This is a genomic window from Leptospira sp. GIMC2001, assembly GCF_028462125.1.
Taxonomy (GTDB): Bacteria; Spirochaetota; Leptospiria; order Leptospirales; family Leptospiraceae.
In genome coordinates this window covers 2,004,440-2,062,110 of the sequence record NZ_CP115468.1, presented here as the reverse complement: position 1 = coordinate 2,062,110, position 57,671 = coordinate 2,004,440, and the positions used below count along the sequence as shown (strand labels likewise).

General features: G+C 36.0%; 50 protein-coding genes, 1 tRNA gene and 3 pseudogenes (2 of these 54 running past the window's edge). 29 read left to right on the top strand and 25 right to left on the bottom strand.

Annotated elements, in window-relative coordinates:
- The 4 genes in view from O4O04_RS11090 to O4O04_RS11075 are tightly spaced (each overlapping or abutting the next) and all read right to left on the bottom strand, a layout consistent with a single transcriptional unit that may run on beyond the window.
- A protein-coding gene (locus tag O4O04_RS11090) for a hypothetical protein (protein WP_272531747.1) crosses the window boundary here: on the bottom strand, window positions 1-229 show its beginning. The gene continues 374 nt to the left of window position 1, outside the view; the window shows 229 of its 603 coding nt (coding positions 1-229); its start codon is at window positions 227-229; its stop codon lies off the left edge, out of view.
- Complete coding sequence (locus tag O4O04_RS11085; RefSeq protein ID WP_272531746.1) at window positions 226-1,113, bottom strand: peptidylprolyl isomerase; 888 nt, start codon at window positions 1,111-1,113, stop codon at window positions 226-228. The genes O4O04_RS11090 and O4O04_RS11085 overlap by 4 nt, the downstream gene beginning before the upstream one ends.
- Entirely contained in the window at window positions 1,106-2,587 is a 1,482-nt protein-coding gene (gene argH / locus O4O04_RS11080) for an argininosuccinate lyase (RefSeq protein WP_272531745.1), read from the bottom strand. Before argH ends, O4O04_RS11085 begins: the two co-directional genes overlap by 8 nt.
- Window positions 2,568-2,981 (bottom strand): heme-binding domain-containing protein, encoded by a 414-nt coding sequence (locus O4O04_RS11075; RefSeq protein WP_272531744.1) that lies wholly within the window; start codon window positions 2,979-2,981, stop codon window positions 2,568-2,570. Before O4O04_RS11075 ends, argH begins: the two co-directional genes overlap by 20 nt.
- 172 nt (window positions 2,982-3,153) lie before the next feature.
- On the opposite strand from O4O04_RS11075, the gene O4O04_RS11070 reads away from it, so the two are divergent.
- The 3 genes from O4O04_RS11070 (at window position 3,154) to O4O04_RS11060 (ending at window position 5,593) form a co-directional block, all read left to right on the top strand.
- On the top strand, window positions 3,154-3,609 hold the full coding sequence (locus tag O4O04_RS11070) for an NfeD family protein (RefSeq protein ID WP_272531743.1): 456 nt from the start codon (window positions 3,154-3,156) through the stop codon (window positions 3,607-3,609).
- A gap of 104 nt (window positions 3,610-3,713) precedes the next feature.
- The gene (locus tag O4O04_RS11065; RefSeq protein ID WP_272531742.1) at window positions 3,714-4,670 is read left to right on the top strand and encodes an SPFH domain-containing protein; all 957 of its coding nucleotides are present in this window, start codon (window positions 3,714-3,716) and stop codon (window positions 4,668-4,670) included.
- Window positions 4,671-4,675: 5 nt separating this feature from the next.
- Window positions 4,676-5,593: an SPFH domain-containing protein gene (locus O4O04_RS11060; protein WP_272531741.1), complete on the top strand. Its 918-nt coding sequence runs from the start codon at window positions 4,676-4,678 to the stop codon at window positions 5,591-5,593.
- Between the two features lie 126 nt (window positions 5,594-5,719).
- On the opposite strand, the gene O4O04_RS11055 is transcribed toward O4O04_RS11060, so the two are convergent.
- Together O4O04_RS11055 and fliN are read right to left on the bottom strand one after the other, a co-directional pair.
- Window positions 5,720-6,418 (bottom strand): hypothetical protein, encoded by a 699-nt coding sequence (locus O4O04_RS11055; RefSeq protein ID WP_272531740.1) that lies wholly within the window; start codon window positions 6,416-6,418, stop codon window positions 5,720-5,722.
- Between the two features lie 39 nt (window positions 6,419-6,457).
- Window positions 6,458-6,952, bottom strand: a complete 495-nt coding sequence (gene fliN / locus O4O04_RS11050) for a flagellar motor switch protein FliN (protein WP_272531739.1) — start codon at window positions 6,950-6,952, stop codon at window positions 6,458-6,460.
- A 91-nt stretch (window positions 6,953-7,043) separates the two neighbouring features.
- Between fliN and O4O04_RS11045 the strand changes: the two genes are divergently transcribed.
- From O4O04_RS11045 to O4O04_RS11035, 3 genes are all read left to right on the top strand, one after another.
- Entirely contained in the window at window positions 7,044-8,324 is a 1,281-nt protein-coding gene (locus O4O04_RS11045) for an AAA family ATPase (protein ID WP_272531737.1), read from the top strand.
- Between the two features lie 128 nt (window positions 8,325-8,452).
- Entirely contained in the window at window positions 8,453-9,283 is an 831-nt protein-coding gene (fcpB, locus tag O4O04_RS11040) for a flagellar-coiling protein FcpB (RefSeq protein WP_272531736.1), read from the top strand.
- Between the two features lie 6 nt (window positions 9,284-9,289).
- The gene (locus tag O4O04_RS11035; protein ID WP_272531735.1) at window positions 9,290-9,715 is read left to right on the top strand and encodes a hypothetical protein; all 426 of its coding nucleotides are present in this window, start codon (window positions 9,290-9,292) and stop codon (window positions 9,713-9,715) included.
- A 36-nt stretch (window positions 9,716-9,751) separates the two neighbouring features.
- Here the strand turns inward: O4O04_RS11035 and O4O04_RS11030 are convergent, their stop codons facing one another.
- Window positions 9,752-10,585 carry a leucine-rich repeat domain-containing protein gene (locus O4O04_RS11030; RefSeq protein WP_272531734.1) on the bottom strand — a complete coding sequence of 278 codons (834 nt, stop codon included), beginning with the start codon at window positions 10,583-10,585 and terminating at the stop codon, window positions 9,752-9,754.
- A gap of 28 nt (window positions 10,586-10,613) precedes the next feature.
- Here O4O04_RS11030 and O4O04_RS11025 point away from each other — a divergent pair, with 28 nt between their 5' ends.
- Window positions 10,614-11,405 (top strand): 16S rRNA (uracil(1498)-N(3))-methyltransferase, encoded by a 792-nt coding sequence (locus O4O04_RS11025; protein ID WP_272531733.1) that lies wholly within the window; start codon window positions 10,614-10,616, stop codon window positions 11,403-11,405.
- On the opposite strand, the gene O4O04_RS11020 is transcribed toward O4O04_RS11025, so the two are convergent.
- Complete coding sequence (locus O4O04_RS11020; RefSeq protein WP_272531732.1) at window positions 11,385-13,034, bottom strand: hypothetical protein; 1,650 nt, start codon at window positions 13,032-13,034, stop codon at window positions 11,385-11,387. The two genes, O4O04_RS11025 and O4O04_RS11020, sit on opposite strands and share 21 nt — an antisense overlap.
- A 168-nt stretch (window positions 13,035-13,202) precedes the next feature.
- Here O4O04_RS11020 and O4O04_RS11015 point away from each other — a divergent pair, with 168 nt between their 5' ends.
- The 3 genes from O4O04_RS11015 to metW are packed head-to-tail and all read left to right on the top strand — an operon-like array spanning window position 13,203 to window position 16,219.
- Window positions 13,203-14,507 (top strand): O-acetylhomoserine aminocarboxypropyltransferase/cysteine synthase family protein, encoded by a 1,305-nt coding sequence (locus O4O04_RS11015; RefSeq protein ID WP_272531731.1) that lies wholly within the window; start codon window positions 13,203-13,205, stop codon window positions 14,505-14,507.
- Window positions 14,508-14,513: 6 nt separating this feature from the next.
- The gene (gene metX, locus O4O04_RS11010; RefSeq protein ID WP_272531730.1) at window positions 14,514-15,620 is read left to right on the top strand and encodes a homoserine O-acetyltransferase MetX; all 1,107 of its coding nucleotides are present in this window, start codon (window positions 14,514-14,516) and stop codon (window positions 15,618-15,620) included.
- A 2-nt stretch (window positions 15,621-15,622) separates the two neighbouring features.
- The gene (gene metW / locus O4O04_RS11005) at window positions 15,623-16,219 is read left to right on the top strand and encodes a methionine biosynthesis protein MetW (RefSeq protein WP_272531729.1); all 597 of its coding nucleotides are present in this window, start codon (window positions 15,623-15,625) and stop codon (window positions 16,217-16,219) included.
- 54 nt (window positions 16,220-16,273) lie between these two features.
- Here metW and O4O04_RS11000 read toward each other — a convergent pair whose 3' ends face one another.
- On the bottom strand, window positions 16,274-17,122 hold the full coding sequence (locus tag O4O04_RS11000; RefSeq protein ID WP_272531728.1) for a flagellin N-terminal helical domain-containing protein: 849 nt from the start codon (window positions 17,120-17,122) through the stop codon (window positions 16,274-16,276).
- A gap of 222 nt (window positions 17,123-17,344) precedes the next feature.
- Between O4O04_RS11000 and ispH the strand changes: the two genes are divergently transcribed.
- The 11 genes and pseudogenes from ispH (at window position 17,345) to O4O04_RS10945 (ending at window position 29,806) form a co-directional block, all read left to right on the top strand.
- Window positions 17,345-18,289, top strand: a complete 945-nt coding sequence (gene ispH / locus O4O04_RS10995; protein ID WP_272536075.1) for a 4-hydroxy-3-methylbut-2-enyl diphosphate reductase — start codon at window positions 17,345-17,347, stop codon at window positions 18,287-18,289.
- A 20-nt stretch (window positions 18,290-18,309) separates the two neighbouring features.
- Window positions 18,310-20,514 carry a PAS domain-containing sensor histidine kinase gene (locus O4O04_RS10990; protein ID WP_272531727.1) on the top strand — a complete coding sequence of 735 codons (2,205 nt, stop codon included), beginning with the start codon at window positions 18,310-18,312 and terminating at the stop codon, window positions 20,512-20,514.
- A 23-nt stretch (window positions 20,515-20,537) separates the two neighbouring features.
- Window positions 20,538-21,785: a hybrid sensor histidine kinase/response regulator gene (locus tag O4O04_RS10985; RefSeq protein ID WP_272531726.1), complete on the top strand. Its 1,248-nt coding sequence runs from the start codon at window positions 20,538-20,540 to the stop codon at window positions 21,783-21,785.
- A gap of 8 nt (window positions 21,786-21,793) precedes the next feature.
- Window positions 21,794-22,159: a response regulator gene (locus tag O4O04_RS10980; protein WP_272531724.1), complete on the top strand. Its 366-nt coding sequence runs from the start codon at window positions 21,794-21,796 to the stop codon at window positions 22,157-22,159.
- A gap of 2 nt (window positions 22,160-22,161) precedes the next feature.
- A complete protein-coding gene (locus O4O04_RS10975) occupies window positions 22,162-22,524 on the top strand; it encodes an STAS domain-containing protein (RefSeq protein ID WP_272531723.1) in 363 nt (120 codons plus the stop codon).
- Complete coding sequence (locus tag O4O04_RS10970; protein WP_272531722.1) at window positions 22,524-24,644, top strand: chemotaxis protein CheA; 2,121 nt, start codon at window positions 22,524-22,526, stop codon at window positions 24,642-24,644. The genes O4O04_RS10975 and O4O04_RS10970 overlap by 1 nt, the downstream gene beginning before the upstream one ends.
- A 39-nt stretch (window positions 24,645-24,683) precedes the next feature.
- Window positions 24,684-25,943 (top strand): annotated as a pseudogene (locus tag O4O04_RS20435) (GAF domain-containing protein); the annotation flags it as partial.
- Window positions 25,944-25,967: 24 nt separating this feature from the next.
- Window positions 25,968-27,326, top strand: a pseudogene (locus O4O04_RS10960) (methyl-accepting chemotaxis protein); the annotation flags it as partial.
- 153 nt (window positions 27,327-27,479) lie between these two features.
- Window positions 27,480-27,983, top strand: a complete 504-nt coding sequence (locus tag O4O04_RS10955; RefSeq protein ID WP_272531720.1) for a chemotaxis protein CheW — start codon at window positions 27,480-27,482, stop codon at window positions 27,981-27,983.
- A 134-nt stretch (window positions 27,984-28,117) separates the two neighbouring features.
- Entirely contained in the window at window positions 28,118-28,726 is a 609-nt protein-coding gene (locus tag O4O04_RS10950) for a chemotaxis protein CheD (RefSeq protein WP_272531718.1), read from the top strand.
- A gap of 14 nt (window positions 28,727-28,740) precedes the next feature.
- Window positions 28,741-29,806 (top strand): annotated as a pseudogene (locus tag O4O04_RS10945) (protein-glutamate methylesterase/protein-glutamine glutaminase).
- A gap of 182 nt (window positions 29,807-29,988) precedes the next feature.
- Here the strand turns inward: O4O04_RS10945 and O4O04_RS10940 are convergent.
- The 5 genes from O4O04_RS10940 to O4O04_RS10920 all read right to left on the bottom strand — a co-directional run bounded on the left by O4O04_RS10940 (window position 29,989) and on the right by O4O04_RS10920 (window position 37,870).
- Window positions 29,989-32,742 carry an ATP-binding protein gene (locus O4O04_RS10940; protein WP_272531716.1) on the bottom strand — a complete coding sequence of 918 codons (2,754 nt, stop codon included), beginning with the start codon at window positions 32,740-32,742 and terminating at the stop codon, window positions 29,989-29,991.
- 3 nt (window positions 32,743-32,745) lie between these two features.
- Complete coding sequence (locus tag O4O04_RS10935) at window positions 32,746-34,401, bottom strand: acyl-CoA carboxylase subunit beta (RefSeq protein WP_272531715.1); 1,656 nt, start codon at window positions 34,399-34,401, stop codon at window positions 32,746-32,748.
- 73 nt (window positions 34,402-34,474) lie between these two features.
- Window positions 34,475-34,804 (bottom strand): anti-sigma factor antagonist, encoded by a 330-nt coding sequence (locus O4O04_RS10930; protein WP_272531713.1) that lies wholly within the window; start codon window positions 34,802-34,804, stop codon window positions 34,475-34,477.
- Between the two features lie 9 nt (window positions 34,805-34,813).
- A complete protein-coding gene (locus tag O4O04_RS10925; RefSeq protein WP_272531711.1) occupies window positions 34,814-37,549 on the bottom strand; it encodes a SpoIIE family protein phosphatase in 2,736 nt (911 codons plus the stop codon).
- 6 nt (window positions 37,550-37,555) lie between these two features.
- Window positions 37,556-37,870 carry a hypothetical protein gene (locus tag O4O04_RS10920; RefSeq protein WP_272531709.1) on the bottom strand — a complete coding sequence of 105 codons (315 nt, stop codon included), beginning with the start codon at window positions 37,868-37,870 and terminating at the stop codon, window positions 37,556-37,558.
- A 71-nt stretch (window positions 37,871-37,941) separates the two neighbouring features.
- Between O4O04_RS10920 and O4O04_RS10915 the strand changes: the two genes are divergently transcribed.
- From O4O04_RS10915 to O4O04_RS10900, 4 genes are all read left to right on the top strand, one after another.
- Window positions 37,942-38,014 (top strand) — tRNA-Ala (locus O4O04_RS10915).
- 66 nt (window positions 38,015-38,080) lie between these two features.
- On the top strand, window positions 38,081-38,794 hold the full coding sequence (locus O4O04_RS10910) for a hypothetical protein (protein WP_272531708.1): 714 nt from the start codon (window positions 38,081-38,083) through the stop codon (window positions 38,792-38,794).
- Window positions 38,795-38,804: 10 nt separating this feature from the next.
- The gene (gene def, locus O4O04_RS10905) at window positions 38,805-39,344 is read left to right on the top strand and encodes a peptide deformylase (RefSeq protein WP_272531706.1); all 540 of its coding nucleotides are present in this window, start codon (window positions 38,805-38,807) and stop codon (window positions 39,342-39,344) included.
- A gap of 31 nt (window positions 39,345-39,375) precedes the next feature.
- A complete protein-coding gene (locus O4O04_RS10900; RefSeq protein ID WP_272531704.1) occupies window positions 39,376-42,651 on the top strand; it encodes an efflux RND transporter permease subunit in 3,276 nt (1,091 codons plus the stop codon).
- Here the strand turns inward: O4O04_RS10900 and rfaD are convergent.
- A complete protein-coding gene (gene rfaD, locus O4O04_RS10895; protein ID WP_272531703.1) occupies window positions 42,639-43,610 on the bottom strand; it encodes an ADP-glyceromanno-heptose 6-epimerase in 972 nt (323 codons plus the stop codon). The genes O4O04_RS10900 and rfaD overlap by 13 nt on opposite strands.
- A complete protein-coding gene (locus O4O04_RS10890) occupies window positions 43,611-45,380 on the bottom strand; it encodes a UbiD family decarboxylase (RefSeq protein ID WP_272531701.1) in 1,770 nt (589 codons plus the stop codon).
- Between the two features lie 104 nt (window positions 45,381-45,484).
- On the opposite strand from O4O04_RS10890, the gene O4O04_RS10885 reads away from it, so the two are divergent.
- Both O4O04_RS10885 and O4O04_RS10880 read left to right on the top strand, forming a co-directional pair.
- The gene (locus tag O4O04_RS10885) at window positions 45,485-47,026 is read left to right on the top strand and encodes a phosphatase domain-containing protein (protein ID WP_272531700.1); all 1,542 of its coding nucleotides are present in this window, start codon (window positions 45,485-45,487) and stop codon (window positions 47,024-47,026) included.
- Window positions 47,027-47,113: 87 nt separating this feature from the next.
- The gene (locus O4O04_RS10880; protein ID WP_272531699.1) at window positions 47,114-47,593 is read left to right on the top strand and encodes a Dps family protein; all 480 of its coding nucleotides are present in this window, start codon (window positions 47,114-47,116) and stop codon (window positions 47,591-47,593) included.
- A gap of 8 nt (window positions 47,594-47,601) precedes the next feature.
- Here O4O04_RS10880 and O4O04_RS10875 read toward each other — a convergent pair whose 3' ends face one another.
- The 4 genes from O4O04_RS10875 to rfbC all read right to left on the bottom strand — a co-directional run bounded on the left by O4O04_RS10875 (window position 47,602) and on the right by rfbC (window position 51,148).
- Window positions 47,602-48,399, bottom strand: a complete 798-nt coding sequence (locus tag O4O04_RS10875) for a glycosyltransferase family 2 protein (protein ID WP_272536074.1) — start codon at window positions 48,397-48,399, stop codon at window positions 47,602-47,604.
- 93 nt (window positions 48,400-48,492) lie between these two features.
- Window positions 48,493-49,377, bottom strand: a complete 885-nt coding sequence (gene rfbA, locus O4O04_RS10870; RefSeq protein ID WP_272535996.1) for a glucose-1-phosphate thymidylyltransferase RfbA — start codon at window positions 49,375-49,377, stop codon at window positions 48,493-48,495.
- A gap of 9 nt (window positions 49,378-49,386) precedes the next feature.
- Window positions 49,387-50,442 (bottom strand): dTDP-glucose 4,6-dehydratase, encoded by a 1,056-nt coding sequence (rfbB, locus tag O4O04_RS10865; RefSeq protein ID WP_272535995.1) that lies wholly within the window; start codon window positions 50,440-50,442, stop codon window positions 49,387-49,389.
- Window positions 50,443-50,599: 157 nt separating this feature from the next.
- Window positions 50,600-51,148 carry a dTDP-4-dehydrorhamnose 3,5-epimerase gene (gene rfbC / locus O4O04_RS10860; protein ID WP_272535994.1) on the bottom strand — a complete coding sequence of 183 codons (549 nt, stop codon included), beginning with the start codon at window positions 51,146-51,148 and terminating at the stop codon, window positions 50,600-50,602.
- A 53-nt stretch (window positions 51,149-51,201) separates the two neighbouring features.
- On the opposite strand from rfbC, the gene O4O04_RS10855 reads away from it, so the two are divergent.
- Both O4O04_RS10855 and O4O04_RS10850 read left to right on the top strand, forming a co-directional pair.
- Window positions 51,202-51,990 carry a glycosyltransferase gene (locus O4O04_RS10855; protein WP_272535992.1) on the top strand — a complete coding sequence of 263 codons (789 nt, stop codon included), beginning with the start codon at window positions 51,202-51,204 and terminating at the stop codon, window positions 51,988-51,990.
- A complete protein-coding gene (locus O4O04_RS10850; protein ID WP_272535991.1) occupies window positions 51,981-52,898 on the top strand; it encodes a glycosyltransferase family 2 protein in 918 nt (305 codons plus the stop codon). The genes O4O04_RS10855 and O4O04_RS10850 overlap by 10 nt, the downstream gene beginning before the upstream one ends.
- Here the strand turns inward: O4O04_RS10850 and O4O04_RS10845 are convergent.
- The 5 genes in view from O4O04_RS10845 to O4O04_RS10825 are tightly spaced (at most 9 nt apart) and all read right to left on the bottom strand, a layout consistent with a single transcriptional unit that may run on beyond the window.
- Complete coding sequence (locus O4O04_RS10845; protein WP_272535989.1) at window positions 52,887-53,843, bottom strand: glycosyltransferase family 2 protein; 957 nt, start codon at window positions 53,841-53,843, stop codon at window positions 52,887-52,889. The two genes, O4O04_RS10850 and O4O04_RS10845, sit on opposite strands and share 12 nt — an antisense overlap.
- Before the next feature lie 3 nt (window positions 53,844-53,846).
- Window positions 53,847-55,013: a glycosyltransferase family 4 protein gene (locus O4O04_RS10840; RefSeq protein ID WP_272535988.1), complete on the bottom strand. Its 1,167-nt coding sequence runs from the start codon at window positions 55,011-55,013 to the stop codon at window positions 53,847-53,849.
- Window positions 55,010-55,870, bottom strand: coding sequence for a glycosyltransferase (locus O4O04_RS10835; RefSeq protein WP_272535987.1), 861 nt, complete (start codon window positions 55,868-55,870; stop codon window positions 55,010-55,012). Before O4O04_RS10835 ends, O4O04_RS10840 begins: the two co-directional genes overlap by 4 nt.
- A gap of 1 nt (window position 55,871) precedes the next feature.
- A complete protein-coding gene (locus O4O04_RS10830) occupies window positions 55,872-56,714 on the bottom strand; it encodes a glycosyltransferase family 2 protein (protein WP_272535985.1) in 843 nt (280 codons plus the stop codon).
- A 9-nt stretch (window positions 56,715-56,723) separates the two neighbouring features.
- Window positions 56,724-57,671 carry the 3' end of a hypothetical protein gene (locus tag O4O04_RS10825; RefSeq protein WP_272535984.1) on the bottom strand. The gene runs 972 nt beyond the window's last position, so only the last 948 of its 1,920 coding nucleotides appear in the window; its start codon lies off the right edge, out of view — the gene reads right to left on this strand; its stop codon occupies window positions 56,724-56,726.

The window sequence follows — 57,671 nt, the reverse complement described above, 5'->3', positions numbered from 1 at the left end:
GATTGTATAGATTGGATACGTATTTTCGCTCTTTTAAGATTTGAGCAAGGAATTCCAGTAGACCTTTAAGATCGTCAGGGTATTTTTCCATAATACCCACTTCGTCCAAAAATCCTTTACCCGCGATTTCGGTCTCGGGCAGATCACTGATAAACTGTAGGATTCCTTCAAGCGAGCCTCCTTGAGTATAGGCTTGAATGAGATCTATTCCCGCTCTATATTGGATCATTGCGTAGGATTTTCCCTTCTATCGAGAATTAAAACCTTCTGAATGATCGTATTACCATTTCCTGAAGTTATAATATTATCTAATATTTCTGATCCATTGACCAACTGCCCAAATACAGTATGCAATCCATTTAAATGAGGAGTATCAACTTGGTTGATAAAAAACTGTGAACCGTTTGTATTCGGTCCTGCGTTCGCCATTGCAAGTGAACCTTTTATTGCCTTTTTGCTTTCCAGCTTTTCGTTGTATCGATAGCCTACTCTATGCAATACTTCTAATGCGCTCAATTCACCGGCTTTTTGAAATGCTTCTTCGATTTCTTTTCTTTTCTGATCAAATTCTTCTCGACTTTGAATATTGAGTTCTTGGATAACCATTCTTTGGAATTGGCTCTGATATTCTGGAGCATCCTTGATTTTTATGGAATCTAGTCCTAAGGCTTTACCATTGATTTCGTCTTCAAATTTATAACCAGGTCCACCTGTTCCATCGCCCCTTGGACAACCGCCCTGAGCCATGAAATTATCAATCACTCTATGGAAACTCAATCCATCATAAAATGGTTTCTTTTCTTTTCCTTTATCGCTATAGTATTCCTTTTCTCCTTGGGCAAGATCAATAAAATTTTGAACAGTCTTCGGTGCTTCTTTATGGAAAAGTTCTAAAATAAGATTGCCTTTGTTTGTTACAAAAACAGCATAGATGGCGGCTTTTTCAGGAAGAGTGAGTTTTGTCTGATCAACTCTTTTTACTTCTACATTTACCGGTTTGTATGCCACAGGTTCATACTTCGATTGGGCAAAAACATTTTCTTTACAGGCTAAACCAAGAGAACCAACCAAACTGAGTAAACTAACAATTCCAATAAAATTAAACTTAACCATTTTTCCTTATTTCCTTATTTCTTATCTTTTTGACTCTATTATTTAGTTCAACCAACTTCTTTTCTGCTTGAGTAAGTTGTTCTTTCTGCCTTCGGAGCGCTGTTCCTCCAGGAACATCCTTTTTGTCTGCCGACTTAGAGAGTGATATCGCTTCGAAGTAATTGGGATCAGTTAAATGATCCGATATATTTTTTCTTAATTCCAAATCAATTGTGAAGAGATCTTTCTGATTTTTCACGCATTCTGATACTAGTCTTCCAACAATTTCATGAGCTTCTCGAAAAGGAACTTTTTTCTGAGAGACTAACCAATCTGCTAAATCGGTAGCTGTCGCAAATCCACGGTTAAGAGATGATTCAATGGAATCTGATCTAAATTCCATACCCTCTACCATTTCGCGAATACCTTCTATACTCAGAGAAAGATGTTTCATAGTTTGAAAAATGGGCGGTTTGTCTTCTTGGAAATCTCTATTGTAGGTAAGCGGAGTTCCTTTTACTAGACTAAGTAAGGACATGAGATTCCCAATAACTATTCCAGACTTACCACGAATCAATTCGGCTACATCTGGATTTTTTTTCTGAGGCATTATAGATGAACCTGATGTTAAGCGATCCGGAAGCCTAATATATGAAAATTCAGTGGAAGAATAGATTATCAATTCTTCACAAAATCTAGATGCATGTATCATGAATTGACTTGCGGCAAACATAAATTGAAACAAATGATCCCTCTGTCCGACCGCATCCATCGAGTTCTCAGAAATCCTTGCGAGTCCTAGTTCTTTTTGTAAGAATTTTCGATCTGTATTGTAATTTACCCCAGCAAGTGCGCCCGATCCAAGAACAAGAACATCAGCTTCTTCTTTAGCTTGCAAAAAACATTGTAAATCCCTAGAAAATGCCCAGAAGTAAGCAAGTAGATAATGTGAAGCTCTAATTGGCTGCGCTATCTGAAGATGAGTATAACCAGGAAATAATATATTTATTGATGCTTTTGCCTTTGAATGAAAAGCCCTAAGCAATGATAACATTGAATCATTGATTAGATCCAAGTTGTCTTTTAGGTATAATCTAACATCTTGCGATACTTGGTCATTTCTGGACCTTGCAGTGTGAAGTTTCTTGCCTGCATCTCCAATAATATGAGTCAATCGAGACTCAATATGCATATGAATATCTTCTAGTGACTCGGTGAAGATAAAGTTTCCTGATTCGATTTCTTTCTCAATGGTTGCCATACCTTTTTCGATTGAAGCTAATTCTTTTGCATTGATGACGCCAATTTTGTTTAGCATTTTTGCGTGAGCTATACTACCTCGAATATCTTGTTTGTATAAAACTTTATCAAAGCTAATAGATTCTCCAATCCTTTCCATAATTCCAGATTGCGCTTCTTCAAATCTGCCACCCCATAATTTTTTGGATTCAATATGGGATATGGGTTCTTTTTGTTTATTTTTGGGAATTTTCATAATACCTTTCTTGTTCTTCTTGCCATCTCTTGATTTTTTGGAAAGTTTCTGGATCTATTATTGCTTTAGAATGTAATAATTTATAGGAAGCTGGAGGCATTGCATCTTCTTCTACTTCTTCCACTATTTCGAAAGCTAGAGTTGACCTTTTTTTTGCTGAGTAAGATTTCCATTTGGAAAAATTGAGACTTTCTCGCCCCTCACTAACATGGTCTTGTAAATATAAATTAACCGGAAACATATATCCGTAAATAGGAATATCTGTATTATTCGAATGACAGTCATAACATGATCTTTCAAAAATTTCTTGAACTTGATCGTAACTCTTTTGAATAAATTCGAGCTCGGATGATTCTAAAGAAATTGATTCTTCATCCAGAGAGTTTATGGTCATATCTTGAGAATCCCACCTAGTGAAATAAGATAATACTATCCAGACCAAAATTCCAATTCCAAAATATTTCCATCGACCAATCACGGATTCAAATTTTTCAAAAACAGATTTACCTGCAATAGATTATTTTCTGCTTGATATCCTTGCATCAATCTGTAATTTTATCTCAATTATGGATTTACTGAGCCCTGAATATTTACCTTGGATTTGGATTGCTGCTGGTGTTTTGCTTATGGTTTCTGAATTTGTTGTCCCGGGAATGTTCGTGATCTTTATTGGATTTGGAGCCATAGTTACAGGACTTATAAGCCTAATCATACCGATTGGAATGACCGAGAAATTGGTAATTTTAACCGTCACTTCCATAGTTTCTATTCTTGTCGGATCAGCTTTTATAAAAAATATATTTCCATCTACAATCACTAAGAATGACTTAATCAAAGATGATTTTCGCAATGAAATTGTACCAGTCATTTCTGATATAATGGTAAATCAGAAAGGAGGAAGAGTCAAATTCCAAGGAACGGAATGGGATGCAATGTCTCAGACTGTCAGAATTCCGAAAGGCGAGCGAGTTCGAATCATTTCAAGAGACAACCTCACCTTTTATGTTGAGCAGCTCGATTGATTCACCTTGTATTATCTTTTATTTGAATCTTCTAAAAAAATTCTTTCTTTTTAAACCCAATCTTATTACCCTTTGAGAGATTTTAGTTTCATACGGAGGTAATTATGTTCATATTCACGATATTTTTTATTGTCGTGATTTTTTTCATTGTTAAGACATTTATTGTAGTACCACAACAATATGTCTATATTAAGGAACGCTTGGGTGTGCCCATTGCTAATCTGGAGGCTGGTTTCCACTTCCTCATTCCTATTATTGAAAAAGTCAAATACAGGCAAATACTAAAAGAAGTAGCGATTGATGTCAGACCTCAAGTCTGTACAACCAAAGATAACGTGCAAGTTGAAGTGGATGGAATTTTATATCTCCAAGTCATCGATCCTTATAAAGCATCATATGGAATTGACAATTTTCATCTTGCGACCGAGCAGCTTGCTCAGACAACGCTTCGTTCCGAGATTGGAAGGCTTATGCTCAATCAAACTTTTTCAGAACGTGATACAATCAATTCGAATATTGTAAAACAGATAGATGAAGCAACAGATCCTTGGGGAATCAAAGTAAATCGATACGAAATTCGAAATATCCAACCGCCGAAAACAATCATCCTTGAGATGGAAAATCAAATGAAAGCGGAAAGAGAGCGTAGAGCTGAGATCATCACTTCCGAAGGTGAGAGAGAAGCAAGAATCAATAGATCTATGGGTGAGAGGCAAGAGGCGATCAACTTATCAGAAGGTGATAAAATGAAACTTGTGAACGAAGCGAATGGTAAGGCTCAAGAAATTGAACTCATTGCTGAAGCTACATCCAATGGTTTGAGATCGATTGCTGATGCAATTAGTAAACCTGGCGGAAGGCAGGCAGTCCAATTGCAGATCACTCAAGAATACCTTGCAGGACTTGGAAATATATTTACTAAATCCAAGACAACTATTTTGCCAGAATCACTAGCGAATATTAAGGGAGTCTTTGAAGGAATATCCAAAGTAACTTCTACATTCCCAGGTGATAGCGGTTCGCAATCAACAATCATTAACGAACCTAAGAGAAAAGGATAATAATAATGGATGAACTAACACTAATATTTTGGGTTCCTTTCTTGATTTATGTTGCATTCAAGTTGTATAAATCGGTTAGGATTGTATCCGCACAAGAAGTCATAATCGTAGAAAGATTTGGTAAATACAAAAAATCCCTTAGGGCGGGATTCCATTTACTAACTCCTTTTATTGAAATCGATGCATACTATCACACTTTGAAAGAACAGGCAATCGACGTGCATCCTCAGACTTGTATCACAAAAGACAACGTTGTTGTAAAAGTAGATGGAGTCTTATACATGGTTGTCATTGATCCAGTTAAGGCAAGTTATGGTATTGAAGACTATCGTTTCGCTGCAATACAGCTTGCTCAGACAACCATGAGAGCTGTTATCGGAACTATGGATCTTGACAAAACTTTCGAAGAAAGGTCTGAGATCAACCGTAGAATTGTAGATGCGATTGACGACGTATCTGAAAGATGGGGCGTGCGTATCAACCGCTATGAAATCGTGAATATTGCACCACCTGCTTCTGTTATGGAATCAATGGAAAAGGAAAAGCGTGCTCAGATCAATAAAGAAGCGCAGATTTCTCTTTCACGAGGAGATCAAGAATCAAGGATCAACCGTTCCGTTGGTTTAAAAGAAGAATTGATCAATAAATCTGAAGGTGAGAAACAAAAGAGAATCAATGAGGCTGAAGGTAAAGCACAAGAAATTGAAGCTTTAGCGACTTCAACAGCAATTGGAATCGCAAAAGTTGCTGATGCTTTGCAAGCAACAGGTGGAATTGAAGCGATGAAGCTTAGAATTTCACAAGATTTGATCAATCAGTTTACTAAATTAGGAAAAGATAATACAGAAGTAGTTCTTCCTGTAGATCTAACTAATTTCACAACGACTTTGGACAACTTATTGGGAATCAAAAGAAATAATTGATTTACTAAAAGCTCAAACATTAAGTCTTTAAAAAAGAAAAGCCTGGCAACTAAAACCAGGCTTTTCTTGTAATAGGACAGGACATCATCCAATCCAATTAGATTTTAAAATTTATTTTATAAACGACTAATAGAAATATCCACTTCCTATGATTGCCCGCTCTTCCATTGGAACAAGTTTTGGATTGCTATGCCAAGAATTACTTGAAGTGACTGGCTTCATGTCTTTTCTTTCCATAGCTTTACCCTCAAGTTCGAGAGGAGAGTCTCCCAAGACAATCGAATCAACCAATTTATCAAAGTTAGTATCAATTTCTGCGCGGTTGGACCAAATAAAGATATCAGCGAAGCCATCTTGATTAGAATCGATTTCTGTTCGAACCGGTTTTTTCGCAAAACTATAGTAGACAGTTGTCTCGAAGTATCCGTCTTTATTAGAATCTTTCATAACCATCGAAATGAAATCATTAGGAAGAAACCAACGTATCGTATCAATGCTTCCATCATTATTGGAATCTGACTCTTCATAGACTTTCACTGGTTCATTGATTTTAGATTCGGATGACCTTCGGTTTGTCGAACCAACCCAAATAAATTCATCGGATTTTCGATCTCCATTTTTATCAATTTCTTGATAAACAATTCGTTTATTACCCTTTGATAAAAGATAATAACCGAAAGAGTCATTTTCACCATTTCCAGAAGTATCGATCCCAAGCATTTTCATTGAAGTTCCAAGTGGCAATTCTTCATTGTTGGAATTGCAATTGAATATAAAGAATGCGAGAATGCATCCTAATCCAGAGATTATAATTTTATTTTTCATACAGAGATAGAATTCTGTATGATCCAACCTCAGATCAAGCTATAATCTTTCTGTTGGATCTAAAATTTGCGTGATCTGAACACCGTAATAATCGTCCAGAACAATCAATTTTCCACGACCTATCGGCTTGCCATTTGCGAGAACATCGAGTTCTTCTCCGACATTTTTGTCCAATTCTACAATCGTTCCCTCAGATAACTGTAAAACATCTTTGATGAACATATTTGTTCTCCCGAGTTCGACTGTGAGAGAAAGTGTTACGTCTAAAAGTAAATTTAAGTTAGCAGTGTTACCACCTCCACCAGATTGAGCCCGAGATTGAGCTCTCGGTGGTGGTGCAGAAGGAGTTGCAGATGGTCCTAATGCTGCTGCAATATCTGCAAACGAAGGTCCACCGTCAGAGTCACCAGACCCGCCCCCGCCTCCACCAACCAGAGCATCCAAATCAGCTAGTGCATCTTTTCCGGAACCAGACGTATCCCCGCCACCGAGGAGCGCGTCGATATCTTCTTGTGATAATGAACCTTCACCCATATTTCATTATTCGACCATTTTGATCTAACTTCACAAGAAAAAATCGCTTTCCATATAGATAATCCAGCTTATATTTGGGACATAAATCCTTATGCCTGTCGAACCAAAAGAAATTGATTTTCTAACCTGCAAAGAAACTCTTATTCGAGAATTTTCGAACCATCCACTCGTTTCTGGCAAAACAATTCCTTTTCCTGAAGTGATTCTCGAGAGGAATGAAACAAAAGTTAAATTTAGAATCCAAAACATAGACAAAGAGAAAATACTAGATTCTCTCCAAATACTAAAAAATCATATTGAGAATATTCGAATACACACAATAGATTCGCGCTATTTTTGTTTTCAGGCTCTGAATGAGAATCTATTTGATACCAAAAATTTAACAGACAACCTTAAGATTCGCTTTTCCATCGGAAAAATTGAAATGGAGATTGAGGCAACAAAGCGTGGGAATTACAAAGAAAACGAGATACTTGCAATTCTCGATCTCTTTAAATTTTTCAATCAAGATCTTACTAAAAAACAAATCAATCCGAATGAAGTTCTCAGAAGTCTTGGGATCGAAGTTTTTGATCCAAAAGAAGCCAAAATCAAAGGAAAAGAAATCAACTTTGATCATATATTTGGATATGAAGAAATCAAGCGAGAAATTCTGGAAACTGTCATCATGCCTCTGCAGAATCCATCAGCCTTCGCAGAAGTATCGAAACTTACGAGGAAATTTCCGACATCAAACAGACCAAGGGCAATTCTATTCGAAGGAGAACCAGGAGTTGGCAAAACTACATTATCCAAAGCGATTTCTTGCCAATGCGGAATTCCGATGATCTATGTACCGATTGAATCCATAATGAGCAAATACTTTGGCGAAAGTGCCCAGAATCTGGCATTAATTTTTGATGCTGCTCAACTTTTTCCTCAGTCACTGGTATTTCTTGATGAGATAGATTCTTTGGCTGGAAGAAGAGAAGATGGTATGTTTGAAGCAACAAGGACTATGCTTTCTGTTCTGCTACGAAAATTGGATGGATTTGAAGGTAGACCAGGTTCTGTTACCATCGGTGCAACAAACAGAAAGCAAGATCTTGATTCAGCCTTGCTATCCAGATTTGACAAATCGATCTATGTTCCCCTTCCCAATGCCTCTGAAAGGTCTGCTATTTTGGAAGGATTTGCTATGCATTTGAGTGAGCCGATTAGACGAAAGATATCCGAAAAACTCGATGGACTATCTGGAAGAAAATTAAAAGATTACTGCGATTACGTTGAACGGAAGTGGGCAACCATTCTAATTGAAAAAAAACTACCTCCTAGTGCTCCTGATCCCGAAATGTATTGGCAAATAGCGAATGAATTCAACCCTATGAATTGAGGCTTCTTTTTTTTCGGTACTATAAATTTCGATTTGTTAAATCCGATAATAGGAATGAGGATATATCTATTTTGCAAAAATCAAAGTGGTATTCTTCGAAAAATAGCTGGAGACAGGACAATAGAGACATGAAAATAAGATACATTTTAACAATACTCAGCCTCATGGTTGTAGGATTAGGAGCACAAGACAATACAGCTGCAAATAAAGCGGCAGGTATTGATTCTTCTCAAGAAAGCCAATCAATCATTGAGACTGAAAAGCAAATTGATGAGGCTATATTCAAGCTCAATGAAAAATTGACACGCCATACAGTTCTATTCAAAATGAAAGTAAGAACTCTTCCATTTAGAACCGTCCTTTACAAAGGAAAAGCTTCAGCAGATGGTATGAAATGTGATATCGCAGTTGATCAAGAAGCAAAAGATAATAACTGTCTTCACCTTGAAGTTTATGACTTCATCAAATCTGAAGATGGGAAGTCGGAGCGAAATTTAGGACCTAAGAATAAGCAAATCATTTTGTTCTATGAAGGAACCAATAATGATGATACTGATCCTAGAAAAGAAGCACCGAGAAATCTAACAAGAGCTAAATCAAGAATTTATCAATATGATTTCCAAATCGAAGACAAAACAATGTCTGAGATCGTAGATCAAGGTCCAAACACTCAGCCAGACCATAATGATAAAATGGAATTGTTCTATCAACATGATGACTACCCACTTTATGGAACTCCTGAAACTCCATCTGAGAAAGGAGTTGGAAAGTATTTACTATCAAATGTTGAGAATACAAAATCCAATCCAATCAGAAATAACTTCAAGAGAGACTTCTATAAAAAACATATTGATTACTTCGATAAACTCTTTACCAAAATTTTTGATTACAACGATAGAGACGGTAATAAAAATTATAAGAAAAACGTTGAGGTTCTAAAGAATTCCCTTAAATATTAAGGATTTGTGAATTACGTTAGACCTTGTCCCAGCTGTAATGTTGAATTAAGAATCCCCCTCATTGAGGGGGATCTTCTTATTCGTTGTCCTCGCTGTGGATTTGGGTTTGAGATCACGCCTAGTGTTGATGCAACAAGTTTTCCACAAAGAAAAATTCTCAATCAAGATAGATTCAAAAAATATTTTCAAGATACTTCTAATTCTTGGCTAGAAAAATCAAAGATAAAGAAATTTATCGAATTTTCCCTTTATTTTATTCTAATATTATATATTGTTAAAAACTGCAATCTAGCAATCGAGAAACAACCTAATCCAATTTCAATCGAAGAACGAGAGCAATCTCTACCAAAGGAAAAATCATCAGATGAGGATGATTTAGCACCTGAAGATTCGAAAGACAATCCAGCAAAACCAGCACCCTACTCGATTTAACTTTCATTCTATAAGGATATTGTCAGAACGTGATTTTCAAGAATACACAATTGCTTGCGGTATGCTCGTTTGTAATTTTTTAATAGATTCCTCGGCAATCGGATTGCCTTTTATTATGAATTCACGTAGAGATTTTAGTTGATAGATTCCTTCCGGAAAATCCGTTATTTTATTACGAGCAATGTATATGTCTTGAATATTAACCCAGAACTTTACTTCATCCGGAAGACTTGTCAGTAAATTATTATCTAAATCTATATACTGTAATTTGCCCCAACCTTTGCATTCCTTTGGAAGAAAGGTGATTCGATTATTGCGAAGATATAAATCAGTTAGATTCAATAAATTGCCAAAATCTATAGGAATTTCTTCTATTCGATTCTCATCCAAATAAAGATTTGTGAGTGATTCACAGTTGCCTAGAGTCTTAGGAAGATTACTGAGTTGATTCTTATCCGCAAGAAAGTATCTCAATTTTCGCATATAACCGATTAGATCCGTTATAGAATTCAATCGATTCATGGAAATGTCTAGATATTCCAATTCAGGAAGATTGATTATTTCTTTTGGAATCTCGGAAATGAGATTTTTTTCCAAGTTGAGAAATTCTAATTTCGGTAGGCAAAAAAGAAGATATGAGAATTCGCTAAAATAATTGCCTCGCAGATCAAGATCACGTAATTTATGAAATTGTTGGAACCAAATGGGAAGCCGAATTAAATTATTGTTAGAAAGATATAGTTCTTCTAAGTTCTCAAATTCTTGAAGTTCTTCAGGAAGTGTAGATAGATTCGCCTCGGATAAATCCAAAATTTTTCTGTTTTTTCTTCCTTCCCAAACTGAATCAGATAGATAATTTTTTAATTTCAAGGCATCCTCAAGCTTGGAATTCTGGATTATGAATTGGATAATCCTTGAGCCAAAAGAACAAACAGGCTCACTCAACGAGTACGTCTTAGACTTAAAGAAATCAATTCATATTAAAGAAATTTTAAAGAAAACTCAATATGATACCGTCAAAGCTATAATTCCCAATAAAGGCAGAGGTAAATTTCTTATTACGGAAATAAATAATTATGTAACTGGAAAATTTGAATTCGAAATGGAGAATTTTAGTCAAGAAATTCCTAATCTACCTAAGACTTCCATTTCTCTAATTATGCCTCTACCGAGACCACAAACTGGGAAGAAAATTCTACATCTTGCGGGTGCATTCGGAGTTGAAGACGTCAAATTTTTATTGCCAGATAGTAAAAATGCCCAGTATCTCACCTCACCTGTTTATAAAGAAAAAGGTATATGGCAAGAAGTAATGACCGGTATGGAACAAACAGGTTCATATATGATTCCAATTGTCAAGATCGATTCATATCGTTCTGGAAGAGATGATGATAAGTTTGAAATCGAATCGGAATCGACGATCAATATAGCCTTCGATCCATCTTCTACTCTATCTTGGATGGAAAATATTGTTTTATATAGTAAAATTGAAGATCGATCCTTTGCGTCATCAATAGAAAAAAATATTCGAATGAATCTATTTTTTGGATCCGAGAGCGGATTTCGAGAAAATGATTTGGATAATTTTATTCAAAAGAACGTAAAGATTTTCAATTTGGGAGATTGCATTCTTAGATCCGAATATGCTGTTTCAGCTGTGCTTTTTACTCTACAAAGCAAAAGACGATGACATCAAAATTCGTTGTTCATCGAATGATTTGAATCCAGGATCTCCATCCGTATAAGTCCAACGTCTTAGATTCTGCAATCGCAATTGAATTGGACCAATGGGAAGGGACAATTCTGCAGCTCCAAGACTTGCATCATCTAACTTGAATGCTTCCCCTGTTCCATCGAATCCTTTTTTAGTATAGAAAAATGATAATGTTAAATTGCTTCCTAATGGAATGTATGACGCAAGAAAAATCCGTGAATTTCTTTCACCTTCATATTTCTCAAAACTCGCTTCTAAGCTATAGCCATAGTAGTTTAATAGCAATGTATGAAAGTATCCACTGATACCTCCTGAAGTAGGTTTTCCTTCAGCATCACGAAATTTCGGAATCATAGGATCAGTTGATGTTAGGTTGCCATGAAATCTTTCCACTTCATAAAAAGAGTCAAAATACATAGGTATATAATTACTACTCATTCTTCGGAGTTCTGGCTTGAATACGACGTTTATATCTTTATCACCAAACCTTGCCATAAATCCATAATGAGTTCCACCGGAATTTTCCAGTTCACGAATACGGTTTACATCCATATAGGGAGTAAATTCCCAGTATTTCATATTCAAAAGACGATATTCTATATCATATCCTTCAATATTTACTTTTCCATTTTCTGCAACTATGGGGAGGTCGCGATTTTCTTGCCTGGTAGGGATTCCAGTCTGTGAGTATTGAAGGTCATAAGGCTTATTGCTATCAAAACTTCTTGTAGTACCAATTGTTAGTCGATTGTACCAAGCATCATTTTCTTCGATTTCCATTTTGCTGTATTTAGAGACTTGCCTTGGAATAGGTCGCCGCCGCTTCCTTTTTAACGGATCTACCTCTTCTATCACAGATTTTCGTCCAGCTTCATCGACAACATTGCCCCTGGATTGCATCATTCCTATGTATTCGTAATCATCTTCATCCTCTTCTTCCCATTCTACAGTTATATAATTGTAGAGTCGGTAGATTAGTCTTCCAAGTGCAAGAGGTTTGATATAAACTCGTGCAGCATTTACATCTCTCGAATATAAAGAATTTGAAAAGAATTGAACTCCAACATAGTCCGAATTAAAATCTGCAAGAACTCCAGCATTATAAACATCGAATCTCACATTATTATAATATTGGTTTACAATGGTTCCATGTCCAATTCTACCATCTCGAATATCTCCAACATATAGCGAATATGTGAGTTTGCCCGGAGCCTCACGTTCATATTGTCCATACCAGATATAGTTGATCACTCGGAAATAATCTGCAGCCTCATTATAATCATATTCTCTAAGTTGGCCGGTTCTTGAAGTCTCGAGTTTTGGCTCGTTATCAAGCATTAAGAGATTGAGAGGAAGAGATAAAGACAATCCAAATTCTTCATTGAGATTATAAGATAAGTTTGGAGATAGATGCAGAAAGTAGTCGTTATCGTTAGATACGCCACCGTAATCCATAGTGAAACTTGTTTCTTTTCTGGATGCTTTAGATGTCGGAACCCATGCCTCAGCATATACTGATTGAACCAAAAATATAGACAATAATAGTATTGTTTGCGAAAATAATTTGGTTCCCATCCCTTTAAATATCGAATTCTCAGAGGACAATATTGAAATATCCGCGAATCTTTTGTCAAATTTATCTAGTTTATCTTATTTGTATTCCTCAAGTAAAAATCCAGGAAAACGGAATTAATTTCTGTAATAGTGAATTTACCTTGACTAAATTCTAGATATTTCCAGTATGGTATGGAAAAGTTCTCACGGAGTATCTCAATGGCTAGAAATTTTAAACCAGAAACAATCGCATTGCATGGCGGACAAGAACCGGACCCAACAACTACGTCTCGGGCTCTACCAATCTATCAAACTACTTCTTATGTTTTCAAAGACACCGATCATGCTGCAAGACTGTTCGGATTGCAGGAATTTGGAAATATCTACACTCGATTAATGAATCCAACCACAGATGTTTTGGAAAAACGCGTTGCGGCGTTAGAAGGCGGAGTTGCCGCCCTTGCGACTTCTTCAGGACAGTCAGCTGAGACATTAGCAATTCTTAATATAGTAGAATCTGGTCAAGAAGTTGTTTCCTCTGCATCACTCTACGGTGGAACTTACAATCTATTTCATTATACTCTTCCGAAGATGGGAATTAAAGTTCATTTCGTTGACCCATCAGATCCAGAAAATTTCAAAAAGGCTGTAAATGATAAAACAAGAGCTTTTTATATAGAAACACTTGGAAATCCTAAACTTGATACCATTGATATTGAGAAAGTAGCAAAAATTGCTCACGATTCAGGTGTTCCTCTAATCGTAGATAATACTATGCCATCGCCATTTCTTGTGAATCCAATTAAACATGGTGCTGATATTGTCGTTGAGTCCCTTACAAAATTTCTTGGCGGTCATGGTACAAGTATTGGCGGTATCATTGTTGATGCTGGTACTTTCAATTGGGGCAATGGAAAATTCAAAGGATTTACAGATCCAGATCCTTCTTACCATGGTTTGAAGTTTTGGGATGTATTTGGTAAATTCGAACCATTTGGTGATGTGAATATTGCTTATATCATCAAAGCTAGAGTGCAAGGATTGCGTGATCTTGGTCCCGCTATCTCGCCTTTCAATGCTTGGCAAATTCTACAAGGCATCGAAACACTTCCTCTAAGAATGGAAAGACATTCTAGTAATGCATTGAAAGTTGCAGAATTTTTGCAAAAACATCCAAAAGTTGAGTGGGTCTCTTATCCTGGTTTGCCATCTGATAAGAATTATGCGATTGCAAAAAAATATCATCATCGCAACTTGTTTGGAGCGATTGTCGGTTTTGAAATCAAAGGTGGACTTGAAAAAGCTAAGAAATTTATTGATAGCTTGGAACTTTTTTCCCTGCTTGCAAATATTGGAGATGCGAAGTCACTAGCCATCCATCCAGCTTCAACTACTCATTCACAGCTAACTGGTGAAGAGCAAATTAGCTCGGGAGTAACTCCTGGATTTGTTCGCTTATCGGTTGGTCTAGAACATATTGATGATATTCTACTCGACCTTGAAGAGGGTTTTAGTAAAATCTAATTTAGAATGCTCAATACTGATTCGATTGGAATAGTCGAAACAAAAACCATAGAATTGCCGGGCCTCTCCTTGGAAAATGGGGAGGTGGTCAATCCTATGGAAATTGCGTATGAGACTTATGGACAATTGAATGAGAGCAAATCCAACGCAATACTTGTCTGCCATGCTCTATCGGGAGATGCTCATGCTGCTGGATTTCATCCTGGAGATAAGCGACCAGGTTGGTGGGATTATTATATTGGACCAGGTAAAGCCCTTGATACAAATCGATATTTTGTAATTTCTACGAATGTTGTTGGAGGTTGTATGGGTTCGAGTGGCCCACTATCAATCAATCCAAAAACGAATGAAGCTTATAAATCGACCTTCCCTTTTGTATCTATTGTGGATATGATACGTGCACAAAATCTATTAATTGAACATTTTGGCATCAAACAATTGTTTGCTGTATGTGGGGGATCAATGGGTGGGATGCAGGCTCTTCAATGGGCAGTCACATATCCAGATAAAGTTAAAAATTGCATTGTTATGGCATCTACTTCCGAACATTCTGCACAGCAAATTGCATTCAATGAAGTTGGACGCCAAGCAATTATGGCGGATCCAAATTGGAATAATGGGGAATACTCAATTCACAATAAACCCAATAAAGGTCTATCCATTGCACGGATGGTTGGTCATGTTACTTATTTATCTGATCAAGTGATGAGAGAAAAATTTGGTCGTAAGCCTCCGCGTGGAAATATCAAAAACACTGATTTTGCAGTAGGAAGCTATTTGATCTATCAAGGTGAATCCTTTGTAGATCGGTTCGATGCAAATAGTTATATTTATGTTACGAAAGCTCTAGATCACTTCTCACTTGGAACTGGTAAGGAATTGAGTCAGTCTTTATCAAAAGTAAAATCTCGTTTTCTTATACTTGCCTACAGTTCTGATTGGCTCTATCCTCCCTATCAATCACGGGAAATTGTAAATGCATTGGAAGTGAATGCTGTTCCAGTTGCATACTGTGAGTTGGAAACAGAAGAAGGACATGATTCTTTTCTACTTCCAAGCAATGATCAGACGAAAGTTCTACAAGGTTTTCTCAATCATTCGGAGATCAATTAAAGTTGCTGGGTAATATTTATAAAAACAGACCAGATTTTCGGTTTATCGAAAACCTTATTGAGCCCGGAGAAAGGATTCTCGATTTAGGTTGTGGAAATGGCGAACTTATGGAGATTCTTCGTAAGAAAGGAGTTAGGTGCCAAGGAATCGAACGCGATGAGAATTGTGTAATTTCTTGCGTAGAAAAAGGATTGTATGTTCACCATGGAGACATTGATCGAGGCCTCACTCATCACTTGGATAAAAGTTTTGACTATGTAATATTGAATCAGACAATTCAACAAACTCTTAATCCGGGCAAAATCATTCGGGAAACATTGAGAATTGGAAAAAAAGTCATAATTGCTTTCCCAAATTTTGGTCATTGGAAAATTCGCTATACTATTCTTCGTGATGGACAAACTCCAGTGACTCCGCTCATGCCCTACCACTGGTACGATACACCCAATCTCCATTTTCTATCAAATCTAGATTTTAAATCTTTCTGCGAATATGAAAATATTCGAATAACAGGAACTGCATTCTTTAGAAAGGATAAACAAATTAAAATTATTCCAAATCTAATCTGTGACCTATCTTTATATATCATTCAAGATTAAAAAAAAAAGCCCGAAAAAGTTTCCTTCTTCGGGCCTCAGAGTTGTACGGCGATTTTATTGCAGTAGTCTCATGACCATTTGGTTCTTCACGTTAGCTTGAGCTAACATGGAGTTTGCAGCCTGTGTCAAGATTTGATATCTGGTAAAGCTAGTCATTTGCTCTGCCATATCAGTATCTCTAATTCTAGACTCTGCCGCTTGGATGTTCTCATACGCATTGAGAAGTCCTTTTGCAGCATGCTCCAAACGATTGTAATAAGCTCCAAGATCTGCTCTTTGTTTAGAGATCACACGAAGTGCATCATCACAAAGTCCGATCACTGAGTTAGCTTTACCTGCAGTTGATAGCGAGATAAAAGTCAAAACAGTTGGGTTACGAAGACCCAAAGCAGCAGTGTTCATAGTTTGAATATAAACTCTTTCTCTTTGGTGCATGTTCGCGCCCATATGGAACCACATACTTGCAGTAGGATTCAACCTTCCGAAAGCTCCAGTTAGGAGTTTCATTTTGTTGAATTCTGCTTGTGAAGCAATTCGATCGATCTCATCAATCAACTGAGAAACTTCAACTTGGATCTGTTGTCTATCTTCCTCGGTATAAATACCGTTGGCAGCTTGTACAGAAAGAACACGAATCCTTTGGACAATTTCATGAGTCTCTTGAAGGTAACCTTCAGTAGTCTGAATCATTGACATACCGTCTTCTGTGTTCATCTCAGCTCTACGTAGACCTGAAACCTGAGTTCTCATCTTTTCTGATACAGCCAAACCAGAGGCATCATCCCCTGCTCGGTTGATTCTCATTCCTGACGAGAGTTTCTCAATATCTTTGCTTAACATTGCATCATTGTATTTCAATGTGCGGTGAGCGAAGATAGCGCTTATATTGTGGTTAATAATCATCCGGTTTCCTCCTTGAATCCGTCTGAAAAAAGTTCAGAGACAAGGCCTTCCGTGGCCTTTACATAATCAAAAATCGTCTGATTTCTCAATTTCGATTATGCATTTTTTCTCTCGAAAAAAGAATAAACCTCATATCCTCCAAACAATCACTATGTCACTTATGGTTCAAAAATGATTGACTGCTTGCGTGAGTTAGGAGAATTTTTCAATAGAGGTCAACCATTGCTTAAGAAAGTCTATCTCGCAAATCCTAGAGGTTTTTGTGCTGGAGTAAAATACGCTATATCATATGTAGATAAAGTTCATGAAGAATCTCAACAACCCGTTTATGTTAGAAAAGAAATCGTTCACAATAGACGAGTTGTTGAAGACATGAAAAAAAGAGGAATTCAATTTATTGAGGATTTAAGTGAAGCACCAGAAGGATCAACTGTCATATTCAGTGCTCATGGAGTTTCACCAGCTGTTGTTGAAGAAGCAAAAAAAAGAAATATGAAAGTGGGAGATGCTACATGCCCATTAGTAACTCGAGTTCATAGAAAGGCAAAAAATCTCAAGGATACCCATCAATTCATCTATATAGGCCATCATGGTCATGACGAAGCAATTGGAACAATGGGAGAAGCGCCTATGTTTCTTGTGGAATCACCCGAAGAAGTACAAGACCTAAAAGATAAAATCGATCCGTCCAAACCTTTGACCTACTTAATGCAGACAACTCTGAGTGTATCCGATACCAAAAAAATTGTAGATAAAATTGCAGAAGTTTTCCCTTTTGTTGAACATCCAGCAAAGGATGATATATGTTATGCGACTACCGAAAGACAAGAAGCTGTAACTCAAATGATAGACGCTGTAGATGCAATGATTGTGATTGGAGCAAATAATAGTTCTAATTCGCTCAGACTGCTTCAATTAGCACAGAAAACCAAACCTCTATCTTTTCGAATCAGCTCAGCCGAAGAGCTAGATATTCATAAAATGATACTCGAGAATAATATTGAAACAATTGGTATTACAGCAGGCGCATCTTCTCCGCAGATTCTTGTCGATGAAATCTGCAACAAATTGAGCGCTGAATTTACAGGTCTTGATATTTCTCTCTTCCCCGAATCTAGAGAAGATACAATGAACTTTAAATTACCGAAAATTTTGATTCAGGAATAATCAACGTTGAGAAATATAAATTGACTAGGCAATCTAATTCTGGACGAGAAAATTTATTCAATACTCAATACAGAAGGCGCAATTTATATGAGAAAATTCTCAATCGTTCTTTTCAAATAGCCAATGAACCTGGGCTCTCCATTCGATCTCAGATTCCAAGAATACTTAGGCTTTTAGACCGTGGATGCTTTGCTGAGAACGTTTATTACTTTGAACTATTACCAATTCTATTTAAAGAATCGGTATCTTCAAATAAGCATTTCAATCCACAGCTTTCTTCACGTAAAGATACAATAACCCAATCCATTGAATTTAATTTTAAAGATTTAGACTCTATGGTATTGCTCTCCAAGTTGAAGAATGGTCAACCCGGTCTATCTTATGATAATCTTGGTAATAAATTCCATGAAATTAATTTACCAATTATAGTTAAAAATAAATTACAAAGTATTGTTACTATAGCCTTAACGACTGAGCCTGAATGGGAAAAATACGAAATAAAATTATTTACCCAATTTGCCCGATTGATATCCAGCATCTTCGAAAAATATGCAAGTCGAAATGAATTAAATCTTTTGCAAGAAGCGATTGAGCAAAGCCAGGAAAGCATACTCATAACTGATGGAAAATTGGATAGACCAGGACCACATATTGTCTACGTGAATACTTCCTTTCTAAGAATGACTGGTTATAGCCGAGATGAGATTATTGGTCAAACTCCCAGAATTTTTCAAGGTCACAAAACTGATCCAATTTTCTTACGCAATCTCAAGGAGAGCCTTTTAAAAGAAAAAACCTTTCAAGGAGAATCGACAAACTACAGAAAGGACGGAACTTCATATCAAGTTGAATGGAATATCTCGCCCGTAAAAAATCAGTTTGGCGAGATCACTCATTATATTTCTACTCAGAGAGATATTACAGAAAAAGTCATTCGGGAAAAAGAAATCAACAAACGGCTGCGATATGAAATTGGACTGGCAGCAATTTCTCAGATTCTTCTCTATGCCAATCCATCGGACGATACGCTAGAACAAGCCGTCGAACAACTGTATATTTTTTCTGATGTCGGTGGAATTTTTTTATTTCGTAATATTGAAGAAAATTCCCAAGAGAGAATGTTTGAACCTAGTATTTGTTTTCGAAGAAACAAAAAAAGTAAAATTTCGAGTCATTTTCAGTTACCTACTGAATGGATTGAATCTCTAAAAACAGATGCCATTCTTTCGAGTGAAATCGGTGAACATCCATCTAAGTCAGAACTTTTGAAATTATGGAATACTCAGACTTTTATTTTGATAAGAATTTATTCGAGCCAATCCAAAGATCATTATATTTGTCTGTTTGAAGACAATCCTGAGCGAGTCTGGACACCTGATGACATTCTTCTAATGAAGACTGCTTCTTATTGGATCGGAGCTTTTTTAGAGAGAACGCAAATTTTGAAAGAAGTGGAACAGCATAGAGATCATTTGCAGTCATTGGTAGTCGAGAGGACTCGTGATCTAATCGAAGCTAAAGAAAAGGCAGAGTCTGCCAATTTAGCAAAATCAAATTTTCTTGCGAATATGAGTCATGAATTGCGAACCCCCTTGAATTCCATACTGGGTTTCTCACAACTCATTACTCCGAATCCGAATTCAGAGGATGAACGAAAATACTTAGAATATATTCATTCTTCGGGGACTCATCTTCTCAAATTGATCAATGAAATCCTGGATCTATCCAAAATTGAAGCTGGAAAGATGGATTTGCTTTTTGAAAATATCCAATTGGTTTCGATCATTAATTTATGTACCGACATAATGCAATCCCAAGCAGTATTGAAAGGAATTACAATCAAAAACCAGATTCTTGAACCTAGTATTAAGGTGATAGGAGATGAGAAACGAATCAAACAAATATTGCTAAATTTGTTATCAAATGCTGTAAAATTTTCAGATTCTAACAATACGATTAGTATTGAAGGACATGAGAAGAAAAAATCAGGAAAAAATTTTTATGGGATTGCAATTTCAGATGTTGGACAGATAATCGAGAAAAAAAATCAGCAAAAAATTTTTGAGAAATTCATTCAAATTAATGACCCAATGCAAGCCGATAATCAAGGAACAGGACTTGGTTTAGCAATAACGAAAAAATTGGTTGAGGCAATGGGCGGCTGGATGGAAATCAGCTCGGATGCTTCGAATACAACATTTTATTTCTTTTTACCATTAGCCTAAAGTGAGTAGGCAATAGATTTACCATGAACAACCAGAATAAACAAAGACGTCCTCAAGAACCCATTCTAATCGTTGAAGATAGAGTTGAAAACCAAGCCCTACTGCTCGGTCTGATTCGACAGATGAAGGTAGAAGCAGACATTGCAGGTAATGGACAGATTGCACTAGAGATGTTAGCTAAGAAGAAATACTCTCTATTTATTGTGGATCTAATGATGCCCGTGATGGATGGCAACACATTCATCGACAAACTAAAAGAAATTGATAATGAAGCAATAGTTTTGGTTCAAACAGCTCTCGATAGCACAGAGACCATTATAGAGATCATGAAGAAAGGAGTGTTTGATTATATTATCAAACCCATTTTTCCGGAAGTTTTCCAAAAAACACTGAATAAAGCTCTAGAATTCCGTTACCTTAAAGATGTAGAAAAAAATTTGAATCAGATGGAGAGCAATAAACTCCGCAGTCAATTAGAATGGCTCAATTACAAAGAGAATCTTCGCAAAAAGGGTACTGACTCCATTGAGAAAAATTCAATCTACAATCTAAAGACTTCCCTTTCTCAAGGCTCAGGCTTTGGAGCGATGACTACTTTGGTGGATATGATCAAGTCAACTTCTCAATCCTTAGAGGATGGACGAGTATCGGTAGACCCAGAAATTCTTTCTATACTCTATGAGAATAATGAAATCACCCAGAATATGTTGAATGGAATCAATAAGGTTTCTGAACTACTAGATTATGATCTTAAGTTGAAATCAATATCTGGAGCAGAATTTGTTGACAAGCTCAAATCTTTTTGTGAAATCATCAATCCTTATCTAGATTCAAAGAAGGTTAACTTTAATTTCTCTAAACTCAATTCTCCTTGCAAAATTAATATAGATATAGATATAATGGGCATGGTTTTTGAGGAATTGGGATTAAATGCTTTTAAATATTGCAAAGAGAATTCTCATATTGATTTCTACTCTCATGTTAATCGCGGCTACTTGATTATTTCTGTTAAGAATGAAGTGAAAAATGATAGTTATGGCGGAATTCCAGAAGATATGGAAAAGTATGTCCTCCAACCTTTCTTTCGTATCCATCCACCGGTGGAAGCCGTGAACAAAATCGAGAGATTTGGAATTGGTTTAGGGCTTACAATGGTTGAACATATTTTAAATAAACACAATGGATTATTTTTTATCCATAATGCGAAAGATCATACGTCAGATACAGTTGAGCTCTGCGTTCTAGCAGAATGTTTTATTCCGATACTATGAGGTAATGAGTGTCTAAGAAAATTTTGATTATTGATGATTCTGCAGTTTTTCGTAAAATTGTAACCGTTCATCTAAAAACCGCAGCTTTTGAAATCATTGAAGCAGTTGATGGATTGGATGCTTTGGAGAAATTGAAAACGACCAAAGTGGATTTGATTGTATCCGATATGAATATGCCGAATATGGATGGGATTGAATTTGTAAAAAGTATAAAAACAGATCCTATACATAAATTCACTCCAATCATTATGCTTACGACAGAATCACAAGACGATAAAAAGAAACTTGGTTTAGAAGCTGGCGCTCGTGCTTGGCTAACTAAACCCTTCTCGCCCGAAGATTTACTTTCTACAATTTCTAAATTACTAGGATAATTATGAATATTAGTCAAGATCAGAATCATTATTTGGTAACTTTGGATTCTGAGTTTACAATTCATAATGTAGCTGAAGCTAAAAGAAGTTTTGACGAAATGAAATTCTCTACAGGAAAAAAACTAGTATGGGATTTAAAAAATCTTTCTCGCATTGACACAGCTGGGATCCAATTCCTAATATCTTGTAAAAATTGGTCAGCAAGCAATGGATTGGAGATGGGAATCATCAATCATACTGAATCCATCATTGGAGCTTTTGATCTATTGGGTCTTGCAGCATATTTCGGTGACTCAATTAAGATGAGCAAGGAAATGAAGGAAAACTACAAATTTTCGTACGGTAGAAAGAAAGGATTCTATTGATGGATTTAGATGAGATTGTAATCGCTTTCGTACAAGAATCAGAAGAACTCCTGATCCAAATGGAAGATCTTTTATTAGTTCTTGAAACGGATCATACAAATATTGATGCAATTAATGGAGTTTTTCGCTCGATTCATACCATCAAAGGAACTGCTGGAATGTTTGGATTCCATGCGATTGTTGATTTCACACATGTCGTCGAGAATTTGTTAGATGATCTCAGATCTGGAAAATCAAAAATCAATGAACAGATCATTGAACTTCTACTTAAGACTAAAGATTACCTTTTAGAAATTATAAAATTGCAAGCTGATGGAAATCCTCTCAGCAATATTAAAAAAAATGAAGGTGATGTTATTTTGAAAGGCCTAATGCCTTTTCTTGCAACTGGGAATGCTGAAAACAAAATAAAACAAATATCAGAAAGCAATGGAAATTCTGAAGAAATTTCTACAGTTTTACAAACAGATACCTACCATATATCCTTACGTCCTAAGCCTGAGATTTTCCAAAATGCACTAGATCCAATTCCTTTTTTGAAATACCTCAAACAACTCGGAGAAATTGTATATTTAAAAACGATAGTGAGCAGTCTTCCTGAATGGAAAATTTGGAATCCGGAAAATTGCTATCTTGGTTTTGAAATCCGATTTAGATCAGATGCCAATCTAGAGGAGATCAGAAAAGCATTTGAATTTCTTGAATATGATTCACTCATTTTAATCTTGCCACCAAAATCTTCAATGGCAAATCTAAGAGATCATATCAGTAAATTGCCTGAAGATGAAATTTTTATTTCTAATTTACTATTTGAATGTGGAACGATCAATCGTGAAGAATTGATATTTTTACTAGAAACCTATCAATCTGATATTACTGGAATTCAGCCACAGATTGGTATTACGAAAATTGAATCAACACCTACCAAAAATACAAATAACTCTGCAAATCAAGGTAGTTCGCTTCGCGTTGATTCAGAGCGCGTGGACTACCTTATAAACAAAGTTGGTGAACTAGTAGTTGCTGAAGCAAATTTGAATATTCTACTATCCAACAAAGAAGATTCGTCTCTAACAGAATCATTGCATTCTGTGGGTAGGCTTGTATCTGAGCTTAGAGAAATTTCTTTAAAATTGCGAATGGTTCCAATTGGAGATAGTTTTAACAAATACCATAGAATTGTAAGAGATCTTGGATCGACGACTGGTAAGAAAGTGAAATTGAATGTGAGCGGTGGCGAAACAGAATTGGATAAATCTGTTGTGGAGAGAATCTCTGATCCATTGGTTCATATTGTTCGCAATGCGATAGATCATGGTTTAGAGACTTCTGAAGAAAGGCAAAAAGCAGGCAAGAATCCAACAGGAAATCTTCATCTCAATGCATTTCATGATACCGGTTCGATTGTGATTGAAATCTGGGACGATGGACGAGGAATCAACGAATCCAAAGTTTTGGCTAAGGCAATTGAAAAGGGAATTGTAGCTGAAGATAAAATATTAAATGAAAGCGAAATTCATAGATTGCTTTTTCATCCTGGCTTCTCTACTGCCGATACGATCACCAATATTTCCGGACGTGGAGTTGGATTGGATGTTGTATTAAAGAATATTGAAGCACTGCGGGGTTCCGTGGATGTGGAAAGTAAACCAAATCTTGGAACAAAATTTACAATCCGCCTCCCACTCACACTTGCAATTATCGACGGATTTCTTGTAGGAATGGGTCAGGATTTATATGTGATTCCTTTAGATATGGTTCGTGAATGTGTCGAATTCGCAGACGAGAATAGAACAATCGATCAATCGGGCAATTTTTTCAATCTACGTGGCAAAGTGTTACCTTTTGTACGCTTAGATGAATTTTTCCACAAAGAAAAGATCCTCGGACAGAGGGAAAATATTGTAATTACAGAATTTCAAGGTATTCGAATTGGATTGGTTGTAGATAAGCTGTATGGTGAAATACAAACAGTAATTAAACCTCTTGCAAAAGTATTTGAGGGAATTCGAGGAATTGGCGGCTCTACAACATTAGGTGATGGAAGCATTGCTTTGATTTTGGATATTCCCAATCTTCACAATTCCCTAAAAGAAGCTCAGGAAATGGAATTAGCGTAATATGTTTTTTGATAATGAAATAAGGATGGATGATCAACCATGAAAGCTCTAACAATTAAAATGAAACTGGGTATCGTTTTTATACTTTTGACAGTTATAATGATTACAATGGTTGCGTATATAAAGTATTCAATAATAAGAACTGGGGAATCAGCAAATAATCAAGTCAACACAGAAAAAGAATTGCTGAATACTGTAAATGGTTTGATTGATAACAATGCAAAAGCTGAAGGCTATCTATTGAATGCTGCATTATCTGTAGATCCCGCTTCTTCCTTTTCAAGTATAAAATTATCCAAAACAATTCTTATGGATTCAGATACAAGTTTTGAGAACCTCAGTCGTTTAACTTCAAACCAAGGAAACCAGCACATCGCAACAGTTTCGAGTTTGAAGATTTCGAAACAAAAAGTAGTAGATGCATTGAATGCAATTCTTGCAACGGAAGGAAGTGTAGATTCACTCGACAAAGCAAAAAGAGGAATACAAAATGATCTACTTCCTTCAATTAACAGCTTAAAAGATTCTCTATTCTCGTTTCGCACCGCAATTAAACAAGAAATTTCTAAATCAAGTGTTGAACAAGACGATCTTCTTATGCTAATAGAATCATCTATAATTGGTTTTGGAATTTTCATTATTCTTGCAACTCTTTTATCAATGCTATGGATTTATAACGGAATTCGGAAATCAATAGGAACCAGTTTAATAACTCTAGAAAATCTCGCAAATGGTCAGCTTGATCAAAGACTTGAGATATCCAGTCATGATGAGATAGGAATTGTAAAAACTTCCTTTAATAGTGTATTAGAATCTTTGAATGATAAGATAACGAGTAATAAAGTAATTTCCGAACTTATCGATTTACTTGGAGCACAGACAGATCAGAACCAAGCTTTGCAGATTGCCTTGGATAAAATACGTGAAGGATTTGGTTGGGGGTACGGCTCATTTTGGACTGTAGATCCAAAAGAAAAAGAGCTCAGATTGGCAGTAGATTCGGGCAATATAGGTTACGAGTTCAAGCAAGCATCTGAAGCTTCCAGATTCAAGGAAGGCGTTGGACTCAATGGTAGATCTTGGAAAAATAGAGATTTGGTTTTTGTTCAAGATTTAGCAGAACTCCAAGACTGCTCAAGAGCCCCATCCGCAAGAAAGGCTGGAGTAAAATCGGGAATCGCCTTCCCTATTATCATTAGTGGAGAAGTTCATGGAACTATGGATTTTTTTACTATGGAGAGACTAGAATCATTGTCTCCAAGTCGCCTCGAAGCTTTCAAATATTTATCTACCATTCTATCAGATACGATTACAAAAATCAAAGATCGAAATGAAATGATTCGAATCAAAACAGCCTTAGATAATGTATCAACTAATATCATGATGGCTGACGCTGACCTCAATGTAATTTACATGAACAAATCAATTGTGAAAATGTTCAAACAAGGCGAAGAAGATATTCGTAAAGATATTAGAATTTTTGAATCAAATAAACTCATCGGTTCAAATATTGATTCATTCCATAAAAATCCAGATCATCAAAGAGGAATTCTTAAAGGGCTTTCGACAACTTTTCGTTCTGCGATAACAATCGGCGGAAGACATTTTACATTGATTGCCAATCCAATCATCAGTGAAGGTGGTGAAAGACTAGGATCTGTTGTGGAATGGGCGGATGTTACGAATCAAGTAGCCGTTCAGAATGAAATTGATTCGATCATCCAAGGTGCGGGTCGTGGTGATTTTACACGACGTGCAAAACTGGAAGGTAAAGAAGATTTTTTCCTCATATTAAGCAAAGGTGTAAATCAGCTTCTCGATATTTCTGCCAAAGGACTTGGTGATGTTCTCAGTGCTTTAGCCAAAATATCACAAGGTGACTTGTCCGCAAAAATTGTAGATGATTATGAAGGAACTTTTGGTGAACTCAAAGAATATGTAAACAATACAGTAGGTAAATTAGAAGAAATCATTGGTGATGTAAAAACCAAAACTACAACTCTTCTGAATGCAGCAGAAGAAGTTACATCCACGGCACAGACTCTATCACAAGGTGCAAGTGAACAAGCTGCAAGCGTTGAAGAAACAAGTGCTTCCCTAGAAGAAATGACTGCAAGTATAGATCAGAACGCTGAAAATGCAAAACAGACAGAGTCCATTTCTACGAAATCGGCGAAGGAAGCTGCAGAAGGTGGCAAAGCAGTGATCAATACCGTGGAAGCGATGAAACAAATTGCTGATAAAATTTCTATAATTGAAGATATTGCTTATCAAACCAACTTACTTGCATTAAACGCAGCAATTGAAGCTGCACGTGCAGGTGAGCATGGAAAAGGATTTGCGGTTGTTGCAAGTGAAGTAAGGAAACTTGCAGAAAGAAGCCAAAAGTCTGCAAATGAAATATCTTCCCTAGCCTCTGGATCTGTTCAGATCGCAGAATCTGCTGGAAAACTTATCAATGAAATCGTTCCAGCTATCAACAAAACAGCTGACCTCGTACAAGAAATTTCAGCGGCTAGTTCTGAGCAATCTACTGGAGTAATGGAAGTGAATAAAGCTATGACTCAATTGGATCAAGTATCACAACAGTCTGCTTCTGCCTCAGAAGAACTTGCAGCAATTGCAGAAGAACTTAAATCTCAAGCATCACAACTTATGACGACAGTATCATTTTTTCAATTAGAGGGTGCTAAGTCCAAAGGCCAGATTGGAACCTCAAGAAAAACGATTCAATCCAAAGACTCATCAAGAGAACGTGAGAATGCAAGTTATGAGTCAAGCCAAACTAAATCTTCTGATACCTCAGAAGGTTTCTCTAAATTTTAGGAGACCAATGTGAGTAAGACTAAGGAAGACAATCAATATCTTATTTTCTTACTAGATAAGGAAACCTTTGGTCTTCCCATACTTAAGATCAAAGAGATAATTGAGCATACAGAGATCACAAGAGTTCCTATGATGCCTAAATTCATTCCAGGTGTGATCAATCTTCGAGGCAATGTAGTGCCCGTGGTGGATGTCAATTATAGATTTTTTGGTAAAGTAACCAATATTAATCGGAAAACCTGTATTATTATTTTTGAATCCAATGTGGAAGAAACTAAAATAGAAGTTGGCGTTTTGGTGGATATTGTTAATGAAGTTGTTGATATTCCAGAAATTGAACCCGCTCCGAGTTTTGGATCTACTCTTCGAGTAGAATTTGTGGAAGGAATTGGAAAACTAGATGAGAAATTTGTTATAATTCTAAACATTGATCGTGTTTTAGATATTACAGAATTGAATGAATGGACGGATGATAAAACAATCATAGAAAATAATTCTGAGGCTCTTCAATGAGTTTTTTATCTATGCAAATTTTTGACTCTAGAAAAGAGAATGCGATAGTCTTAAGAATTAATTTCTTTGTAGTATAATCGCTTATTCAACTAAGTAATTATATTACAATATTATAGATATTTTTAATTAAAATTATGGAAATAGACTCACCATTACTCGTTCGTGATATTTTTTTAAATCCGGGTGATTATTATTTTGGGACAAGAGAGTATAGATTTAGAACTTTGCTTGGTTCTTGCGTAGCCTTAATCTTGTGGCATCCAACTCGTTTAATTGGTGGAATGGCTCATATTATTTTGCCAACAAGAAAAATCTTATCTAATTCAACAATTATTTCAGTTTCTAATTCACAGACCAAATCCCAATCAGCAATTTTATCCCAAGAATCAGAAGCTCTAGGCAAATACGCAGATGAATCTTTCGAACAATTCAAAAAATCGGCAAAATCTTTTCGAACAGAAATCTCTGAATACCATGCAAAAATCTTTGGCGGAGCCGACATGTTTGCTTTTGCCAAGAAAACTGATAAAATCTATGTTTCTGATGAAGAAAAAGAGATCTTGTCCAACTACGAAGATAAATTTAGTATTGGTAAGAAGAATATAGTTTTCATTAGAAATCTACTAGAAGAAAATAAGATTCCCATTGTAGGTCAAGATCTTGGTGGCAATCAGCATAGGAAGGTATTTCTAACAATCTGGGATGGAGAAGTTTGGATGGAAAACAAGAAAATCGAAATCTAATTTAGCATGAGTTTATGAAAAAACAAATCAACGTATTTATAGTAGATGATTCAGCAATCGTAAGGCAAGTATTAGGCGAATATCTCAAGAAAGATCCAGATATTAATTTAATAGGTGTGGCTCCAGACCCGATATTCGCTATGGATAAAATGACTTCCCATTGGCCCGACGTAATCGTTCTGGATATCGAAATGCCTAGAATGGATGGAATCAGCTTTCTCAAAAAAAATCATGGCAGAGCGGCCTACACCAATTGTAATCTGTTCAACTCTTGCCGAAGAAAATTCTGATACTACATTTATTGCTCTGGAAGAAGGCGCATTAGAAATCATAACAAAACCCAAAATTGGACTAAAGGGTTTTCTTGATGAAAGCTATATACAAATCATTGATGCGATTAAGGCTGCCGCTTCTTCAAACTTAGCAAATCATAGAAAAAAAACCGATCGACGCGAATCCAAAAAGTTATCAAATATTGCACATTCTGATTTTCAGAAATCAGGTCTATCTTCTATACGAGCGACCGAAACTATAATTGCCATTGGAACTTCCACTGGCGGAACGATTGCTCTCGAACAAGTTCTTTCTAAGTTGGATGCAACTAAAACTCCAGGAATAGTAATTGTTCAACATATGCCAGAAGTATTTACCAAGAATTTCGCAAGAAGACTCAATGAAATATGCGATCTGAATGTGAGAGAGGCAATCGATTCGGAGAGAATTTTGCCTGGTGAAGCATTGATTGCGCCAGGTAACAAACATTTACAAATCAAAAGATCGGGCGCTCAATACATGACAGTTGTTAGTGACGGCCCATTGGTAAATCGACACAGACCTTCAGTAGACGTGCTTTTTCGCTCAGTCGCTAGGGAGGCTGGTAAGAACGCCAAAGGAATCATCATGACAGGAATGGGAGATGATGGTGCAGCAGGCCTTCTGGAAATGAGACAGGCAGGAGCTTTTACGGTAGCACAAAATGAAGAGTCTTGTGTGGTTTTTGGAATGCCAAAAGAAGCGATTCGTAAAGGAGCAGTTGATAAAATTGTATCACTTGACGAAATCTACCGTGAAATAAATTAATTCATAGTTGGATGACTATAAAAAAAATAATAAATTTCAAAATCAACGATTTCTATTTAGATTTAATTATTTGCGATTTTATAAACGAAAGATTTTGAATAAGAAAAGGATAGTTCAGAGTTTAAAGTATCTCTAAACTATCCAAAATCCAAGTTTATAAAGAATTTGTAATCATTAAGGAATTAATTGTCACTCACAAGTTCCAAACTGATTTTCTTACGTCTAGCTGTGATTTCTTCAATCGATTCTTCTTTGATCAGTTCATCGGGAACAATTTTGAAAATTGTTTGTCCCTTCGAAATAATCTTTCCATCAGCGTCAGCCATAAGATTTTTCTCAATTTTGCCCGAGAAAGGAACAGATATCTTATTGAACATCTTCATCACTTCAATGATAAACAAAGGTTGCCCTGCTTTGAAGTGATCCCCGTCGGAAACCAGTGGTGGAAGATTAGGAGCTTCTCTTGCATAGAACATTCCACCCATAGGTGCAATGATCTCATCACTGCTTGCTTTCGGAGGTGGAGACAAAACTTTAATAAAAGCATCACGAGACTTAGGTGTTTTGAATTCTTCGGGAACTACTTCGTTTAGATGATCATCTACACCAATTTTGTTGAATCCAGATTTATTGCTTAGATTTGGAATCAATTTTAGAATGTACATTCCCAATTGAAATCCTCTATGGGACTCAGTGATTTTATTCCATAAAGAAGAGTCGATACCCTTTGGTGCTGAACTGCCACCTAGCAATTTATCTAATTCTAACCATGAATTCGCTAATTTACGATTATCTAATTCAGCGTAAAAGTTTCTTGCTTGCGAAAGAAATTTCTCATCATGATCCCAAATTTTCTCAGAAGATGGAGCATTATTTCTATCTTCTAGATGCAAATAATGGTACAATTTGTCCAAGATAGAAATTGGGTTCTCTAGAAATTGAATCGATCCAGAATCAATCTTCCAATATCTTCCATCATAGAGTCCTAAGAATCCAGCGAGAACATGAGGGTTAGAGAGAAGTCTTTCTAGAGGACGCAAAATCAAAGTTTCTTTTTTCTTGAGAATAGATTTACCAGCAGCATCCAATTTCGAAGTCATTTCATTCCACAAAATATTCAAATCTAGATCACGAATGATCGACTCTAGAGCACCTACTCCAGCAAGATAAGATGTCATAAATTGTGTGGACGGTTTGAACATTGCATCTTTACCAAGGATCCAAGATGCAAGTCCATAATGAACTTGAAGATTGGTCTCTAGATTTACTCCACGAAGTTCCGTGCATCGTATAATATTTGCTAACCTTTCGAGATTGTCTTTGCGACTCACACCATGCGTAATAAGAAGAGCAATATTCGAATCGTAGGCGCCCGCGAGATGATAGTGAACAAATGCTCCTGTATCAGGATTTCTTGTTCCTATTCCTTGATCATCACGAGTCTCATCGGAATGAACGCTCGACCAACTATTGATAATCCCACCCGCGTGAGGTTGAAGACTTCTATTCGTTGCATTGATTCGCACTTCTGCACCAGATATATTTCGAATCACTCTCTCGGGTTTTGGAACTTTCTTACCGTGAACAGAAAGCATTGCCATTGCCTCAATAAGAGAATCCAAATAGAAATAATCATTAACATCATTTGGATTGGTAAACTTCAATCGGTAAGCCATCTCTGTAACTCGATGCTCAACCTGAATCCTTGTATTCATTTCCATAAAGAAATGATTGGTTCCTTCAACGATTGATTCAAATGTAGAAACAGAATCAAGTCTCACAGCTTTTCCAAAAACTTCCGCTTGTGATTCCATCTCTGATAGACATTGTAGATCTTGTTTTAGAATCTCTGCTTTTTTTGGATTCGATTTGGAATAGTCTTCGATTTCTGATTTGAGCTGTTCTTGAGTGAGTGATAGTTCCAAAAGTTTCTGCTCATGCATCTGCACGGAACAATCACGACCACCTAGAGATAAACTCCACTCTCCATTTCCTATCAATTGAATCTCGTTGTGGCGAGTATTCTCAATATTCAATTCGATGAGGAAGTTTCGATTGGAACCAGGAGCTACAACTTTTGACTCTGCCAAAATTTCCATAACAGCTGAAGGAACTTCTTCTAATGTTTGAATAACGCGCTGTCCCTTTCCACCGCCACCACCAATGTATTTGAAGCGAATTCTTTTGCCTGGAAAATCTTTCCAAATTTCCTTTGTTCCAATTTCTGCTTCTTTTTGCAAATCGGCAATTGTAACCAATTCGATCAATTTAGTATAACTTTTCTGTAGAAGATTTTCTGCATTCTCTTCAATGGAAATCTTATCATCATAGGAAAATTCCAACGAATTTTCTTTAGCGAGCTTACTTAGAGCATCTTTGGATCCATTCAGCTTACGAACCAAAGCAAGTGCAGTAACATTGTCTAAACCTGGAGTAACCGAAACTCCTAGAGAACGAGCAAGTTTTTTCGCTTCGTCTTTTGCGCCAGCTTCCTTAGCAACATGGGATGAAGGACCCATAAAAGTGACGCCCGATTGTTCAATGGCTTCGATGAATTCTGAATCTTCCGCCATAAATCCGTAGCCTGCAAATATATGAGTGTATCCATTGGATACAGCAATATCAATGATCTGTTTGATTCTCTCCATTTTCTCATCTTTACCAGAACCCATATAGTCTGGAACGCGATGAACATTGTCTGGGAATTCAAAATCCCGGAGCTCGGGCGCAAGCGCCTTAGGATATACAATCGAATCCTTTTCAGAAAGCAGAATTCCGTATTCAGCGACTCCTGATTCTTTGAAAACTTCAATCGCTTCCTTTCGAACAGGTCCTCGGCAAACGATCAAACATTTAATTCCTGTTAAAGTAAAGGATGCTACCCAAGGAGAACTTGCCTCGTGGATTTTTTTTCTATTTAATTTCTGATCAAGCATGTCTTATTCGAACTCCCTTTGAATTCCACCCATTGCACTTGGTTTGTAATGGTTCATTAGATAATTTAAGTTTTTGGAAAGAGTCTTTCTTGTATTACCTGGAATGATTATACTCGAAACCGATCCGAGAGAAAGAGCTTCTTTTGGATTCATCAATTCCTTTTCGTATTTCTGCGAAAGGGCTAGAAATTTCTCGTCACGAATTTTATTCGCTTCATCCACAGACATTCCCTTAGAAAGATTTGCTTTGTATTCTTTGAGAATTGCTCCATTCTCATCTTTGTAAACGTATTCTTTACCGGCAGGACCCATAACAGCAATCCTTGCCGTAGGAAGTGCAAAAACAAGATTCGCTCCCGTGAAATAGGAGTTAAAAGATGCGTAAGCTCCACCAAAGGCGTTTCGGATAATCAGAGTCATACGAGGAGTGCGCAAGTCAATGATGGAATCCAACAATTTTCTTCCTTCCAATACAATTCCATTGTGTTCTTGATCTTTTCCAGGTAAGAAACCTGTTGTATCTTCAAGAAAAATCATAGGGATATTGTAAAGATTGCAGAAGCGAACAAATCTTGTTCCTTTTCGTGCAGCACCTATATCAATCTGTCCCGACGAAACAGCAGAATTGTTTGCAAGAAATCCTACAACATGTCCGCCAACTCTTCCGAAAGCAGTAATCATATTTCTAGCTCTCTGCGGTTGAAGTTCAAAATACTCACCATGATCGCATATCTGTTGGAGATACAATGTAATATCAAAAGGTGTATTCATACCCGTTGGTGAGTTAAAAGTTTTGCGAAATAGAATATCCTCTTCGAAAGTGAAACGATCTACTGGATCGCTTGTTGGATAAAATGGTGCATTGGTTTCATTATTATCAGGAAGGTAGGAAAGTAATCGTATAGCAGTTCTTAGGGAACCTAGTTCATCATTTGTAACAAGGTCAACCACCCCGCTCTGTCCATGGACTTTGGGTCCGCCAAGATCATCTGCGGAAATATCTTCACCGAGTACAGACTTGACTACGCCTGGACCAGTTAGACCAAAAAAAGTATTCTCACATTGAATCATGAAAGAACCTTGTCTTGGAAGATACGCTCCACCTCCAGCATTGAAACCAAACATAAGCATTATGCTCGGAACTCTTCCGCTGATCTTGCGAAGTGCTGTAAATGCATCGGAGTAACCATCCAATCCACCGACGCCTGCTGGAACATAGGCACCCGCTGAGTCATTCATTCCAATCAATGGAATTCCATGCTCGCCTGCCATAAGAATATGTCTGGCTAATTTATTACCGTTGGTTGCATCCATCGAGCCTGCACGAAGGGTAAAGTCATGACCATAGATGGCAACGTCACGGCCATTCACTCGAATGATTCCAGTGATAATTGAGGCACCGTCTAAATTGGGACCCCAGTTTTGGTATAGTATATTTGGCTCTTCGTTTGTGAGAACTTTGATTCGTTCCCATACTGTCATTCTATGTTTAGAATGCTGAACTCGGATACGATCCTCGCCGCCTCCAACAAATGGCTTTGAAACGAGATCATTTCCCATGTCCAAAGCATCTTCGTAGATACCTCTTTTCGATACAGAATCTACTTTCTCGGAATCTCCATTAAAAGGATTTTCTATTGAATAAGTTTGGTTTTCCATTGTATTACCAGCAAGTCTTGGATTGAATTCTACTTCCAGACTTTCTAAAAAGGCTAAAATGGAAAGAGATTTTTTAGACTAAAGCGTCTTCGTAGGTTTTTCTGATTCGAAACATGGAGTTCATATCAACGATTTCAAAAACTTTTTGCACTGATGAATTGAGACCTGAGAGTGAGAGAGTGATTTCTAATTCGTTCGTGATCTTAAGAGCTGCAACTATGACACGTAGTCCAGCCGATGATACGAAATCCACTTTGGTTAGATCAATGATCAAATGTTTACAGTCTTTTTTGCGAAACTCTTCCATAAGCAATTTCTCTGCTTTATGAATATTGTGAACGTCCATATTTCCAATTATTTTTAAAACTTTATTATCTTTTATAATTTCTTTCTGAAATTCCATCTCAATACCTTAATTCAAATTTTTCTCTAAGACTAAAACATTGGAATCTGCATCCCTTTTATAAGAAACTTTATCCATGAGTTTCTCCATCAGGTAGACTCCGAATCCACCCTTTCTTTCTCCACGAAGGTTTGCCTCAACCGAAGGAGGTTTGACTTCTTGTCTCAGAAATTCATTGCCATAGTCAACCAAACGAAGCCTACATAAATTCTCACTGAGAAATAATGAGCATTCTACTGTCTGATTCTTTCTATCACTACCTTTGTATCCATGCAAAATAATGTTCGTTGCAGCTTCATCAATGGAGAGCAAAATATCATCTATGATCATTTCATCGATTTTTCGACCTCGCAATGAATCTCCTACAAATTCACGAATTTTCGGAACCTGCTGAGTGTTTGCGGGAAAAATCCTCTGGAATTGATAATCATCATCAAATTTCAAGATCATAACCGTAAAATCATCAAACTGCTCCGCACCTTCTGCATATTCAACAATTAAATTGTATAAATCTTCTATGATTTCTTGTGCTTTTAGATGCTTTCTTGAAATGATTTCCTGAATAAATCTTTCTAAACCAAATTCTTCATCTTCGCCATTCTTCTCTTCAATGGCTCCATCAGTATATATTACAAATAATTCACCAGGTGCAACCTTAATTCTTCCACCTTTGTAATTTCCCAAAGGAACAACGCCGAGTGGAGCACCTTTTCCTTTGAGGAGTTCATAGGTATTATCATTCTTGATCCATATCTGGTCATTGTGTCCGGCAGAGGCGTATTGAATCTCCATTGTTACTGGATCATAATGAATATAAAATAATGTTACAAACATTCCCGATTGGGAATCTTCATAGATCAAAGTGTTCGCTTGTGTAAGAATCTCATCAGGACTTAGCAAATGATTCCGTGCGAGAGTTCGAATGATAGAAGAAGAGATAGCCATAAAAATAGCAGCTGGTAGGCTCTTCCCAGAAACATCCGCTACTAGATAGGAGAATTGACCATCATCATATTTATGTATATCAAAGAAGTCTCCACTCACTTCCTTAGCGGCGACCGACTTAACACCTAAGTCAAAATTGGAATTGGATGATCCGACAGTCGGAAGAATGTTTTGTTGGATATTTCTTGTGATTTCGATTTCTTTTTCGATCGCTTTTTTCGCGATCATTTCTTGGTTGAGTTTTAGATTCTCATAACCTTTGATGATCTGTGAGCTAATTGTTTTGAGTAAACGAAGATGCGTTTCGTCAAAGGGACCATTTGTCTTTTTACCAGAAATGCAAATTACTCCAAATGGTTTCTCACCTGAAGTTGAAAGAGGCAAAAGAATATGAGACCCCTTTACAAATTCCAAATCCAGTGGATCGACAACCCCGTCTTTCAACCCTTCAATGCTAACTACTGTTCTATTGTATATGATGGATTCTACAACGATTGAATCTCGTATGAAATCTTCTTTCATTTCTTCTTCGCGTCCTTCAACTAGAGCGGTTACATCAATTGTAAGTTTCTTGCGATCGACTAGCAAAGTAGCTACAATGGAAGATTCCATTTCTGTGGAAATGATACTATTTGCATGCCTGAGAAGATCAGATTCTGTATGGGATTCCATTACAGCTTGCCCCAATTCAAAAAGGGATCCAAGAGTTCTCACTTTTTCTTGAAGATTGATATTGGTTGATTCAAGATTCTCAAGCAATCGAGTTTTTTGAATTGCCAATGCGCAAGATGTAGCAAAGCTCAGAAACAATTCTAAGTCAGCCTGAGTGAAATGGTTTCGATCAATCGTATTGATCGCTTCAATAATTCCTATAACTTCATCTTCTACAACAAGCGGTGCAGCCAAAATATTCCGAGTCACAAAATTGGATGCTTCATCTACTTCTCGAAAAACTCTAGGATCTCGAATTGCATCATTGATGATCATCGGTTGTTTCGTTATAGCAACTGTTCCAGCGATTCCTTGACCCATAGGAACTCTGATTTTCTGTATCTGATCTTTTTTGTCACCGGTGACTACTTGGAAATAGAGGAATTCTTTGGTTGGATCCACAAGCATAAGTGAACTTCCTTCTGTTCGAAAAACAGCTTTGGCACTTTGCATGATGGATTCCAATAATTTACCCAGTTCTAAGGATGAGTTGATCAGTCCTGATACACGAATGATTTCTTCGAGTTGGTATTCTAGGCGGTTGTTTTTTTGATGGATATTGGAGTTATCGACTAAAAGTAAAACAGATGTTAGTAGTGATGTGAGAACGTCTTCTCTATCATCAGATAATCCAGAATCACGAAGAAGTAAACTTAGATTGGAGCAATAATATGAGATAAGTTCGAAATCTTGCTTTGAGAAATTTTCAAAATGATTGATTTCTTCCAGTATGAAGACACCCAAGTCAAAAAAACCTGTGTCTTGGCCAAGAAAGCAAGCCATGTAAGATTCGGGGAGGACTTCCCCCGAAGATTTGAATTTTGCATTTTTCTTAAGTAAGAGATTTTTTCTTTGCTTAAATGCATGTCTTGCAATCGAGTCTGATATTGTTAGGTGCTTCGGGCTACCATATCTTTGCAGCTTACCTGTCTCATCAACCAAGTAGAAGGCTCCACCAACGGCGCTAACCAACCTCTTTGCTTGGTGAAGAATAAATTGTAGAATTTCAGCTAACTTCTGATCTTGGCGAACATATAGTTTACCAGTTTCGGAAGTTATAATCAGCGAATTGCGAATATTTGAATCCAAAATTTTTTAAGAGGTTCTACCGAACTTTAAAGATTCCTCTCTCAATTTCTTGTTAGCTTCTTCGAGTGCTTTGATTTTATCCAAAGCTCCCATTAGCTCATCTCGTGAAAGAGTAGAAACAATTTGGTTTGCTTGCATAGTTTCTTGAGCATTCTTCAATTCTACTCGCGAATAATCTACTATTTGTTCATACATACGAATGATCTCATCGGAATTCGCTAACTCTTCTTCATTCAATCTCAAGACTTTTTCATAGCCTTTGATTATATCATTTTGAATTCTAATTTTTTTGTTTAATTCCTCAATATTATCCTGAGACATTTGCGTATCCTTGTTATTTGTAAACTAATCTTGACAGCCCCCCCAACTTGGAAATCTTGGTGTCATGATGCGGGGGCGTAGCTCAGTTGGGAGAGCGTTTGAATGGCATTCAAAAGGTCAGGGGTTCGATTCCCCTCGTCTCCACAAACCTTCCCCAAATCTTTCTAAAACCTGTCTTTTTCGTCAAATTCTTTTTTATTTGGACTACTTATGATATTCTCTTATGAACGTAGAGGTCTTCCGGAAGGAAATGAAGTCTTCATCTTCCAAGATCTACTAGATAGCAAACAAACTCTTCGAGAACTTGGCAAGCCTCTAGAAGAATTGTTCTCAGTAAAATATATTTACTTACCAGAATGGCAACATTGGACTCGCCCTATTGTTCTAGAAAAATTCAAAGAAGCGGGAAGAAATGAACTTTGGCCTCTGCTTTTTGAAACACCCATGGAAAAGGTTATGGTTGCATCGGGCTTCAGTTTCTCATTTTGGAATCAAGTATTTCTTAGCAATCTCAACCTTTTCAAACGTTGTTTTCTTTTTAATCCAGAATTGGATTCGTCCGGTCGAGTCGGCAATTTTATCGAAATCAGCCAAAGTTTCTGGAAAAGACAAGGATTCCACTTTTTCGAATGGTTGGAAATCCAACCCATCGCCCACCATCTCGCAACGATTCAAGAAAAGCAGAAGCCAATCTACCCTTTTCCATTTACCGTATTTCGATCCCAGCCCAATTCAGAACGTTTTGCTAAATCATCCTTATTACTCCAAAAGAACTTTACAAATTTAGAAATCAATAGCTTGGCTAATACGACTTGGGATGGAATCAAAAAATCTATGGCTGGAAAAAAATTGCTCCTAAAGACCGTGTGCGAAGAATACAAAGTAAAAAAGGACAAAATTTGGTCCGGCCTAATTAAGGTTTAGGTAAGTAACTATGCCAATAAAGAAAATACTAAGAATTGGGAACCCGCTTCTCCGACAAACCAGCGCTGATGTCACTGAAGATGAAGTAAATACAAAAGAGTTCAAAAAATTGATCCGTGATATGTTTGAAACAATGAAGTATGCCGACGGTGTAGGACTTGCTGCACCACAAGTTGGGATACTTAAGAAAATTGTTGTAATCGGAAATGAACCAGAACCGACTCGTTATAAAAATGCTCCTGAAGTTCCGCAACAAATTATTCTCAACCCTGTTATCGAACACCTAACCGATGATACAGATGGATTCTGGGAAGGATGCTTGTCTGTTCCTGGAATGCGAGGTTATGTCGAAAGACCTAACCGAATTAGAATGACCTGGAGAGATGAGAAGTTCAATGAATATTCAGAAGAAATTTCTGGATACAAAGCTATTGTTCTCCAACATGAATGTGATCATTTATTTGGTGTTTTGTATGTAGATCGTCTGAAGAGTCCCAAGTTATTTGGCTACAATGAAGAAATCGATACACTTGGCAAAGAATTAGATTAAGAAGTTTTTTAAAATTTAAGAGGACGACTCGATGGGATCTGGCCTTATACAATATTTTTTAGACAAAAGTATTTTTGTTAATTTATTGACCATTCTAATACTAATGGTAGGTGCGTTTACGGCAACTACTATGAATCGGGAAGCATTTCCCAATATAGATTTCGATATAGTTTCTGTAACCACTATCTATCCGGGAGCATCGCCTGCGGATGTAGAAAAGCTAGTCACCAAACCATTGGAAGATGCAATTCTAGAAGTGGATGGACTCAAAGAATTCAGATCCGCATCACTCGAAAATCGTTCTGGAATCATAATCACAATAGATCCCAATGTGAGTGATACCGACAAAGTAGTAGATGATATCAAATCTGCTGTTGACCGTGTTACCGATCTTCCCGATGACGCAGAAGATCCTTTGGTAACCGAAATTACCACAGCAAGACAGCCTGTAATTGAATTGGATATTTCTGCAAATACAAAAGACGGCAAAGTTGTCCTCACGCAAAAAGAACTAAAAGATCGCGCAAAGATATTAGAAGAAAGGCTTAAGAACTTACCAGGCGTTGCTCGAATTGTAAAACGAGGTTGGAATGATGCAGAGATGCATGTTGATCTAAAGCCTGAAGTAATGAGTTTTCTTTCAATTTCAAGTACACAGATCGTTACAGCTCTGAAGAATAAAAATATAAATTTCCCTGGTGGAAACATTACAGGTTCGAACAAAGAAATTATCGTAAGAACGGTTGGGGAATTCGACAAACCAGAAGAAATCGAAAAAGTTTATATTCGTACCAATGATGCAAGTAGATCGATTCTTCTAAAAGATGTTGCTAAGGTTTCAGAAGATTTTGTGGAAAGTGAATACTTGGATAAAGCAAATGGCTTTACGACCATAGCTCTCACAGTTGTAAAAAGAGAAAAGGCGGATGCGATAACTGTCGTTGATGAGGCGAAAGCGATAGTAGATGATTTTCTATTGACCTATAAAGAAGATGTGAGTGTTGCATTCGTGAATGATCTATCCAAGTTCATTCGAAGAAGATTGGGAGTCTTGCTTTCTAATGCTGTTACTGGATTGATATTGGTTACTGCATCATTGTTTGTTTTCCTTGGTTGGAGAATGGCAATCATGACAGCTCTTGGGATTCCTATTTCCTTCGGAATGGCATTTATTGCTATGAACTACTTAGGTGTAACCTTGAATTTGATCTCCATGTTAGGTCTAATCATTGTTATTGGTATCATTGTAGATGATGCAATTATTATATGCGAAAACGTATATCGCTATATTGAGAAAGGTGTTCCAGCCTATGAAGCAGCACTAAGAGGAACAACAGAAGTAGTTGCACCGGTTACTGCAACCATCACAACAACGGTTGCTGCCTTTGCTCCGATGCTTTTTATGACAGGAATTTTCGGAAAATTCATCCGAGTGATTCCTTTGGTCGTAATCCTTTCTCTTGTATCATCTCTATTCGAAGCTCTGTTTATTCTACCATCCCATCTCTATGATATTAGTAAGAAATCCAATATGCAAGGTGAGATAAAGGAAGAAAGCGGAACCTTCCATAATTTCAAATCAAAGGTTTATCTACCTATCCTTGCGGTATCATTGCGTAATAAATACAAAACAGTTTTGATACTTGTGATGGTTTTGATATTCAGTTTAATTGTTCAAGTATTCCTTGGCAAATTCAAATTGTTCCCAGGTGCAATTGAGACTTTTCAAGTTAAAATTACCGGCGAAACAGGACTGAGTCTTGAAGCTATGGAAACTTTTACCAAGGCACTGGAAAAAGAAATCGACGCACTTGAGCCAGGCGAAGTAGAAAATTATATTACCCGTGTTGGAATCATACAAAAAGATCCGAACGATCCGTTCACAAAACGAGGCAAAAATTTCGCACAAATCATGGTTTATCTCACGCCCGATGATGACCGTGAACGATCAACCGAAGAAATTATAAATATAGTTCGTGATAAAACCGTTTATCTTTTGAATGAGAAAGCTCTGGCTCTGCGACTTGAAGCAGAAAACCGCGAAAGAGAAAACCTAAAGAAAAAAGGTAAAGAAGTTCCCGAAGCAGTGAGTTTTGATTTGGATGGACCAAAAGAGTTTTCCAATCTGCGTGGCCAGTTGGTGAATTTGGAATTTGAGAAGCTAGCCGGAGGACCACCTGTTGGTAAACCGATAGCAATTGAAATAAAGGGTGATGATTTTGCAACTCTTCAAGCGATTGCAAGTGAATACAAAGCTGTATTATCGCAAATAGAAGGCATTACTGATATCGGTGATGATTTCGTTGAAGGTAAAGATGAAGTTCGAGTGTATGTGGACGAGTCTCTTGCTTCATTTGCAGGTGTGTCTGTGATTCAAATTGCGACTGCCATCAATACCGCCTATCAAGGAACAGTGGCAACGAAGATCAAACGAGCAGATGAAGAAGTCGATGTGCGAGTTCGTTTTCCTCAGGCGTTTCGAAATTCTCTTGATTCTCTGAAGAATATATTTGTAAATAATCTAGCCGGTAACCTAATTCCAGTATCCAAACTCATTCGTTACGAAAGATCTCCAGGTAGAGCATCCATCAATCACTTAGATGGCAAAAGATTGATTACAGTCACAGCAAACTTGGACGAATCTGTAGTTACTCCGCGAGAAGCGAATGCAAAGGCGATTAAGCTTTCCAAAAATATCATTGATAAATTCCCTGGATACACTTCAAGATTTTCCGGAGAGAACAAAGATACAGAAGAATCTTTGGCGTCCCTCGGTCGGGCGTTCTTGGTTGGATTGCTAATTATCTTTATGATACTCGCATCACTATTCCGATCTATCCTCCAGCCATTTATTGTGATGAGTGCAATTCCTTTCTCGATTATAGGTGTGATCATTGCCTTTGCTTTTCATGGAGAATCGTTTTCTTTTCTCGCCTTCCTCGGTGTAGTGGGTCTTGCGGGAGTTGTGGTGAATGATTCAATTGTTCTCGTGGATTGTGCAAACGGAATTCGTAATGAACATCCAGAAAAATCAATCTATGAAATACTGATAGAAACTGGATCGATTCGATTGCGAGCCGTAGTACTCACTACCGTTACAACAGTTCTTGGCTTACTTCCAACTGCTTATGGAATTGGAGGTAAGGATCCCTTCTTGGTTCCGATGGCATTGGCTTTTGGATGGGGACTAGTCTTTGCATCGGTAATCACCTTGATAGTGGTTCCTGTTTTCTACCGAATCCTTTTTGATTCGAGAGTTGCCCTATCCAAATTGCTCGGCAGATTTAAAAAGACTTACACTGGATAAGCTGACAAAGTTTGAATGTATTCAGTGACTGCTTTCTTAAGTGGAGTCAGTTCATAGGTATAACCGGCTTTTTTGATCTTATCTGTAGTTGCGCATGTATAGTATTGGTATTTTTCGATCAAGGATTCAGGCATATCTATATATTCAATATTGATATCTCTTCCCATGGCAGTAAACATGGCAGCCGCTAGATCATTCCAAGATTCCGCAATTCCACGACCCACATTGTAGAGTCCTGGTCTATTCTCGAAGAGAAAATACAAACTGATTTTTGCTGCGTCAACAACATATAGAAAATCTCTTTTCTGTTCGCCATCTTTGTAGTCACTGCGGTGGCTCTTGAAAAGTTTCAATTTACCTGTTTTTAGAATTTGTTCATAGCCTTTTAGAACTAGGCTTCGCATATCAGCCTTATGAGCTTCACCATATCCGAATACATTAAAATACTTAAGTCCTGTAATCGATTTATGAATTCCGGTCTTTTCTGCATATAAATCAAACATATGTTTAGAATATCCGTACATATTCAATGGCTTCAAAGATGCAATCGGCTGATTGTCATCATAGCCATTCTCCCCTTCTCCATACGTTGCAGCACTGGATGCATAGACAAAAGGAATAGAATTCTTAACTGCGAGTTGCGCAAGAATTTTCGTATATTCATAATTATTACGAATCAAATATGTAGAATCCTGTTCTGTAGTTGCGGAGCATGCACCAAGATGAAGAATATGGCTAAAATTCTCAATAAATTGCGGTGATGATTTGCATTGATTTATAAAATCATCCTTCTCCATATAATCTAAATATTGCAAGCGAGTGAGATTTTTCCACTTCTCTGTTCTTGCCAGATGATCCACTATAAATATACGATCTTGTCCCTGTGCATTCAATTCGGATACACAAGCACTTCCAATCAGGCCAGCTCCACCAGTAACTAGAATCATTTTTTCTTTCATTTACGATCTAGGAAATATTTGAGGCCATAATTTGTCCACAGCTTCTATGGTCTTCGGATCAGGCTCGGTCACTGGAGGAAACCAAGTCTTGAGTCTTGCGTCAATGACTATTGGCGGGTTCTGGACAACATGATTTCTGAATATTTCATGTTTGGAATATATATCACCCGCAGGTTCAAATCGAGTAAAGACATACCAAATAAAATCGTGATCAGATCTGCATGCTTCATTAGAATCATCGGTAAGGATCACAAAAAGACAACCTTGAATAGCAGTCTCATCTAGCATTTTCTGTGGGATACCATCTCCGAGTGAATATTTTTTGGTATTTACGAGTAATACACCCGGTAGATAAAATCTAGGATTGGAAAATTCTGAATTTTGAAAGGATTTCTGCAATTCAGTCGCATATTGTTTTCCATGAGGCTCACCAACACCTAACATGATCATTTTGGAACCTTTATTGACTGTAGCACTTGTATAATCTAAGGTATCTTGGGAAATATTTGTAAGAATAAAAAGATCTGTTCTTGGATTGAAGCGATCCAATATGGTTTTGAATGTCTCTTTAAAATTTTTGAGATTTATAGATTCATTTGTGATGATCAGACATTTTGTAAGTGATAATTGTCCTTCACCTAAGATACGAAGTGCACCCATAAATGCTTCACGAGGATATCGTTCTTTTACGATTGCTGCTGCAAGTGAATGAACACCTGATTCTTCATAAGCCCACAAAGATTTGACTTGTGGCATAACAATGGGAAATACAGGCGAAAGCAAATCTTGTAAGTATTCAGCCAAATAGTGATCTTCTTGCGGCGGTCTTCCCACAACAGTTGCAGGCCAGATTGCATCATTTCTATGATAGATTCCATTCAATTTTAGAATTGGATAGTCGTGTTGAAGTGCATAGTAGCCGTAATGATCACCGAATGGACCTTCAGGATATCTCTCCTTGGGTGGAATGTAACCAGCCAAAGTTAAGTCTGCATCAGCTAGAAATGGCAACGGAGATAATTTAGTATTTTTGTATGTTCGAATCTTCTCACCTGCAAGAAGACTCGCAAGCACAGTTTCGGGTATTTCTTCGGGCAAAGGAGCTATGGCTGATATTGTCAAGGCAGGTGGGCCACCTACAACAACGTGAGCCGGCAATGATTGATTCATAGTTTCTGCTTCGTGATAGTGAAACCCACCGCCCCGATGGATCTGAATATGCATACCCACTGTATCTTTGGAATGCAATTGAATTCTATACATTCCCAAATTCGGTTTGCCCGTGATAGGACTTTGTGTATAAACTAAAGGGAGTGTGACAAAAGGTCCACCATCTAACGGCCAACTAACGAGCTGAGGAAGGATCGACGTATTTGCAGGTTGGATTTTGTTCTGCATAAGGGGCGGATTGGATACAGTTTTTAGCCCGAGTTTAAGCAATGTAAAAGCTATATCTCTGTAAGCCCATAGCTTTGATGGTTTCGGAGGAATGGCATTTTTTGCAAGATCTGCAACTCGTTTTACAAATTCTAAAGGCTTCATTCCAAATGCCAATTGGATTCGAGATTCGGATCCATAAAGATTGGTTGCCATAGGGAATTTACTTCCCTTCACATTATGAAATAATAAAGCAGGTCCTTTTCTTGCCACATTTCGCCGTTGGATTTCAGCTAGAACGAGATTGGGGTCAACCTCAATTTGAACATCAATGATTTCATTTTTGGAACGTAGAAGATTTACGAAGTCGCGAGTGGATCTTAAAGGTTTCATCTGGTTATTAGACTACAAAGAAAAACTTGTAAATTTTGGATAGCCACATAGTGTATATAAATCCAGAATTAGGTTTTTAACGGGCTGAAATTTAAGGGGCGGAAATGGCAGATAAGAAAGATAAAATTATTGACAAGAAAAGAATAGCAGTCTGCGGAGGAACCCTTGGTCGTGAGAACAAGTCCTATGTCCGGGGTCAAGTGGTCGATGTTGGGATTACGGATATCACTAAGGCTGAAGGAATCTGGGATCTTCTTACTGGTCTATTCCAAGGCGAAGAATCACATGTAACCCCATTTCTTGATTTCAGTTTAGCTCCTGTAAGAAAGCCCATTTTACGGATCGAAGTATATGATAGTAAAGAAGAATGCATCTATCGATCGGAACCAGTGATAGCGGATGAAGATGGATTTTTTTCTCATACTATTTCTAAGAAAATTACACCTGGTAAATATATTTTTGAGGTAAGTCTAGAGGGATTGGATTCTTATCGTCAATTTTCTAAGGATTTAGCTTTTCTCAATGCAAAGCGTGATTCCAAGCTTTCCAAAGCGAATGTTCTAGGCCGAGGACGCCTTAGGATTCTTCCTGAAGATTATTCCAATTACGTCATTACTTCAGATATTGATCAGACCTATCTTGCAACCGACTTACATAGTAAAGGTGGAAAACTTGCAGCTTTATTTGAGACAGCCGAACAAAAGCGAGCACTTGCTGGAATGCCAGAACTCTATCGCAGACTTCGTAAGGACCTAGATGACTCTCCCTTAATCTTTATATCTGCCAGTCCTCATTTTTTTAGAAGGACACTTTTTGCAACAGTCAAAAAGCATAATATAGAATTCGAATCCATTCACCTAAAGTATCTGGAAGGAACAATCAAAGGTGTATTGGACAAAGTAATGGGAACTACTTTTAATCCAAGTGACTTGCTTTCTGGTGGATTTCGTTCCGCACTGCTTCGTACGAAAAAATTTCTAGGTGCATCTTATCAGTCTTTGTTTGACCAAATGGCGTACAAACTGTCCATTCTCCTCCAGGCGAGAATCTATCTACCAACTGGTGCAAAAGAAATTCTCCTTGGAGACAACACAGAATCCGATTATATGATTTTTACTCTATATCAATTGATTCTCATGCAAGATTGGGAAGGAGATGAATTAGAGGAATATCTTTATAAATTGAATTTTCAAGGGCGAGATGCAATCACAAGAGATAATGCTCGTTATATAAGATCACTTGCCGAAGAGAATTGGAAGATTCATGGCAAAGTCAATCCGGTCTCTCTTGCCATTATCAATATTACCGATTACGGACCAGGTGAAAAGGAAATGCGTACACAAGTTACGCTTTCGTTACCTGGCGGAGGAATTCGTGCGGAAAAAACTCTAAAAGGAAAACCCGCTTTCTATGGAACGGAAGGTGCAATAGGAATGGCTATTCTTTTGCATCACCATGGATTTTTAGAATTTGAATCAATATTTCAAGTAACTTTGGAAATGGTGGGAGATTGGCACGAAGGCAAAGTTATCGATGATAAATATCTTATCAAAAGAACAAAGAGCCTAACTGTAACTGGGGAAGCTGAGGAAACGAAAAAAATTGTTGAGGAAGTTCTTGTTCGCGCGATGAGCGATATAAAGTAAGATTGAATTCTTCTAGTTCAATAAAATATTTATGTTCTTAACGCAAATTCTATAAATGAATTCGTCTAAAGTATATAGGGATACACTATGACACAGAAAATAAATATATCGATACCAGAAGAACAAAGAGAACAAATTGCGCAAGGACTTAAGAAATTATTAGCAGATACGTACACTTTGTATCTCAAGACACATAACTATCACTGGAATGTAACGGGTCCAATGTTCCAAACATTGCATATAATGTTTATGGAACAATACACAGAATTATGGAATTCGATTGATATGATTGCAGAAAGAATTAGATCTCTCGGACATTTTGCCCCAGGGTCTTACAAGGATTATACGAAACTTTCCAGCATCAAAGAAGAAGACGGAGTGCCGAAGGCAAAAGACATGATTCGGAACCTAGTTGTGGGTCACGAGCAGACAATCAAAACAGCAAGAGAAATTATTAGCCCAGCGGATGCTGGAAACGACGAATCAACTTTGGATTTGGTAACCCAAAGATTGACTGTTCATGAGAAGACAGCGTGGATGCTACGATCTTTGCTGGAAGAGGAATAGTTAGAAAATTACAGCCAATGTCCAGCGCCTGGAATGTACTTTTCGGGCATGGACACTTTGAAGAAATTCTTTTTCGAGGCAAAAATATTAAAATACAATATGTGACGTAGAGCTGCAATTCCGTCTTTCCAAGTAATCTTTTTACCTTCTAGGTAATTTCTTGGATAGTAAGAGATTGGATATTCTTGCACTCTGAGCTTAAGTCTTGCTAACTTCGCAGTTACTTCCGGCTCAAAACCAAATCGGTTAGATACTAGATTGATATTCTTGATGATGTCTGATTGGAAAATTTTATAACAGGTTTCCATATCGGATAGGTACATTCCTGAAAACATATTACTGAGTAATGTGAGAATACGATTTACGAGATAGTGAAAAGTTCTATGAACTTGCTTCACTTCTTTACGAAATCTTGACCCGAACACAACGTCCGCTTTTCCATCCAGAACAGGAACCAAAAGCGAAGGCAACTCTTCCATATCATATTCGAAATCCGCATCTTGGACAACCAAAACATCTCCGGTAGCTTCGTCAAAGCCACGTCTTAGTGCTGCACCTTTACCTTGATTTTTTTCTTGTTTTAGGATAAGGAATTTTGATTTGAATCTAAACGATTCCAATATGGAAAGAGAGTCATCTTTCGAACAATCATCTATAAAAACGAGTTCTTTGGAAGTCGGTAATTTTAAAGCGTCTACCTTTTCCAAAAAGTTCTGTAAGTGACCCGCTTCATTGTAAATAGGTATGATTAGAGATATAGTTTTTAGTTTAGATGAAGATTTAGATTTTTTTGCAGGTGCTTTCATGGTCGCCATATTTAGATATCATCCATTTTGAAGGGAGAAGCCATTGCGTAAATAAATAAACATTTTCTAAACCTATTGTATATTCGCATTATTTCAAAAAATCGTTTCCCTTAATATTCGATACAAATATTGTCCATAACCATTTTTCTTTAAAGGCTCAGCCAACTTTTCTAATTCTTCTGAAGAAATGTATTTTTTCCTAAAAGCAATCTCTTCCGGGCACGCTATTTTGAGTCCTTGTCTTCTTTCTACGGTTTCCACAAAACTTGACGCTTCAAGCAAAGATTCATGTGTACCCGTATCTAACCAAGCATAACCTCTACCCATAACTTGAACCTGTAAATTACCTTTTTCTAAATAAATTTTATTTAAATCTGTAATTTCTAATTCACCCCTATGAGAAGGTTTCACTGATTTGGCATAATCAACAACATTCTTATCATAGAAATAGAGACCTGTAACTGCATAATTGGATTTTGGAATTTTCGGTTTCTCTTCAATTGATACAGCAATCGAATTATTATCAAATTCAACTACACCGTATCTTTCAGGATCTGTAACATGATAAGCAAAAACAGATGCGCCCTCTTCTTTCGATACACTCGTCTGTAAAAGCTCTTCCATTCCTTGACCAAAAAAAATGTTATCACCAAGAATTAAAGCACAGGCTTCTCCACCATTCAAAAATTTTTCTCCAATTAAGAATGCTTGAGCTAAACCGTCAGGTGATGGCTGTATCTCATAGCTCAGGTTAATACCCCAGCTACTTCCATCACCTAACATTTCTTTAAACAAGGGTGTGGATTCAGGCGTAGAAATAATTAGAATATCTCGAATTCCAGATTCCATTAATGTAGATAGAGGATAATAGATCATTGGTTTGTCATAGATAGGAAGAAGTTGTTTACACACAACTTTAGTAACTGGATACAATCGTGTTCCAGAACCACCTGCTAAAATTATACCTTTGCGAATCATATCTTATCCTTAGTTCTTATATTGCATTTCATAGTAGCTTTTGTATTCTCCAGAAAGAATTTCTTTCCACCAATCTCCGTTTTTTATATACCATTCCACAGTTTCTTGAATTGCAGTTTCAAAAGAGTATTTAGGTTTCCATCCAAGTTGGTTTTCGATTTTGGATGGATCTATGGCGTATCGAAAATCATGTCCAGGTCTATCTTTTACAAATTGTATCAATTTTTTATGTGGAGCACCAGCTGGATGATACTTATCCATTAATGTACAGATCAATTCAACTATTTGTAAATTGTTCATTTCATTTCTAGTTCCAATATTGTATGTTTCTCCAGATACACCTTTCAACATAGCGAGATCAATAGCCGAACAATGATCTTTTACATACAACCAATCACGAATATTATCGCCTTTTCCATACACAGGAAGTGCTTTTCCTTGAAGACAATTTAGAATCATTAACGGTATTAACTTTTCAGGAAAATGAAATGGACCATAATTATTGGAACAATTGGTTGTGACAACAGGCATACCATAAGTATGAAAATAGGATCGAACCAAATGATCTGAGCCAGCTTTTGATGCCGAATAAGGAGAATTAGGTGCATACGAAGTAGTTTCTGAAAATGCTCCGTCTTCTCCTAGAGATCCGAATACTTCATCCGTTGAGACATGCAAAAATCTTGTAAGACTTCCTTGCTCATACTTCTTTCTTGCAAGTTCCAACATATAAAATGTTCCCATTACATTTGTACGAACAAATTCTTCCGGACCCGTTATGGAGCGGTCAACATGACTCTCAGCGGCAAAATGAGCGACTTCGTTAAAATCTAAATTTTCACAACTTGTATTTACAGCATTCTTGTCAGCGATATCAACTCTCAGAAAATCCAATCTTGAATCGTCCTTCCATCGATCCAAATTCTTGAGATTGCCAGCATAGGTCAGTTTATCAATTACGAAAAGTTTTACATCCTCGTAGCTTTCTAAAATATAGTGAACAAAATTGGATCCAATAAATCCAGCTCCGCCTGTTATTAGAATCTTTCTTGTAGTTGAATTCATTTATTTCATTCCTGGAAATTTAGCTAATCTTTTCATTTTTCGAATTAATTCTTTCGTTTGTTTTATATGCGATTGTAGATATCATTTAGATTGATGTATTGTAAATTATAAACTTTTTAAAGAATCGGAATCATTTTAAATATATAAATTGAAAATTTCAAAATGGACTTTTAAAATCTTTCCATGAAGTTAATATTTTATCTTTATCAGAAACTATTAAGTCCAATGATTCCATTCCCCATTCTATGCCTAAATCTGAATCATTGAACATAATTCCACCTTCATGTTCTTTTGAGTAATCATTTGTAACCTTATAAAGAAAATCAGTATCATCTTCAAGAGTTAGAAATCCATGTGCAAACCCAGTTGGAACCCAAAGCATAGAACAGTTTTTATCATTCAATTCCTCAGCAATCCATTTTCCATATGTAGGTGATTCTCTGCGAATATCAACTGCCACATCCAATACTGATCCCTTAGATACCCTGACTAACTTACCCTGATCAAACGGTGGTGATTGATAATGCAATCCTCGTAGAACGCCCTTCTTGGATCTTGAATGATTATCTTGGACAAAATGTATAGGTAAATTATTCTCTTGAAAAAATGACTGCTTATATGACTCTAGAAAAAAACCTCTGTCGTCCCCAAATCTTTTTGGAGTGATCAAGGCTAGACCCTCGATGAAATATCTTTTTATGATCATAGCTTACCAGAATTTGAAAAAGATATTGGATTGAAAAGGAAAAATTTCTATCTTTGAAAAGACTTCTTAAAACTTGTATCGTTTGTTACAATAATGATCCAAAAGTTATCCAAAAAACTATTGATTATTTTTTAGATCAAAATATTGATTCAGAACTCATTGTTGTTGATCATTCCCCTTCCAATTTTTTAGAAAAAACCGTTAGCCATTACAATTCAAAGACAGTAAGTTACTTCTTCAGAGGAAATATTAATAATGGCTATGGAGGTGGAAATAATTTTGGATTCGATCAAGGTGATGAATCTGAATATTTTCTTATTCTAAATCCAGACGTTTTTTTAATCAATAAATCTTTAGAAAAGTTAATTGATACAATTACAAAAAATGAATCTATCGGAATCATAGTTCCTAAAATTTTAAATGAAGACAGCACTATTCAAAAGCTAATGAAAGGTTATCCTACAGTGTTAGCACTTCTCGCTAGAAGATTTAAACTACTACAAAAAATTAAACTAATCAAGAAATCCTTAATTGAATATGAAATGGTTAATTTTAATTATAATGAAGCCTCAAATGTACAGATAGCCAGTGGATGTTTTATGCTAGTTCGATCGAAGGATTTTATCAAAGTAGGAAAATTTGATGAGAGATATTTTCTTTATTTTGAAGATTACGATCTATGTTTAAAAATATTAAAACTAAATAAATTAATTTATTATTATCCAGAGGTAGAAATTATTCATTTATGGAATAGAGGTGCGCATAAATCAATAAGACATTTTTATTTGTTCTTTAGAAGTATGATCCAATTTTTCAGTAAATGGGGCTGGAAATGGTATTAGGTATAATAGTTGCTTTCAATCCCGATATTCCAGAGTTATTGGAGGGTCTTATCTCACTTGTTGATCAAATCGATAGTTTAATAATTATTGATAACGGATCTAAATTAAATGTTCAAATAGAATTAGAAAATTCCTTCAAAAAATCTAAATTTAAAAATAAATTCAAAAAGATTGAAATTATATTCCAAAGATCAGAAGATAATTTAGGATTGGGAAGTGCACAAAACCTTGGTATACAATACGGATTAGAAAATAAATTTGATTATTTTCTATTTCTCGATGACGATTCTCAACTTCAAACAGGATCAATCGAGTTAATGCTTCAGGTTTTACAAACAAACAAAAAAGTAGGAATCGTCAGTCCCAATATCCTTCACGAGGATTCTGGTAAAATACAAAAATATTGGGTTAAAGAAAGAATTTTTTACAAAAGAAGGAATTTCATAAATGAACCTACTTTTGCTCAATATGATGATGTGCTGACTGTAATTAGCTCTGGTAGCTTGATACCCAGTCACATATTCAAGGAGTGTGGATACTTGAGGGAGGATTTTTTTATTGATTATATTGATATAGAATTTTGCCTAAGGATTCAAAGTTTCGGTTATAAAATTTGCGTTCTACGAGATGCCAAATTGAAACATAAATTAGGTGAATCTAAATCTATACAAATTCAAAAGTTTGCAATCTATCCAAGTAATCATTCCCCATTTCGAAGGTATTTTATGATTAGAAACAGAATTTGGACATGGAAAATATATTCCTTAGTCTTTCCGATATGGTTTACTATCGACTTTGGAAATTTTGTATTTGATAATTTCCGAGTTTTCTTTTTTGAAAGAAATAAATTAGAAAATTTAAAATTTTTTCTCAAAGGAATGTGGCATGGTATAAAATCAAAACAATAAAAAGGACGTAATTTTTCTTCTCAAACCATGCTGAAAAAAACCATATCGAAATTGAGTCTTTTTTCTTTGGAAATAATTTAAATTAGTTATTTTAATAAAATTTTCTAAAATTTCCTTCGAATCTAAACTCAATTCATTTCCAAATACAGATAAAAACGCTTTTGCCTGTTCTATTCGATCTAGATTTTCTTTTTTCCATTCTTTAATGTAATCTCTTATATTTGATATTTTGAATATTAATCTTTGCCAAGTAAAACCTGCTGCTCCTACTACGTTTGAACTATGCAAACGATAATTGATTGTAGATTTATAATCAGAAATGATGACTCCGTAAGTGCAAGCGATAAGAGAAATCCACCAGTCGTGCATTTTTGCACTGGGTGGTATTGAACCTATTTTAGAATATAAAGATGGATTGATCATTAACGTACAACCTGTTACAATCGGTTGGTTCAATAAACCAGCCAAATTGTGACTCAAATTAGGCTGCAAAGCCATTCGGCTCCAAAAATTTCCTTGAATAGTTTTACTATTTGAATCAATTAAAGAAAGATTGGAATGATAGAGAACCGGAACTTCACTACCAATCTCCGCTTCTGTTTTCTGAATAGAATTTAAAGCAACTTCTAACTTATCTGGAAGCCATTCATCATCTTGATCACAAAATGCCATATAAGAATTCTGAAAATTGTTCTTTGTTAATAACTCATTAAAACTCTGACAGGAACCTATGTTTTTTCCTTTTTCTAAATGTATTGGTAATTTGCTTTTCCATTGCTCAATTATTTTGATCGTTGAATCAGATGATCCATCATCTCGAATGAAAAGCTGAAAAGGAATTGTCTGCAACCTAAGGCTCTCCAATTGCTTTTCTAAGTATCGCTCACCGTTGTAAGTTGAAAGCAAAATAGAAATATTAGCAAGATCTTTAACTTTTTTTTTCAATTGCTAATTCTTAATTCTGAAGACTTTTTTAAACCCATAAACTATAAAATGAATAATTCCTCGATCGCGAATAAATTTTACTAAAAGTTTAATATATGGCACATCCAATTTCCTTTGCTTACCTAAGTTATTTATAGATTCTGACCATATATTCTTTTGATTATTATTTAAGGCTAAAATTTGCAATGCAGCTTTTAACCAAGAAAAATTAGACCTTACGAAGGTATAACAATTATTAGAGTAGATCAAGAGTAATTCGCGATTTTTTTCAACTTCTTCAATAAAATGTACAATTTCAAAAACATTAGAAAAATTAAAAATACTGACTTCAGGATGAGCTCCTGTATCGAACACTATACTTAAAGTTCCTAAGGCTTGAGCTTCAAGCAAAGGTAGGTTAAAACCTTCCCATAATGAAGTTGAAATAAAAATATCTAGACCTCTCAAATAATTTATTTTCTCTTCTTCACTGAGATTTACCCTTACTTGAATACCGGAATCGATTAGAGTTTTAGCATCTGATAGCTTACCATGACCACAAAAATGAAATTCAAATTTATTAGAATCCAATGATTTCGCGATCTCAATAAAGTATTTAATACCTTTGTATTCATTCTCACTCTCACCGACGCGACCAAGCATTCCAATTTTTAACTTATCAGCCGACACTGATTTTTTAAAACCAAGGTCAGGAACATTTTCAACACCATGATGTATATTTATAGAATCTTTATACCCTACATCTGCTTTTATAAATTCAGATATTGTTATGATTCGATCAGCATATTTAGCACTCTCTCTTCGAATTAAATATTGCTTCTTTATAAATTCTTTTATTTGTTTATTGCTAAATAGCTCAGGAGTCGGATCTCCATGATCATGCATAATCACGGTAATGTTCTCGAACCTCTTCTTAATCGCTGGGATATATTCCCAAAAAGGATAAGTATGAATATAAATAAAATTAGGTTGAATTCGCTCTATTAATTCTAAAACAGATTTTTCTTCTTCGATAACCATATTAATTTTTTCAGAATGTATATCCGATATGACACAGCCGACGGTAACATCATATCCGATACTTTCCCATACAGCAGCTAGCTGTTTAATTACTAAATCTACTCCAAATCCTTGAGCAGCCAAACGAACTGCAAATACTAGAATCTTCATATGGTTAAACCGTACTTAATGAAATTATTCCACTTTCTTACCAATCTCTTCCGATCACTGGAATCTTCTTCACCCTTCACACGAGTACCATTCTCAAAATGATAAATTGTTCCAAAATTTGTTAATATAATTTTATAACCTAACCTTTTTATTTTCATACAAAGATCAATGTCTTGTCCTTCTTTATTGTAAAACTCATCAAATCCCTGCACTTTTTCAAATAAAGACCATTTGATCATAAGAAATGCTCCAGTTACTGCAGCAAACGGAGTTAATTCTTTATAATGTTTTATAGATTCTATCTTTTCATTTCCATTTTTATGATAAGGAAAAAATCCATCCATTCTCTCATCATAGTAAAAATCAATTCCAGCATGTTGTATTCGCTTATTTTCAAATAATAATACTGGACCTGCTATTCCTAATTTTTTATCAATGTTCAGAGAATTATATATATTGAATAAGGAATCTGATTTTTCCAATAAAGTATCATTATTTAAAAATAGTATAGTATCATACTTTGCATAATTATAAGCAAGATAGTTATTGTTTTTAGAAAAATGATATTTAAGATTCCTAACTACGATAAAATTTTCCTTTAATTTATCATAGTACTCCAATACTTGTGTATTAGAAGAACCAGTGTCACCTATAATTACTTCAAAAGAAATATGTTTATCATTAAATATAGCATTCTGTCTATCCAAACATTCTAATAAAGGAATAATAAAATTCGGTTTATCCAAATTAAGAATTACAATGGATAATCCGATAATTTTACTTGAATACTCTAGATTCCGATCATTTTCGATTTCTTTAACGCGATCTAAATTGCTAATATCATAAATATTTTTCATTTTAATTTTTGGATTCCAGTTTATATTTTTTTGTGTGTTTCTTATAGCCGAAAAAATATAAAAAAGTTAATATTTTATAAGGATTTAATAAATAACTTCCTATTCGAAATGAAGCAGAAGTTCTCATTTCTTCCAATTTGTTTTCTAAATCTTTATTCTTATCTAAGAGTTCAATTAATTCTGTTGATAAATACTTTTTAAAAATTTCATTTCTATCTGCCAAAAACTGTTCATCATCTGAATTAGAAGAAAGACCGTTCAACGAATAGTAAGCTATTGGCATTCCGATATAATTTTTGCGAATTTTATCATCAGCAAAGCATTTAAAATTTACAATCCAATCTGCCAAAACCTTGTATGAAGTATCAAAAGAACCTAATTTTAATAAAATATTTCTTTTTACGAAAATAGCTTGATGACAGATATTCCTTTGAAATAATTTAGATTCAGTAAATTTACCATCATAGAACCTTCCTGAATCACCCCACTGAACATCACCATAGAGAAAGTCAAAATTGTTTATGAGATCTGATAAAAATATTTTTGAAAATATACTTTTGCTTAATAAGCGATCGTCTGCACCTAAAAAATAAACCCAATCTCCTTTAGCTAGTTTTAAACCATAATTCATAGCATCATAAATACCTTTATCTGCTTTAGAAATAAATTTAATTCGATTATTTCGTTTTTGATAACTTTTAACAATATTTGCAGTATTATCAGTAGATTTGTTATCGATAATTAAATGTTCATAATCTTTGAATGTTTGAACTGCGATGCTATTAATACATTTCTCAATATGTTTTTCTTCATTAAATGTTGGAGTAATTATTGAAATTTTCATATTACGAATTTACAATTTACAAAAAGGTAAAACTTTCGTAATTGAATATAATTTCGATGATTCTTCATCTACGAGCAAATTTGAATTTTTTTCAAGTTCCTTCGCAATACCAAGTATAAAATCAGAATATCCAGATCCCGCTACTTCATCCAATCTTTCTTTTTGAATCGAACTCACATTATTCTTAAGTACAAAATACAACTTATCCTCAGATTTGTTCAATTCACAAACCTGTTCTTTATTCTTAGGCGATGAATAAGGGACAATATAAGAAATCGGAGTTTTCAATTCAAATAAATGCGGCATATAAATTTCATTTTCTACACCTAGAGGAATCCAAATTTTATTTATTTCAGAATCCGCCATATATTTCATAATGCGATACTCTGGAAAACTTTTAGACATAAAAACTTCTTCCGTTACATCCCCCCGAAAAAATTCAAATGCAAGACTATTTTTAAACTTTTGAATCAGATTATCGCTCATCCCATAAAAACATAATAGACATATAATTAAAATTATTATAGAATTTTTTAAAGATTTTGTAATATCAGCAGCTAAGGCAGAGAATGCAAATGTCATTGAAGAAAGAAAAAGTAAATAAGCACTGATTCCAAATCGAGAACTATTGAAAATCATAAAATACCAAATTATAAAATGAATAAAACTCAATAAAATTAAAATTCGAAATATTCTATTTTTCACAATAATAATCGAAAATACTGTGATCGAACTCAAAAATATTCCAAATGAAGACAAGAACATTTGATTAATCGCAGAAAACAAATCTATCCAAGAGTTTAACTCTAGGAATTCTCTTCTAAAAAACCTATGGCTGATATCAAATGATTTGGTCTGTTCTATCATTAGGTCTGCCATCCATTGATCGGATAAACCTGGATGTCCAAATATGTATGGATATATTGGATTTAAAAACAGTATCAAATTCTTAATATA

Bases quoted from the DNA above. Each gene is read 5' to 3' on its own strand.
- O4O04_RS11085 (WP_272531746.1), bottom strand. From the start codon at position 1,113: ATGGTTAAGTTTAATTTTATTGGAATTGTTAGTTTACTCAGTTTGGTT.
- argH (WP_272531745.1), bottom strand. From the start codon at position 2,587: ATGAAAATTCCCAAAAATAAACAAAAAGAACCCATATCCCATATTGAA.
- O4O04_RS11075 (WP_272531744.1), bottom strand. From the start codon at position 2,981: ATGACCATAAACTCTCTGGATGAAGAATCAATTTCTTTAGAATCATCC.
- O4O04_RS11070 (WP_272531743.1), top strand. From the start codon at position 3,154: ATGGATTTACTGAGCCCTGAATATTTACCTTGGATTTGGATTGCTGCT.
- O4O04_RS11065 (WP_272531742.1), top strand. From the start codon at position 3,714: ATGTTCATATTCACGATATTTTTTATTGTCGTGATTTTTTTCATTGTT.
- O4O04_RS11060 (WP_272531741.1), top strand. From the start codon at position 4,676: ATGGATGAACTAACACTAATATTTTGGGTTCCTTTCTTGATTTATGTT.
- O4O04_RS11055 (WP_272531740.1), bottom strand. From the start codon at position 6,418: ATGAAAAATAAAATTATAATCTCTGGATTAGGATGCATTCTCGCATTC.
- fliN (WP_272531739.1), bottom strand. From the start codon at position 6,952: ATGGGTGAAGGTTCATTATCACAAGAAGATATCGACGCGCTCCTCGGT.
- O4O04_RS11045 (WP_272531737.1), top strand. From the start codon at position 7,044: ATGCCTGTCGAACCAAAAGAAATTGATTTTCTAACCTGCAAAGAAACT.
- fcpB (WP_272531736.1), top strand. From the start codon at position 8,453: ATGAAAATAAGATACATTTTAACAATACTCAGCCTCATGGTTGTAGGA.
- O4O04_RS11025 (WP_272531733.1), top strand. From the start codon at position 10,614: ATGAATTGGATAATCCTTGAGCCAAAAGAACAAACAGGCTCACTCAAC.
- O4O04_RS11015 (WP_272531731.1), top strand. From the start codon at position 13,203: ATGGCTAGAAATTTTAAACCAGAAACAATCGCATTGCATGGCGGACAA.
- metX (WP_272531730.1), top strand. From the start codon at position 14,514: ATGCTCAATACTGATTCGATTGGAATAGTCGAAACAAAAACCATAGAA.
- O4O04_RS11000 (WP_272531728.1), bottom strand. From the start codon at position 17,122: ATGATTATTAACCACAATATAAGCGCTATCTTCGCTCACCGCACATTG.
- O4O04_RS10985 (WP_272531726.1), top strand. From the start codon at position 20,538: ATGAACAACCAGAATAAACAAAGACGTCCTCAAGAACCCATTCTAATC.
- O4O04_RS10975 (WP_272531723.1), top strand. From the start codon at position 22,162: ATGAATATTAGTCAAGATCAGAATCATTATTTGGTAACTTTGGATTCT.
- O4O04_RS10970 (WP_272531722.1), top strand. From the start codon at position 22,524: ATGGATTTAGATGAGATTGTAATCGCTTTCGTACAAGAATCAGAAGAA.
- O4O04_RS10950 (WP_272531718.1), top strand. From the start codon at position 28,118: ATGGAAATAGACTCACCATTACTCGTTCGTGATATTTTTTTAAATCCG.
- O4O04_RS10940 (WP_272531716.1), bottom strand. From the start codon at position 32,742: ATGCTTGATCAGAAATTAAATAGAAAAAAAATCCACGAGGCAAGTTCT.
- O4O04_RS10935 (WP_272531715.1), bottom strand. From the start codon at position 34,401: ATGGAAAACCAAACTTATTCAATAGAAAATCCTTTTAATGGAGATTCC.
- O4O04_RS10930 (WP_272531713.1), bottom strand. From the start codon at position 34,804: ATGGAATTTCAGAAAGAAATTATAAAAGATAATAAAGTTTTAAAAATA.
- O4O04_RS10920 (WP_272531709.1), bottom strand. From the start codon at position 37,870: ATGTCTCAGGATAATATTGAGGAATTAAACAAAAAAATTAGAATTCAA.
- O4O04_RS10910 (WP_272531708.1), top strand. From the start codon at position 38,081: ATGATATTCTCTTATGAACGTAGAGGTCTTCCGGAAGGAAATGAAGTC.
- def (WP_272531706.1), top strand. From the start codon at position 38,805: ATGCCAATAAAGAAAATACTAAGAATTGGGAACCCGCTTCTCCGACAA.
- O4O04_RS10900 (WP_272531704.1), top strand. From the start codon at position 39,376: ATGGGATCTGGCCTTATACAATATTTTTTAGACAAAAGTATTTTTGTT.
- rfaD (WP_272531703.1), bottom strand. From the start codon at position 43,610: ATGAAAGAAAAAATGATTCTAGTTACTGGTGGAGCTGGCCTGATTGGA.
- O4O04_RS10890 (WP_272531701.1), bottom strand. From the start codon at position 45,380: ATGAAACCTTTAAGATCCACTCGCGACTTCGTAAATCTTCTACGTTCC.
- O4O04_RS10885 (WP_272531700.1), top strand. From the start codon at position 45,485: ATGGCAGATAAGAAAGATAAAATTATTGACAAGAAAAGAATAGCAGTC.
- O4O04_RS10880 (WP_272531699.1), top strand. From the start codon at position 47,114: ATGACACAGAAAATAAATATATCGATACCAGAAGAACAAAGAGAACAA.
- O4O04_RS10875 (WP_272536074.1), bottom strand. From the start codon at position 48,399: ATGAAAGCACCTGCAAAAAAATCTAAATCTTCATCTAAACTAAAAACT.
- rfbA (WP_272535996.1), bottom strand. From the start codon at position 49,377: ATGATTCGCAAAGGTATAATTTTAGCAGGTGGTTCTGGAACACGATTG.
- rfbB (WP_272535995.1), bottom strand. From the start codon at position 50,442: ATGAATTCAACTACAAGAAAGATTCTAATAACAGGCGGAGCTGGATTT.
- rfbC (WP_272535994.1), bottom strand. From the start codon at position 51,148: ATGATCATAAAAAGATATTTCATCGAGGGTCTAGCCTTGATCACTCCA.
- O4O04_RS10850 (WP_272535991.1), top strand. From the start codon at position 51,981: ATGGTATTAGGTATAATAGTTGCTTTCAATCCCGATATTCCAGAGTTA.
- O4O04_RS10840 (WP_272535988.1), bottom strand. From the start codon at position 55,013: ATGAAGATTCTAGTATTTGCAGTTCGTTTGGCTGCTCAAGGATTTGGA.
- O4O04_RS10835 (WP_272535987.1), bottom strand. From the start codon at position 55,870: ATGAAAAATATTTATGATATTAGCAATTTAGATCGCGTTAAAGAAATC.
- O4O04_RS10830 (WP_272535985.1), bottom strand. From the start codon at position 56,714: ATGAAAATTTCAATAATTACTCCAACATTTAATGAAGAAAAACATATT.